This window comes from Puia sp. (assembly GCF_036500295.1).
Classification (GTDB): Bacteria; Bacteroidota; Bacteroidia; order Chitinophagales; family Chitinophagaceae; genus Puia.
Window position 1 is genome coordinate 1 of record NZ_DASYCH010000003.1, and the last position, 57,671, is coordinate 57,671.

Sequence of the window (57,671 nt, forward strand, 5' to 3'; positions counted from 1 at the left end):
CCTTCGTCGCCCAGCAACAGTTGGTGAGTGCCGCCCATGTCAAAAGAGAAGCGGTAGGGATTTCTGAATCCATAGGCATAGATCTCCGGCTTTGCGTTTGTGCCGACGAATGGATTATCGGGTGGGATGGCATAGGGGGAACCACTGTTGACATCGATGCGTAATACGTTCCCCATCAGGTTAGCATAAATATCCTGGCCATTGCCGCCGGCGTTGACGGAATACCAGTCGCTGACATGTCCGTTGCCGACATCATCTTTGTTCCCACCGTCGCCGATGGAGATATACAGATACCCGTCGGGGCCGAAGGCGATGGTCCCGCCATTGTGATTGAGATAGGGGTGGTCGGATTCGATGAGCGCTTTTTCTGAACCCATATCTACCTGATTGGGATCGCCGGCAGAAACTTTAAACTCGGAGATCCGTGTCAGGTTGTTCCAGGTGGAACCGGGCGCCCCGGGAGCCGGCATGCCGCCGCGGGGTGGGGCGGTGTAGAATAAGTAGAATTTCCCGTTTGTTTTGAACTGTGGGTGGAAGGCGAGACCCAGTAAGCCCCGTTCGTCATAGTTTGGACTTAGGGTGACCATCTTGCTGGTCATGTCGATGAAGGGTGTGGCCAGCTTTTTGCCGTCGGCGCCGATGATCCAGATCTTCCCGGTTTCATCGACGACAAATAAGCGATGGGTACCGTCCGGGGGTTCGGCGAAGGCTACCGGGCTGATCAATCCGTCGGTGACCATGGTCAGATCGGGTGTGCCATTGGAAGGTGGGGAATTGTGCTCTTTTTTTGAACAGCCGAAGATCGTCAGCAGCAGGCAAAGGGTGCCCGCGAGTGCGGAAGTGCGTTTCATACTCGTTATTGTTTTAATTGTTAGGAGCGGTCAGGGAATAACGAGCTTTTAAAAGGCCGCCGAAGGCGGCTTATCCGGAAGGACGGGAATTGGATATCCTGAAAAAAAAGAAACGGCGCCCACAGGCAGTCGGTTGCCTGGGGCGCCGTTGGATTGGGCCACATTTTAGAAATTGGGATCGAAATTGAAATAGATGGGATTGGAGGTCAGGCTGGCGATGGTGGAAGCGGTCCTTGTTGAACAATGACGCCTAGAATAAAAGATACCGGGGACAAACTTTGTGAAGCGCAGGTGTTTTTCGGAGATTTTTCAGTGAAGCCTGGCGAAGACGTTTTTTACCATCATATCGCAGCGGGAGAGATGGAAATGATAGACGTGGTCCTTTATATAGCTATCCAGATTTTTCTTCAGCATTGTTTTCGCTCTGTTCAAGCGCACTTTTACATTGGGTTCTTCTATGCCCAATGTGGCACCGGTTTCCCTGACCGACATTTCCTCTATTTCCCTTAATACAAACACGAGGCGATATTTTTCGGGCAATCCGGAAATGGCGCTTTCTAAAATATTGCTCAGTTCCTTATTTGCCAGGATCTGGTCAGGTACACGCATAATCGTATTGTTTTCGAGCAATTTCTCTACATTGCCACTATTGAGCCGTTGTTTCTTTTTTTGCGCCATGGACTCGTTTATCATGATCCGGGTCAGCCAGGTACCGAAAGAAGACCGGTTCTCAAATCGCCGGAGATGCTCATAGGCCTTTACATAGGCCTCCTGCATCGCTTCTTCGGCATCGGCGGCGTTGCCGAGTATGGAGATGCCGATCCGGTACAACCGCTGGTTATGGCGTCGTATGATCCCTTCAAACAGTTCCTTTTCTCCATTTAATATCCTCTCAATCAGGTCCGTATCAGGGATGTCCGTGGTCCGTGGGGAGATTTTTTGATCCATCTGTTCTATTAGATTGAGTAACTCGCAAAAAGTTACAAAAAAAATTGTTTGTAACGTTTTTTTCGATGGATTATCCAATTGGTATAACAAAACCTGTTTTATGGCTACTACCAATCAGATACAACAAACGTTAAAATTCACCTTTGGGATCGTCCCCATCGTGGCGGGGCTGGACAAATTTACCAATCTGCTGACCAATTGGGTAGATTATCTCAATCCGGGGTTGAAAGGAATGCTGCCGGTCGATGCATTGGTCTTTATGAAGATCGTGGGTGTCATTGAGATCGTGGCGGGGATCATTGTTTTGGTCCGGCCGCTGATCGGTGGGTATATCGTGATGTTATGGTTGATCTGTATCGCGCTGCAATTGATCGTCAGCGGGCATTATCTTGATGTGGCGGTCAGGGATCTGGTGATGGCGGTTTCGGCTTATACGTTAGTGCAACTTACTCCGGCGCCTGCCGGGAAGACCAATTTTGCGACGAGGTAAGGATGGGTTGACCTGTGTTTATCGTCAGGCCCCGGCGTAGCCGGGGCCTTTGCTTTTAGTCATTTAAATTTTGAGGGATGAAAAGCAACGAAAATATGAGTAAAGCGTTTATCGACACTGACGTTATCCTGGATTTTATGATTGCCGGAGAGTCTTTTGTTATGGATGCAGCCAGAATATTTACCTTATCCGAGAAAAAACAAATATCCATATGTACGACGGGTCTGGTATTTTCCAATGCGTATTATATCGATGCTTTGCAGCACTATGCTGCGTTGTCAGAAAATGTGAAAATGATAATAACCAGAAATACAAAGGACTATAAAAACAGTGAACTTGCGGTTCTGACGCCCGATCAATTTTTAAAAGGTAGAAATTGATTGGAATTGCGTTGATATCCATTTAAACCGGGTCGAGCGCAGATGATAAAAAGTCGGCCCTAATTTTGAGGGGTGGTAGACAAAATAGCGCAGTATGAATGGCCGTATTTATTTTTTAGCAGTGCTGGTAGCTGCCGGATCGGGTATTTCCCGCTGTCAGGGGCAGACGAGCACGGACAATACCATGGAGATCCAGCGTAAGAAGATCGATTCTTTGGACAAACAACTTATAGAGGTATTGGGCGCCCGGGAGCGCGCCGTGAGAGAGATCGGAATATATAAAGCCAAGCATAACATCCCTCCTCTCCAGGCAGCCCGCTTTCAGGAGGTAATGAACAAAAGCATCGCAGCCGGTGCAAAGGAAGGGTTGTCGGCTGAGTTTATTACCAAACTGTTGAACGCTGTTCATGAAGAGAGCTTGAGGATAGAGGAAGGGATAAAATCAGGGGGATCGGGCGGGAAGTAGAGGTGTTCCTGGCCTTAGGGCGCTGCTGAGTATAATCCTATTGTATTGCGAAAGGTCTGCGGCGAAATCCCGGTCTGCTTCCGGAAGAACCGGCTGAAGTAAAATTCGTCGTCGTATCCCAGTTGGAATGCAATCTCCTTGACCGGCCTGGCTGTAAGGTAGAGCTCCCGCTTTGCTTCGATGATCAATCGGTCCGCGATCAGATTAGTAAGGGTTTTCCCGAAATGAAACTTGCTCAGCCGGTTCAGGGTGGCTATCGTCGAATGGAGAAGACCGGCATATCCGGAAGCGCTGTGAATTCTTCTGAAATGCACTTCGATTGCTTCCCTCAGGGCAATGGCCATTGGCACAGCCGCCTGGAATTCGACAACTTCCTTTTGTTGATCGATTTTGACCCGCGATGCATTGATCAAAAAAACCTTAAGATAAGAGATCAATGCATCCTGATCCGGTTCCCTATGACCTTCTATCTCGGTTCTCATCTGCTCCGTGAGCACCACCTGTACTCTGGCTTCTGCGGGTGTCAACCTTACCAATGGGGTATCATATAAGTTATTAAAAAGCACGCCATTGCAAGATACTTCCTGCCGATGTTTAAAGAGGCAGAAAAAGGAGGGTGTAAACTGGATGAGAATTCCTTTGAATTCGCCCTCGGATCTTATCATCATTGATTGATATAAGGAGAAGGTCAGCAGGGCAGGTTCACTAAATTCATATTCGGCACCATCTCTTATGGCGAGGCCTGCGCCCCGAAGGATAAGCAGCATCGAAAAGCAGGGATATTGCCTGGCGGAGGCGAAATCACCGACCTGATCGAATGTCGATAAGTATAAAGCGGCATCGCCGGTACGTTGATCCACGAGCCTTACTGAATATGGCATTGCATTTTCCATGACCAGGTAAAGATAAAAACAAAGGCGTCCCGAGCCGCCTTTGCCCGCATTTAATCGGCTTCCGCTCGTTGGTTAGTCCGTAATATGCTCCTGGCTGGCGAATCGCTTCTCGATCTGTCCGCTCTCATTGAACTGCAGGACCTCCACTCCATACGCATGAATCCATTGCCCAGAGTCGTTTCTCCATTCCGCGTCGAATCGGACAGCCATGCGGGTTTTCAAGGCTCCCCACAGGTCGAGCCTCAGCCGGAAATCTTTTTGACCGGCGAGCTTCTCTATGAGAAAGGCTTTCAGTTCGCTCTTATTCCCGATAAATGAAGTTCCGTCACGCATTTCGATATTGCCGGCATACCCTTCGGAAATCCGTTCGGGATCTCGGGTATTCCAAGCTTCTTCTTCGAATTTCAACCGTTGTGCGGCCAGGTCCATATCCCAGGGTGGAGTGGGAAATTTAATTGCTTTTTCCATCAATAATCATTTTAATAATGCAAAACTATCTCGTTTCCGAAAGCCGGAACATGGAGGGAAAAGCCAATCCCATGGACTATTTCGTCAATGGCGGGAAGGCCAGCCGAAAATAATTTCCTAAATGGTATGGAAATTATGTCGAACTGCGTCACTTCTTCAATCTACATCCATTACCGAAAAACAAGGTACTATGTTCAAGAACTATTTCCGGATCGCAACGCGCATCCTCGCGCGGAACAAGCTGTATACGCTCATTAATGTGTTGGGGCTGGCGCTGGGTGTCTGCGGGTGTATCGTTATTTGGCTGGTAGGCAGTTATGAGCTTAGTTTTGACCGGTTTCATCCCGGTGGGGACCGGATCTACCGGGTTGTAAGCGGTGGGAAGGGGGGAGAGCGAAAAAGCACGAGTATCCTTTCGCCGATGGCGGGAGCGATACGGGAAGACATTGCGGGAATGGAAGCCGTAACGGCGTTCTTTACAGAAAATAGGATGCGGGAGGTGAAGGTTCCGGTGACAGGAAAGCCTACGGCGATATTCCACCCCAGGCTGGAGGGCGAGGATGAGCAGACAGGGGTCATCCTTGCCGATGCGGATTGGTTCCAGGTCTTTTCCTATCGATGGCTGGCCGGAAATCCGGCAGAGGCGTTGAACAAACCTTTCCAGGTGGTGCTGACGGAAAAAGCCGCGAGACTTTATTTTGGGGATGTTCCGCCTACTGCCGCAATAGGAAGAGAGCTGATCTACGACGATTCCCTGCATATGCATGTTTCCGGTGTGGTCCGGGATTGGACCGCGCATTCCGATCTGGCGTACACGGATATCCTTTCTTTCCCGACGATCCAGGCCACCTATCTGAAAGAAGAGCGGCATTTGACTGAGTGGAAATTGCACCCGGTTGGGTATAAATGGTATTTGCCTGATGTCTATGTAAAACTGGCCAAGGGCGTCAGGCCCGCACTTATAGAGGCGCAGATGAACCGGATCGCAGCGGAGCATATTCCCACCGACACGAAACATTCTTACTCGCAGGCGCTACAGCCGCTGCGGGATGTGCACTTCAATTCCGAATATAATGACAATCGCCGGAAGGCGCATCTGCCGACTTTGTATGCGCTGGCGGGAATAGCCATCTTCATTCTTATTCTGGCGGCGGTGAATTTTATAAATCTGGCTACCGCGCAGTCGCTGCAACGGGCCAAGGAGATCGGCGTGCGGAAAGTACTTGGCAGTGGTCGACGGGGATTGGTGTTGCAGTTTCTGATCGAGACAGGACTTCTTACGGCGCTGGCGATGGTGATCGCGGCGCTGCTTGTCTGGCCGGTGATGGGCTTCTTTCGGGAATATATACCTGAGGGAGTTCACTTTTATCCGTGGGCCGCGGGCAATTTGCTGTTTCTGGCGGGGATCACGATCGGGGTAACCCTGTTGGCAGGGTTTTATCCGGCGCGGGTGCTGGCCGGATATCAACCGGTGCATACGCTGAAAGGGTCTGGCGCCATCAAGGGCGGTGAGAAATGGTGGCTGCGGCGGAGCCTCGTCGTCTTCCAATTCACGATCTCGCTGGTTTTTATTATTGTCACGTTGGTGATCGGCAATCAAATACGTTATATGTTAAGCACCGATTATGGATTCCGGACCGATGCGATCGTGACGGTACAGGGACAGGGCGGGATACTTGATACAACGACAAGAGACCTCAAACTACTGGAGCAGGGGTTTAGCCAGTTGCCGGGAGTCGCAACCGTTGTCAGGGAGTTTACCCCCCCGATCGGCGGAGGGTCGTGGGTAGAGAAGATCGAGTACAAAGGGAAAGATCCGAAAAGGGTCCCGTGTTATCTCGATTTTGCGGACGAGCGGTTTGTCCCGTTCTATGGCCTGCGGTTGCTGGCCGGGAGGAGTATCCGACATAGCGACAGCCTGGTGGAATTCGTGATCAATGAGACCGCGGCGAGGCAATTTGGATTTAAGGACCTATCGGCGGCCATCGGGCAGGTGCTTTATTTCGAAAAAAAGCCGTTGCCGATCGTCGGGGTAGTAGCCGATTTTCATTTTGCTTCCTTTCATGAAGTGATCCAGCCAATGGTCATCGGTCACAGTCCTGGGTTTGAGCGTTACGTGGGGATCAAGCTGGCCAGTACGGGACAGGGTGTGGACCAGGTGAAAGCGACGTTGGATGCCATGGACAAGGTATACAGAAGCGTATATCCGGGTGCTCATTTGAACTTCGGATTCATGGACGATCATATCCGGCAGCTTTATGAGAATGAGCAGAAGACGGCGTCGCTGGTGCGGGTGGCCATGGGGCTGGCGGTCTTTATTTCCTGCATGGGATTGTTTGGGCTTTCGCTGTTCACGGCGGAGCGGCGTGCGGGGGAGATCGGCATCCGAAAGGTGCTTGGAGCGACGACGGCGGATATTGCGTTGATGCTGAACCGGGACTTTATCCGACTGGTGTTGCTGGCGCTAGTGGTCGCTTCGCCGATCGCCTGGATACTGGCGCACCGCTGGCTGCAGGATTTTGCTTATCGCGTGGGAGTTGACGTGTGGGTTTTTGTGCTGGCAGGGCTGGGGGCGATCGGGCTTGCGGTGATGACGGTGAGTTACCAGTCGATAAAGGCGGCGGTGGTGAACCCGGTGAAGAGTCTTAAGACGGAATAGTCCAATATTATCAAATGTTGATCTTTTATTTATTCTATAATTGAAAAATCCTAATTTACTATACATTCACCGCAGATAGAACTGGCCCCAGGGTATCAAAGAAGGCCTAAATTCATCAACTTGAATAAATCTATTAAGGTTGCTTAGTATTAAGGAAATAAAGGATGGCGATGGATTATATTTCAAAAAAGTATTTGACCAGTACCATCAAAAACTTTATTCCTTTATATTATATAAAACAAAATCAGAATATATAGCAGAAGAAGTAGTACAAATGGCTTTTACCAAACTTTGGAAATGCCGCCACACCTTGCAGGAAGAATACACTATTTCCACCCAGCTGTTCAGGATAGCCACCACAGTACTAATCGATTTTTTGCGAAAGCATAACACTAAAAATGCGGTAACGACCCGGCTTGATTCGCTGGATATTGAAAAAGGGGTCGACAGTACCAATGAAAAAATGAGTGGGGCCGAGTTGCAAAAGAGAATCACGGAGGCCGTTAACGACCTGCCTCCAGTGAGAAGGCAGGTCTTTGAGATGAGCCGGGAGCAAGGTATGACCTACAGGGAAATTGCTGAAACTTTGTCTGTTTCTTCCAAGACAGTTGAAACGCATATTTACAAGGCCTTGAAGCAAATAAAAAAGAACATCATTTGATTACAGAGGAGATCATACAAAATTTCTTTGAAGGCAAATGCGACGCCCGGGATGCCGCTATTGTGCACGCATGGTTACACGAAAACCCGGCTAAGTTGAAGGAATATATGGGAGAGGAAGAATGGAAGGACTTTCAGCCCCCGGTTGTTCTTTCGCCCGAACTATCCGGCAAATTATGGCAAAGCATTGCTAAAACCGGTACCAGCCGATCGGCGCGTCATTTATATTTCAGATGGATCTCAGTGGCGGCATCGGTGATACTCGTAGTGGGCCTGTCCTGGCAGTTTATTTCACAAAGACAACGGGCAAGAAATATCACCAATGATACGCCTCAAAAAATGGCGCTTACGCTAATCGATGGTTCCAGGGTAGAGCTTTCGCCTAACAGCAAGCTTTCCTATCCCGGGAACTTCAACTCCGCAAAAAGAGATGTGATCCTAAACGGGGAAGCAAATTTCAACATAGCCAGGGACGTCGCCAGGCCTTTTTCCGTATATAGCAATCAGATCTTAATCACTGTTCTTGGCACTCGCTTCACGGTGAACTCTTATCAGGCGGAAAGGGCTACAAAGGTGATCCTGCATGACGGAAAGGTGAGGGTAAAGATCCCTAAACATGAGTATACCCTTGTTCCCGGGGATATTTTTGTCGTTAAGAAGGAGCTTTCGGGCGATTCAATGACGGCCCGCATTTTACATCTTGAAAGAGAGGGAGACGATCGCTTTGTATTCGCCAACTATCCTCTTGATGTAGTATTTGATCAATTACAGATTATATACAACACAAAAATTATATATAATAAAGAGGAGCTGGGCAACCGGACCTTTATAGGAAAGATAGATAAGAAGGATCCACTCCACCATATATTGAATAGCATTGTTCTGCTCAATAAATTCGGCTTGCGAAAGGAAGGCGATAGTTATATTATCGGGGCCCGCCCAAATTAAGTTAATATTAACAGTAAGGGAACGAATCAGGGATTGCGTATAATAAAGCATGAACCAAACTACTTCCCAAACCAGAAAGAGCCCGTTGGTTCTTTTACTGGTCGTCCTCTGCCATATTCAGTTGATTGTCAATGCGCAGAATTTCAACGAGATAAAGGGGCAGGTAAATGACGAGAACGGACAGCCTGTTACCTATGCCTCGGTTACAGCGAGAAACCACGCTACCGGTACTACGACTACGACACAAACAGACTCGTTGGGAATTTTCACCTATCACAATTTGCCTGGGGGAGGTCCTTATTCCTTTGTTGTTTCGCATGTAGGTTTCCAAACACAGACATTGTCCGGATATACTATAAAAGCCGATGCCGACATCTCTTTGCTGATCAAATTAAAGCCGGTGGAGAATGGGTTAAACGAGGTTATTGTTACCGGTAGGGCAGGTGCGCTGAATCGCACAAAGCTGAATACAAGCTATTCCGTTACGAGTATAGGTTATAATGCGCTTAGTTTGCAGGGTCCTACAAGCGTTACCGAGACTTTAAAATCCGTACCGGGTTTCTGGGTCGAAGCGTCCGGAGGTGAGGCGAGTGGGAATGTAAGGGCAAGGGGTGTCCCTGTGGATGGTTTCGGGTCCATTCAGTTGCTGGAAGATGGCATTCCTGTACAGCATGACCCGGCCTTAGGCTATCTGAACGGCGACCAGGCATTTCGTTTCGACGAGACCATTCAATCTATTGAAGTTGTTCGGGGCGGTCCTTCTTCCGTTTTTTATTCGAATGCACCGGCAGGGGCAGTAAACTATATTCCGCGTGCCGTCGGGGATAAAACGGAGGGCATCTTCAAGATCACCATGGGAGACTATAGCCTAAACCGGGAAGATTTCTGGATCGGAGCGCCTATCGGTGACGGATGGAAAATGTCGGCTGGTGGATTTTATCGTACAGGGTCGGGGGTGCGTAATCCCGGCTACACCGGCAATCGTGGCGGGCAGATCAGAGCGTCTCTTGGCAAGAGCTGGGAAAAAACATCGTTCAACATTGACTTCAAGCAATTGAATGATGACGTGGTATTTTATACAGATCTCCCCATGACCTACAACAGCAAAGGTAAAATTGTAGCCGTACCGGGCTTTAACGGTAATTATGGAGCCATTGCCGGTGCTGAAACCGAAAAAATGAGCATGGTCCAGGGCGACAACAGTCGTTACCACTATGACAATACGGTTGGAACGGCCGTAAACAGGAGCCAGGTGACCCTCAAGTTCCAGACCGATCTTGGGAATGGCTGGATCTTAAAGAATTCCCTGCGTTACGATAACACGCAAACCCAACGAAATGGCGTATATGCGTTGAACATACTGACCGCCGACTCCTTTTATAAAGCTCAATCGGGTCTTTTGGCTCAGGCCCCGGGCGCGCAGCAATTGGGATTCCAATATGTGACTACCGGCAAAGCCTTTAACTCCACTGGTCAAAACGGCAACGGGCTCGTCATTCAGGGTGGGTTAAGGGGCATTACCATGCCTATGTCAGAAGTGACCAATGATCTTCATCTTTCGCATGTTTTTTATACGGGTTCTTCCAAACATGATTTCAACTTTGGATATTATTATGCGCACTTCGATCAGAGTTTTAGCAGGTATTCTTCGAAGGTATATCTGGACGTGCAAAACAATTCCAGGCTGCTTAATATCGTGGGTCTGGATGGCAGTGGAAATATAGTACATACCTTTTCCGACAATGGAGTGTCGCAGTATGGATATGAGTGGGCGGATGCGCGGGGTGAACAGACCACCAATGCTCTTTATGTCAGCGACGAATGGCAGATCACCAATGCCCTGCGTATCGATGGCGGAGTACGTTGGGAAAATGCACAAACGGAAGGAGTCGTAGGGCAATCGAAGACGGTCAACCTGGGCACGTATGCGACCTCTCAAATAACGACCGGAAACGGCATTTTCCAGGGCTATAACCATCACTTTGATTACACCACCTGGACTTTGGGTGCGGATTATCAACTTTCAAGCGAAATGGGGCTTTTCGCCAGATTTACTTCGGCGGCGCGTATTCCCGGATTCAGCACCTACTATACCAATGTCAATGCCATACCGGTTACCCAGACGATGGATCTCGGGGAGCTTGGTTTCAAATACGCCCGCAGGCTTTTCTCTTTTTACGGCACAGGATTCTGGACAAAGTATAATAATGTCGGCTTTACCAATGAGGTCAGTACGTTGAACGGATTCACTTCCGTAAATGCGATGGCCAATTCCAAGACATACGGTCTGGAGCTGGAAGGCGGTATCTATCCGGTAAAATGGTTTGATATCTCGGCGACGGCGACCTTGCAATATGGAAAATATGAGGGACTTGTTGCGGAGGGTGTTACCGGCGGTACGCTGACACAACTATACAATTACAATGGCAACCGGCTTATCCGGGTACCGCGGACCTCTTTGAGAGCGGTTCCGGGGTTCAATCTTTTCGGAAACCACCTTCGGCTGCAGTCCGCGATAGAATACGAGGGGAAACGGTACACCGACGTTGCGAATTCGCAGGTGCTTCCAGGCTATACGAAGGTGGATATAGATGCGCAGGTAAATGTCACCAACCAGATATCCGTTTTCGGAGTGATCGATAATCTTGCCAATTCCCTGGGTCTTACAGAAGGTAATCCGCGTCAGGGTGAGATCCAAAGTGCGGCAGCGGGTCAATATATATTCTTAGCGCGCCCGCTGCTGGGAAGAAGTTTCAAAGTTTCTGTCAGGTATAAGTTTTGAGTATGAAGATGTTATGAAGGATCGGCTACGCCGATCCTTTTTTGTAGCTTATTATAGATAATTGCGATAGATTTTGTCGTAATTTAGCGAAATAAATTAAGGACAATGAAATTTTCAGGTTAGTTTAAATTCAGTAATGGATGCCAACGTTAGGAAAAAACGTAGAATATGCCTTACACTCCTTAGTGTATCTTGTAGGCACTCCGAAAGGGAGCACGATAACTATTCGCGATCTGGCGAAATTCCAGAATATATCGGAGAGCTACCTGGCTAAGGTGTTTACAAAATTAAAGAAGGGCAAAATAGTAAGGTCGAACATCGGTGTTAAGGGCGGCTACGCGCTGGCCCGGGCAGCGGATGAGATCACGTTTTTAGATGTTGTGCTGGCGGTAGAGGGTGAGCTTTCCTTTTTTGAATGTAAGGGGATAAGGGACAAATGCGTGATCCTGGATCAGGCCAATCTGCCCTGGAAAAGGGGGGATGTTTGTACGATCCATCAAGTGATGATCGAGGCAGAAAATAAGATCAGGGAAACCTTAAGGGGGAAGAACGTTAAATGGTTGTACGATACGATCAACAATAAAGTCTCACCGAAATTGCAGGCCAATATCCTGGGTTGGTTTAATACAAATGTATTTAGGGTTTAATCTAAATTTAAGCCAAATGGAAAAAGCACCCAACATAGACGGCAGAAAAAAAATCGTCATCGTAGGCGGCGGTTTTGCCGGCCTGAACTTTGCGAAGCAAATGTTCGGGAACAAATATTACCAGGTAACCCTGGTGGATAAGAATAATTATAATTATTTCACGCCATTGCTATACCAGGTGGCCACGAGTTTCCTGGATCCTTCGAGTATCAGTTATCCGTTCCGGAAATTATTCAGGAATAAAGGGATCCAATTCCGGATGGCAGAACTCCTGAAGGTTAACCCGGAAACCCAGACGCTTTATCTGAACGATGGTGAAATAACCTACGATCATCTTGTATTTGCTGCCGGTTCGAAAACAAACTTCTTTGGTAATGAGAGTGTTGAAAAAAATGCCACTCCATTGAAGGGAATTGATGATGCGCTTTACATGCGTAACGAGTTGATCAAGACCATGGAAAAAGCCGCTATTGAAAAGGACCCAACTGAGCGTCAACGACTGCTGACAATTGTTGTCGCCGGCGGTGGGCCGACGGGCGTTGAAGTGGCTGGTATGCTGGCAGAGATGAAAAATTTTATCATGGAAAAGGATTACCCCGAATTAAAGGGGGCCGGAGGGAAGATCTATATCGCGGATGGGATGCCCTATTTACTTCCTGCGATGAGTGAAAAGACCCATAAGGAAACCTATGAGGTAATGAAGACGCTCGGCATAACTGTTAAATTAAATACCCGTGTCGTTAGTTATAATGATGGGCAGGTGAAATTTTCGAATGACGAGATCATCGAGGCCAAAACATTGATCTGGGCTGCAGGGATTACGGCCCATCGATTTGAAGGCATCCCGGAAACGAGCCTTGGCGCGGGGGGACGGATGATCACCAATGTGTATAACCAGGTGATCGGCCTGCGGAATGTTTACGCGATCGGCGATATCAGCATTCAGGAGACCGATCCGGCTTACCCGAAAGGGCATCCTCAAATAGCCCAGCCGGCGATCCAGCAAGGACGTTCGCTTGCTAAAAATTTGCTGGCGATGGCAAAAAACAAGCCGCTAAAACCTTTTAAATATTTTGACCGGGGAGATATGGCAATCGTAGGGAGGCACCATGCAGTTGCAGATCTGCTCAAGCATCGACTGCATCTGAAGGGTTTTCTGGCGCTGTTCAGTTGGTTGTTCATCCATTTGATCTCACTTGTAAATTATGATAATAAAATAAAGACGTTGTATGGCTGGCTTGTCGCGTATCTGACGAGGGACCAGGCATTGAGAATGATCTTTAGGTCGAAGGATAGGAAGTGAACCGTTTGGCGGAAGCCGGTTATACGGGATTGTTGGAGCATTTAGTCATTTTTATAAAAATATCTATGTCATTAAAACAAAGAGAAAAAGCGGAGATCTTCCTTCGGCAACACAGTGCCGATAAATTGTTGGTGTTGCCTAATGTATGGGATAAATTGTCGGCGAAACTGGTGTCGATGGCGGGTTTTCCTTCGCTGGCTACGGCAAGTGCCGGAATGGCATTAGCGAACGGCTATCGGGATGGGCAGCATATTCCTTTCGATCAGGTAACATCTATCGTGAGCAGCATCACTGGTTCTGTTGATCTGCCGGTCTCCGTCGATCTGGAAAGAGGGTTTTCCGAAAACCTGGCTGAGCTAAAGGATAACATCAAAAAACTGCTGGAGGCCGGCGCTATCGGACTGAACATCGAGGATGGCATTGATCATGGCAAAGAGATGACGCCGGTTGCGGAACAATGTGCAAAGATTGAAGCCATCAGAGAGGCGGGTATCCAGTATGGTGTGCCGGTCGTGATCAATGCACGCACCGATCTTTTTTTTCAACCTACACAAAGTGATACGCTTGATCGGGTTATCGAACGTGCCAAGGCCTATCGTTCGGCAGGTGCCGACTGTTTTTATCCGATCCTGATCGGCAATTATCCGGATATTGCCAGGCTTGTTGAAGCAGTTGAGATCCCTTTGAATGTAGTCCTTTTCGGGGGCATACGGGATTTAAGGAAATTGGAAGAGTTGGGTGTCGCCAGGGTCAGTATTGGGCCGGGTTTGATCATGCAGGCTATCACGAAGATGAAGAATACGGTGGAGGGTCTGCTGAAGTATGACTCGGGCGAGCTTTTTGCACAGGAGCCGGTATCGTTTGAATATTTGGGTAAGTTGATCTAATTGAAAAAAGGGACCGGCGAGCCAACTTCCTTTGAGCTTTTGTTTCAGTCTTGATACAGATGGATGGATTCTGTATTTTGCAGGTCTTCGATCCATTGCTGAATATATCTGGAAAGGTCTTTTTGTTCAGGATCCTTATTCAACTCGCCGAATGAGTCATATACAACAAGGCCCATCAAGATACAATGTGCAACGTCGAGATGCATTAGCAGACCGAGGCTATAGCCGGCAATAAAGTTTTGCCTGGCCTTAGGAGCCGTTTCTATGGTAAGATCGCCTTGCTTTCTCGAAAGCATAAATTGCTGCTCGTTGGAGAAAAATATTACATCATTCGCTGACCATATCAGGAGATGGGCCAGGTTCAGGGTTCTGAACATGGAGAAATAGTTTCTTTTCCGGTCTGCGAGGGACTGTTTTGTGATAGGTGTATTGTCGTTGACACCATTTAGCACCATCCATAATTTAACCGCTTCGTTCTCATCCAACGCAAGCGTGACTTTTCCATGCTTTGAAAAATCGCTGATGATATCAAGGGCCTCGTCCACTTCAAAGGTGTGTTTTCTCTCGGGGTTGCCGAGGTAAAAAATGAATTCCAGATCATTTTTACCAAGGGGCTTGATGACATTGGTAAGCAAACCGTCCCACAAAGCAGAGGCGCCGTGCAGGGTCGCCCAGTCGTCAAACGCAACAGTATGGCAATCGCGGAATAGAGACCGGAGGTCTTCGATGACAGCCTCGTTATTAAAAAAGGCCAGTGCGTGTTCTTCAGTTTGCCCGGCAGGGAGGGTGAGACTAAGTCTTGAGAGTGCCTCAAGGTCATGGGGGGCGCTTAGTGTCAGGCTACAGAGCCCCAAAATGTTTAATGTTTCAGGCAGTTGTGATTCCATGATACCCAATGAACTTAACGATAAACCGGTTGTAGTGGGAGTTAACCGATCGTCGACCTGTAAACGACTTACGTACACGCTTTCTCCGCCTTGAAAATTGCGTATTGTTGTTAACAGGTCCGTTAGAATTGCGCCTGTATCTTTGACTTCCACATTAAACATCATCGTTTATATTTTTAATAGGTTAAGAGGAGCTTCGCTGCGAGTACTCAAAGATAACATCTTGAGGGCTTTACGATACAATTCTCGAACAATTTCCTTTTTGATTTAAAGCGACTTGCAAGCATATCAATTTGATTACCAAGTGCTTGGGTCGATTTTTTTATTGTGGCTACCCCATGGCCATAGTCAAACACCGCCCGAGCGCAGTTGAAACAATTTTTCCAAACAATAAAATGTAGAGATCATGGCAGACTTGAAAAGAAGAACGCTGTACTTCAGCAGCGGGAGACCGGTAAAATTATACGGCAACAGCGTTGCCATAGGCAAATTCCCGTAGGTCAAATGCCCGCCATTTGTTTGCCGGTCTCAATGGAGAAGGATCGAGGCGGCGTTAGTAAAGCGTGTGCCACAAAGATAGCTTTCTTGCCGTTTAAAAGAACGTCAAAGGGTGCCTACTTTGCTATTTGGGTGAAACGATAATTATCAATAAGCCGGTACATCTGAAGATGCAACGGGCCAAAAAAGATATGATGGCCAGTTTATGCCATACCATTCGCTATGGGCGTCGTGTCGTGTCTGTTGGAGCTACGTTAGCCTGAACTGTGCCCGGCATCGGCGTATTCACACCGGTATAAGAATTTAGCTTGGTTTGCTCGTCGGAGATGATGGCTTTCAGATCATTTATATCCTTATTAAGCTTGTCCAGTTTCGCCGACTTCTGCCTTTGCTTTTTTGCGTCACTCCGGGCATCACCGGCTTGATTCGATGCGTCCTGAGACAATTTCTTATCGGCAGGGGCGTTGGTGAGATTGGAAGCGGCGGCGCTGCTGCTGTTGGCAGACATTTGAGCCGTCGTAGTAGCATCCTGCTTTTCCCTTGTAACCTGATTCACGGTGTTTTCCAACTTGGCGAGCTTTAACTGATTGGCACTTATCTGGGAGATAAGACTCAATGAGTCGGTATTAACGTGCTGCCGCTGACCGAAAACACTTGTACAAGCAAGAAATCCTATCGGAATAATTAATAAAATCTTTTTCATAATAAACGTTTTAAAAAAATAATTTGTAAGAAGGATGATTTTTTGACGACTAGTCTTCGTAACCGCTTTTGATAATGGTAGTGATCATTTTGAACGGCACACTGGCATTAAAGTCATGTTTGGCATGTGCCGGAATGATGATACCTTCTCCAAGATCCAGCTTGTACAGTGTCCGGTTAATAGTCAATTGCGCCATTCCGTCTATGATTTGGATGAATGTATCGAATGGGGAGCATTTTTCAGCCACTACTTCGCCGGCGCCCAGGGAGGAAACCGTCACACTCCCTGTGGATCTTTTGAAGATGATTTTATTGCTTAGAACCTTTGGCATATATTCAACTGTGTTCAAGATGATAAATACCTTCGATGTTTCCATTGCTGCGGGATCGCTGTGCCTATCCATAGATGACTTATTTCATTCTTTTTCGGACATCAAAATACGTCAGTAGGTTACCGTCCTGCCGGGCCAACTGTTACCACGAGTGGCTTTGTGCCAAATGCACCTGCTACGATGGCGATAGCTGTGAATACTAAGATCGAACTGATAGCGGGATAAAGCGTTTTTATTCTCATACTGATTGTTTTAGGGAAATGTAGAAATGATTGCTTTTTCAAACCGGAACAAAGGTAAGAGCCCCGGACCATACCGGTCTTACATGTTTATGTAAGAATGTTACACATATCACTTGTTTATACGTTTTCCAAATTGTTTGTTCGCTTTTGTTTCACGGATTTAAAATAGGAAGGCGCAAGTCCTGTGATCTTCTTGAACTGGTTCGATAGATGAGCGACACTACTATAATGCAATTTGTAGGCAATTTCCGTCAGGGTGAGTTCATCGTAAAGTAATAATTCTTTTACCTTTTCGATCTTATGCAGGATAATGTACTGTTGTATGGTTATTCCCTGCACCTCCGAAAATATATTCGACAAGTAGGTGTAGTCATAATTCAATTTCTCGCTTATATAGTCCGAAAAATTGAGGATTGGCGCATCATCAGCATAATGGATCATTTCTATGATCACCATCTTTATCCTTTCGATCAATATACTTTTTCGATCATCCATGACTTCGAGACCCGATCGGAGCAGACTTGTCTTCAATGCCTGACGGAGGCTGTCAGGAATATCATCCATTAGTTCTACCATGCCAAGTTCGATCGTTGCATAAGCGATTCCCAACTTCTTCAATTCCTCTTCCACCATCATTTTGCAACGAAGGCTAATCATGTATTTAATGTATATTCTCAAATTTGAGTTTTGATTTGCACCCCAGGAGGAAAAGGTTGCCAGTAGTGTAAGTAGGAGACAAATGGCTTATTAGGGAAGATATTCTCGTCGAACGGTGCGGTGACTACGGTCTAAGTGAAGATAAGCTAGTTGGAGCAGTAAATCAAATAAACGTTTTAGTGGGAGGACAGGTTGGGATTAGACCCGAAAGAGCTAATTTTAAGCAGTCATATGAAAAAACAAATATCGACTGAGGCCCAAATTGTCTCCATTTTAAAGCAGTATGACGGAGGCCCGGATCCGACGGAACTGTGCCGAGAGTTTGGCATTAGTAAGGCAACCTTGTATAATTGGCATAAGAAATCTGCCGGGATGGATGCCGCACATCTTAAAGAGTGGGGGAGCCTGGCTGCCTGGTGCGACTATTCGATCCCCGGCGAGAAGGTGGTAGAGGTACTAAAGTCTATTGTGAACGACCGCGGTCGCCCTGAACAGATCGAATGGCAGGACCATTACAACAATTATCGGCCACACTCGGCGCTAAAAGGGAAAACGCCAGGAATGGCCAGAGAATGCCTTCCGGCGGGATCTTCCTTTCCAAAGACGATTGAACAGGAGCAGATGCACGCTACCCAGCATAGGAAAAACACTCGGTCTTTGTCAAGGAAGAATGAAACAAAAGTCTAGTCCCAGCCTGTGCTAAAAGCGATAAGGGTTCATTATCAGCGAAGGCTACAGTAGTTTGTTAAAAAAATGTTTGGATTCTCAACTTTATTTTTATCTTCATATCGTATTACGTCTGCGGCGATGGCATTTTATTGTTTTTCCTCCACCCGTAGCAAAAGTCAAAAGTATAGTTAGTTATTAGATTGCCCATCTTTAAGTATCGTCAAAAGTTATCTGTTCAGAGTTAGGTATTAGTAAATATTTTAAAACGTTAACTGTTTAAAATCTAGCTATGAGACTATCTGATTTTATCTTATTGAACGAAAAGGAGAAAAAAACTACGGTTCTTCACCAGGGGGTGCTTGTTGCCAAGAGAAGCGATTCAGATAGCCTGGTATTTTTGTTCCAATTGGAAAATTATTACGTTGAAGCATTTTGTAATCCGGAGGATAAGACAATCGAAGAATACAGGATGTTTGAAAGTCTCGATCTTTTGAGCCCGTATTTGGAATCAATCGCTATAGATAGTCTTCTCAATTGATTTTTTATGGTCGCGCCACTTAGTGGTATCATGATAAAGCAAGAAGTGAAGATTATCAAAATTGGTATAACATCGCATTTATACTCATACCGGCTCCGACAGACGCAAGAACTATTTTATCGCCTGTTAGAAGTTGATGATCCTTCATTTTGCCTTTTTGTATAAGGTCCATTAAGGTAGGGATAGTTGCTACGGAGCTATTCCCAAGCAAGCCAATGGACATAGGCATTATGTCTGTTGGATAGTTGTCGAGGTTATACAATTTAAAGAGCCGTTTTAAAATAGCGTGGTCCATTTTTTGATTTGCCTGATGGATTAGTATTTTGCTGATATCAACGAGATTCACCTTCCCTTTGTCCAATGTTTGTTTGATCACCTGGGGCACATAGTGCAAGGCAAACTCATACAGACTGCGGCCATTCATTTTGATAAAGATATCACCGTCCTTCTTTTCAGGATTGTACGATTTATCCATTTTTAGCAATCGCGCATGTTCACCTGCGAATGTTTGGGTAAGGTGTGTAATGATGCCTGAGGTTGAATTTTGGGAAGCTTCCACAATAACGGCCCCTGCTCCATCCGCGTATATCATCGAATCGCGGTCATGGTCATCGATTACTCTTGAAAGCGTTTCTGTACCAATAACTAAACATCGCCAGGCATCTCCTGATCGGATATAGTAGTCTGCCTGAATAAGTCCCTGAACCCAACCGGGGCATCCAAACACCAGGTCATAAGCTACGCAGGACGGATTTTTAATCTGAAGAAGAAATTTTACCCTGGAGGCCAGGGAGGGGACCAAATCAGTACGGTTGCTGCCGAAAGTTACGTCTCCAAAATTATGAGCAACTATAATATAGTCCAAAGTTTCCGGATCTATACCGCCGCTTTGTAGCGCATCTTGTGCGGCTAAACAGGCAAGGTCCGAAGCTTTTTGCTCTGGTCGCGCATAGCGTCTTTCTTGTATTCCTGTTATCTCATGGAATTTGTCAATAATCCGGTCATTGCTACCGGAAAAAGGCAAACCATTTTTCTCCAAAAAAACGTGACTGCTAAATTCACTGTTGGAAATCTTATTCTCGGGTAGGTAACTCCCTGTTGCGACAATGACGGATCGGATTGGCTCCATAACAAAAAGAAATATGTTTTATAGCAGATTTGCTTTCAGTCAATTCTAAAGATAATATCATGCAAAATTATAAGGTGATTTTTAATTCTCAAAAAAATCCCTTTAGATTTTATGCTTGTGCCGAAATAGAATTCCAAATGGATAGGAACAATCTGCTTGAAAAGTACAACATGGCGAGGGGAAATTTAGGTTTGAACAGGGCACACCATCGTTTATTCAAGCTCCTTGAAAATAATTATCTTAAATATGCTCTTGGTGATCGAGATGGTCGGTCGACCTTTGCAAGGTTTTGAAAAGTTGATTTGCGACCTGGCAGTCGTTGCCGATAAAAATGCTGAATATCTGGGCAACCTCATTCGTTTGGATGAACTCTGTGAAAATGGGACGAATAAGGAGAAGCGCGAAATAGTCGGTTCAATATTTCCTGAAAACCTCACTTTTAACGGTGACTATTATCGAACTACGAAAATCAACGAAGCAGCCCGCCAAATCTACCTGATTGAGAACGAATTGGAGCAAAATAAAAACGGCACGAGCAAAGTGAATTTTGACTTGTGCCGTAAGGCGGAGAGGGAGGGATTGGCTTCGCCGATCCCCTGGGGGAGGGATTGGCTTCGCCGATCCCCTGGGGGAGGGATTGGCTTCGCCGATCCCCTGGGGGAGGGCGTCAAATGATTCAATGGCCGGCACTATCGTGCCGCCATTTTTTATTCCGGTCCGCTTTGGCGAGCGAGCTCGCCCCGCTCCCCGAAATAAAAAATGCCCCGGCAAAGCCGGGGCCATTGAATCATTTGCGGAGAGGGAGGGATTCGAACCCCCGGTACGGTTGCCCGCACAACGGTTTTCGAGACCGCCACAATCGACCGCTCTGCCACCTCTCCGAAGGGACTGACAATGAGGGATGTCGGCCGGGGTGCAAAAATAATGGATTTGGGCGAATTTTTTGCAATTATGAGGGTTTGGTGGAAAACCGATAGTTTTGCCCCTTCAATCCTTTGGAAATGTCAACAGGTATTGTTCTGATCATCGACGACGAAGAGAAATTGCGCACGCTGCTGGCCAGGATCATCCGGCTCGAAGGAATGACCGTACTGGAAGCGGAGACGATAAAGGCCGGCAACCGGTTCCTTGACAAGGAGGATATCGATGTGGTGCTCTGCGACGTGAAACTGCCGGATGGCAACGGCGTCGATTTTGTCCGGGAGGTGAAAGCCCGGCACTCGTCGGTGGAGACGATCCTGCTCACGGCTTACGGCAATATCGCCGATGGGGTCACGGCCATGAAAAACGGGGCCTTCGACTACATCACGAAAGGCGACGACAACGACAAGATCATCCCCTTGCTCGCCCGGGCGCTGGAAAAAGTGCAGCTTCAGAAAAGGGTGAGCCAACTGGAGCAACAGGTGGGTAAACGCTACACCTTCGACGCCATCCTGGGACATTCGCCGCTGATAGCCGATGCCATCGCACTGGCCCGGAAAGTGGCGCCCACGGAGGCAACCGTGCTCCTGCTCGGGGAGACGGGAACGGGGAAAGAGGTCTTTGCACAGTCCATCCACTATGGGAGCAAACGCGCCACCAAGCCGTTTATCGCGCTGAATTGTAGCGCCTTCGGCAAGGAACTGCTGGAGAGCGAGCTCTTTGGACATAAGGCGGGATCCTTTACCAGCGCTACCCGTGACAAAAAAGGTCTTATCGAGGAAGCCAACCTTGGCACCCTCTTCCTCGACGAGATCGGGGAAATGCATATCGATCTCCAGGCCAAGCTGCTGCGGGTGCTGGAGACCAGCGAATTCATCAAGGTCGGCGACACCCGAAGCACCCGCGTCAATGTCCGCATCATCGCCGCAACCAACCGTGATCTTCAAAACGACGTCACCGATGGCCGCTTTCGCGATGACCTTTTCTACCGCCTCAACGTATTCACCATCTCACTGCCCGCGCTGCGCGACCGGAAAAAAGATATCCCGCTACTCGCTGAATTCTATCTCCGCTTCTTTTCCGGCAAGGGCAATAAACGCATCGACAGCATGAGCAAAGAATTTCTCGACCGGCTGCAGCAACGCGACTGGAAAGGGAATATCCGCGAATTGCGCAATGTCATCGAACGGGCCGTCATCCTCTCCGACGGACCACAGCTGAACCTCGGCGATCTCCCCGCCGACATGCAGGCCGCGGGCGTCCGGGGTCCCGCCGCAACCTCCTCCTTCGACCTGGCCGGCGTCGAAAAGCTACATATCCAGCACGTTTTAAACCACACCCGCGGCAATAAGACCGAAGCCGCAAGACTCCTCAATATCGGTCTGACCACGCTTTACCGCAAGATAGAAGAATACAGGCTCAGCACGGAGGGCTAAGGCCCGCCTGGTGGGCGCCCAAGAGCATGCATTCCTCGGCCAGGGAGCCGGGGGACTTTTCCAAAATGGTAATTCTGCTTATCGAAATGAAAGGGCACGATGGGGAGGCGGGGGGCGGCGGCGGAAGGGTTGAAACCCTGTAATGCGCTGCCAATCCGGCTTTAGCGCGATAGTGCGCGCGGGCGGGAACATCAGGCACCCCTTTTGGCCTCTACGCGACAAATATGAGAATATGCTCACCGTAATTCTATTCCTGGCCGCAATGGCCTGCTTTTTCGTCTTCTTCCGATCCATTGACTTTTTTGAAAAAATCTAAAGCTATGATGACGCTTCTATTTGCTCTTTCGATCGGGGTATTTATCTACCTCCTCTATGTCCTCCTGAAACCGGAGAAATTTTAACCTTCAAAACTCAACACTATGAATACTGAGCTATTCGGAGTGATCCTTACTTTCGTTCTTTCCGTCCTTCTGGCCTTTCCCCTGGGAAGATACATTGCCAGGGTCTTTAAAGGCGAGCGAACGCCGCTCGACTTCCTGAACCCCGTCGAGAGGGCGATCTACCGCTTCTGCGGCATCGATCCCACCAAGAAGATGAACTGGAAGGAATTCCTAAAAGCCATGCTGACCATCAACGCCCTGTGGTTTGTGTATGCCTTCTTTCTCTTCCTGTTTCAAGGCAGACTCCCGCTGAACCCGGACGGAAACCCCAGCATGAGCCCCGACCTGAGCTTTAACACGGCCATCAGCTTTGTGGTCAACTGTAACCTGCAGGATTATTCCGGAGAATCAGGGGGCACCTACCTTACCCAGCTGTTTGTCATCACCTTCCTCCAGTTTGTAAGCGCCGCCACGGGCATCGCCTGTCTGATGGCCCTCTTCAACGGGCTGAAAGAGAAGACGACGCAGAACCTCGGCAATTTTTGGGCCCTCTTCACCAAAACGCTGACCCGCGTGCTGCTGCCGATCGGGTTGATCATCGCGATCCTGCTGGCGTTCCATGGGACGCCCACGAGCTTTGACGGAAAGGATACGATCACGACCCTTCAGGGCGACACGGTCCAGGTATCACGCGGACCCGCAGCCGGGATGATCGCCATCAAACACCTCGGCACCAATGGCGGCGGCTGGTTTGGCGCCAACTCGACGCATCCGCTGGAGAACCCCGACTATTTCACGAATATTCTGGAAATGGTGGCCCAGACGCTGATCCCCGTGGCCATGCTCTTCGCGCTTGGGTTCTATATCAATAAAAAGAAATTCGCTTATGTCACTTTTGCGATCATGACGATCGGAATGCTGATCCTGCTGATCCCGACGATGGTCTCGGAGATCCACGGCAACCCGGCCCTTGCCAGGATGGGAATCGCCCAGCCTACGGGAGCGATGGAAGGCAAAGAGGTGCGATTTGGCCCTGCTGCCTCGGCCTACTGGAGTATCCTGACGACGGTGATCTCCACCGGTTCGGTAAACGCGATGCACGACAGCTTTATGCCGCTGTCGGGACTGATGCAGCTGCTGGCGATGATGGTGAACGCATTCTATGGCGGATGTGGCGTCGGGATCCTCAACTACTACATCTATATCATCATCGCGGTCTTCATCGCGGGCCTGATGGTAGGCAGGACGCCGGAATTCATGGGTCATAAAGTGGAAGCGAGGGAGGTAAAGATTGCCGCGCTGGTGACCCTGCTCTCGGCGTTCCTGATCAAAGGCGGTACAGCACTGGCCTGCTATTACTTTGTCCATCACCCTGACATCGGCTGGGCGGTGAAGCCTTCGGGCTGGTTGAACAACCCCGGCTACCACGGTTTCTCGGAGATGCTCTATCAATACACTTCGACCAATGCCAACAACGGCAGTGGCTTCGAAGGACTCGCGGATAATAACGTCTTCTGGAACGTCACCGGCGGGCTTATCATGCTGCTGGGCCGCTTCCTGCCGATCATCGGTCCAGTCGCCATCGCCGGTCTGCTGGCCCAGAAGAAGTACATCCCCGAGTCATCCGGGACGCTGAAAGTAGACTCTCTCACGTTCGGGGCCATGACCTTCGTCGTGATCATCATCCTAACCGCGCTGTCCTACTTTCCGCCGCTGGCACTCGGACCGATAGCAGAATACTTCAGCCTCTAAAATCATTAAATATGAAACAAAATAAATCGCTATTCCCCCGGGAGATCGTCACATCGGCGCTGAAGCAGTCCTTTGTGAAGCTGAGTCCCGCAGCGATGTTCCGCAATCCCGTCATGTTCACTGTCTATATAGTCACGATCGTTATGGCGTTTGTCTGCGTCTGGATCGCCTCGGGAGAGAAATCCCAGGGCAGCCTTGCTTACAACCTCGCCATCTTTATCGTGTTGTTCATCACCGTGGTGTTCGCCAATTTTGCGGAGGCCATCGCCGAGGCCCGGGGTAAGGCACAGGCCAACAGCCTGCGTAAAACGCGGACGGATACCCCGGCAAAAAAAGTGTTCGCCGTCGGAGACATCTATGTCGGTGAGGTGAAAGTGGTTCCCTCCTCGCAACTGAGAAAGGGAGATGTTTTCATCGCCGAGGCCGGTGATACCATCCCTATGGACGGGGAGATCATCGAAGGGCTGGCTACCATCGACGAAAGCGCTATCACCGGTGAAAGCGCGCCGGTCATCCGGGAAGCAGGCGGCGACAAATCGAGCGTTACCGGCGGCACCAAGGTGCTTAGTGACAAGATCAAGGTACGCGTGACCACCGATCCCGGAGAAAGTTTTCTCGACAAGATGATCGCGCTGGTGGAAGGCGCCTCGCGGCAGAAGACGCCCAACGAGATCGCCCTGACGATCCTGCTCGCGAGCTTTACCCTTATCTTTCTGATCGTCTGCGTGACGCTTGCGCCTTTTGCCGACTATGCCCACACGCCGATCACCATCGCAGCCTTTGTCTCGCTGTTCGTCTGTCTGATCCCGACAACGATCGGCGGATTACTCAGCGCCATCGGCATCGCGGGGATGGACCGGGCCCTGCAGGCGAATGTCATCACCAAGAGCGGCAAGGCCGTCGAGACGGCCGGTGACCTGGACACCCTATTACTCGATAAGACCGGCACTATCACCATCGGTAACCGCAAGGCCACTCATTTCTGGCCGGCCCAGGGCGTTGACGAAAAGCAGTTCATAGAAGCGTGCGTGCTGGCATCGATGGCCGACGAGACACCTGAAGGAAAGTCGATCCTCGAGCTGGCCGGGATAAGCCCGCATTCGTTAGCCGTAAAAGACGCCCGGTTTGTTGCGTTTACGGCGGAGACCCGGAGCAGCGGTGTAGACCTGCCGGATAATGCGGGGAGCGCCGCATCTGCCGGTGGGCCCGTTCGCATCCGTAAAGGCGCGTTCGATGCCATCCGCGCGCTTGTCATGCGGAACGGCAATATCTTTCCTATCGATACGGAGAATAAGATAAAGGAGATCGCTTCCAATGGTGGGACCCCGCTGGCCGTCAGCCGCAATGGCGAGGCACTGGGGGTTATCGAACTGCAGGACATCATCAAGCCCGGCATCCAGGAACGGTTTGCCCGGTTGCGGAAGATGGGTGTTAAAACGGTGATGGTCACCGGCGACAACCCACTGACGGCAAAGTATATTGCCGAGAAGGCCGGGGTCGATGATTTTATCGCCGAAGCCAAGCCCGAAGACAAGATGAACTATATCCGGAAGGAACAGCAGGGTGGGAAACTGGTGGCGATGATGGGGGATGGCACCAATGATGCACCTGCACTGGCGCAGGCCGACGTCGGGGTAGCCATGAACAGCGGCACCCAGGCAGCCCGTGAAGCGGGGAATATGGTGGACCTGGACAATGACCCCACCAAGCTGATCGAGATCGTCGAGATCGGCAAACAACTGCTGATGACAAGAGGAACACTTACTACGTTCTCTATCGCCAATGACGTGGCAAAATACTTTGCGATCGTTCCGGCTTTGTTCATCACTTCCATACCTGCTTTACAGGCGCTGAACATCATGCATCTGCAAAGTCCTGAAAGCGCGATCCTGAGCGCGGTGATCTTTAACGCGATCATCATCCCGATCCTCATCCCGCTGGCATTGCGCGGGGTGGCGTACAAACCGATCGGGGCGAGTGCGCTGCTGCGGCGTAACCTGCTGATCTATGGCATCGGGGGGATTATCATCCCCTTCATTGGGATCAAGGCGATCGACCTGGTACTGGCATTGTTCATGCATTGAGCAAAAAATCTTGAAAAAAATGAAAAAGTATATTTTACCGGCATTGAAACTTACCCTTGTGTTTATTATCCTTTGTTCTGTGATCTACCCGCTGCTGGTCGCCGGCGTCGGCCGGCTGACCCCCGGCAGCGGAAAAGGGGAAACGATCACAAAGGATGGCAAGGTGGTCGGATATGCGAATATCGGCCAGCGATTCACCGCAGATGGTTATTTTTGGGGGCGCCCCTCTGCGGTCGGATATAATGCGGCAGGCAGCGGCGGCAGCAACAAAGGACCTTCCAACCCGGATTATCTGAAAGACGTACAGGCGCATATCGATAGTTTCCTGGCGCATAACCCCGGGGTGAGAAAAGAAGATATCCCGGCCGAGCTGGTGACGTATTCCGGCAGCGGGCTGGATCCCGATCTGTCCCCGGCGGGGATCAGGATACAGATCCCCCGGGTGGCGGCTGCCAGGCATATGGCGCCGGAAGAACTAAATGCACTGGTGAGCCGTTATACGGAAAAGCCGTTGGTCGGAATGTTCGGGCCGGCAAAGATCAATGTCTTGAAATTAAATGTCGCGTTGGATGGACAGAGACGATAACGTTCAGCATTTCCTGGAGCTGATCCGCCAGTCACGGCGGGGTAAGTTCAAGATCTACATCGGCATGAGTGCCGGAGTGGGGAAGACGTACCGGATGCTGCAGGAGGCTCAGACCCTGCTGCGCAACGGTGTGAACGTGCAGATCGGCTATATCGAGACACATGGGAGGCTTGAAACGGAGGGACAGCTGGAGGGACTCCCGGTGTTCCCGCGGCGGAAGCTGTTTTACAAGGGTAAAGAGCTGGACGAGCTGGATATGCAGGCTGTGCTGAATGTGCACCCGGAGGTGGTGGTCATCGACGAACTGGCGCACACCAACATCGAAGGCAGCAAGAACGAAAAGCGATGGCAGGATGTAATGGATATCCTGGATGCCGGTATCAATGTGATCAGTGCCGTCAATATCCAGCACATCGAAAGTCTTAATGAGGAGATCCGAAATATCTCGGGGATCGAGGTGGCCGAACGTATCCCGGACAGCGTCCTGAAGGAGGCCGATGAGGTGGTGAACATCGATCTGACGGCTGATGAACTGATCACCCGGCTCAAGGAAGGCAAGATCTATACGAACGACAAGATCGCCGTCGCCCTGAAGAACTTCTTTCAGCCTGAAAAGATCCTGCAGCTGCGGGAACTGGCGTTAAAAGAGGTGGCCAGCCAGGTGGAGCGGAAGATCGAATCGGAACTACCCCGGGGGTCCGGCTACCAGTGTGAGCGGTTTCTTGCCTGTATCAGCAGCAATCATGAGATCGCCCGGAAGGTGATCCGCAAGACGGCGAGGCTGGCCAGCTATTATCAATCCCGATGGTATCTCCTGTATGTACAGACGCCAAAAGAGGATGGGGATAAGATCGGGCTGGCCGCGCAGCGTCACCTGATCAATAATTTCAAGCTGGCAACCGAACTGGGGGCGGAAGTGATCCGGCTAAAGCAGAGCAATATCGCCAAGGGCATCATGGAGACAGCCGAGACGCATTCCATAACGACGATCTGTATCGGAAAGCCCCATCTGAGTCTGTACAATGTGATCATGAGCACCGCGGTATTCAATCAATTGCTGAATAAGCTGGCCGCCTCGGACATCGATGTGGTCATCCTTTCCTAATTTTAGGGCTATGAGCGTCAGACTAAAAACGAAATTATCCCTGGGACTGATCTTTCTCTTTATCGTGATCGTCCTGTTCGGCGTATTGGGATTGTTCTATATCAATCGCCTGAGCGATGAGGGCCGGCTCGTGCTGAAGAATAACCACGAGTCGCTGATGTACTGCAACAAGATGTTGCAGGCGCTGGAGGACCTGCGCACCGATAAGAATGCGCTTGCCAGCTTCCAGGAGAGTCTGAGGAGGCAGCAGGCGAATATCACCGAGGTAGGGGAGAGGGAGGCGACGGAGGAGCTGACGACCAACTTTAATGAAATGCTGGCTGACCCGACGGACTCCAGCAACTATACCGATATCCGCAAAAGCATTATCAAGATCCAGGAGGTGAATGAGATGGCGATCCTGCGTAAGAACGATGTTGCGCAAAAGACGGCCTCGGGAGCCAAGGAGGTCCTGACGGTGCTGTTCACGATCCTCACCCTGGTGGCTTTTACCTTTATCTTTAACCTGCCGGGGATCATCTCCGATCCGATCAGCAGTCTGGCCGAAGGCATCCGCGCCATCGCCGCCAAGAACTATAAGAAACGGATCTATCTGCGGCAAGGGGATGAGTTTGGGGAACTGGCTGAAGCCTTCAATACCATGGCTCAAAAGCTGGACGAGTATGAAAGCAGCAATCTTGCGCAGATAAAATTCGAGAAGAGCCGGATCGAGACGATCATCAACCAGATGCGGGATGGGATCATCGGCCTTGATGAAAAGCGGAATATCCTCTTTCTGAATGCCGTTGCCGAGAAACTGCTGGGGTTGAAAGAGGCCGGTATCGCCGGGCAATATGCACCTGATGTGGCCCTTTCGAACGATCTTATGCGTACCCTGCTTCAGGAGGAATCGGAGAAGAAGGAACTGAAGATCTATGCCGACGGCAAGGAAAGCTATTTCAGCAAGGACGTGCTGAACGTAACCAACAATGCGGCGGTGATCGGCCAGGTGATCGTGCTGCGGAATATCACGCTCTTTCATGAGCTGAACGAGGCGAAAACGAATTTCATCGCCACGGTGTCACATGAGTTGAAGACGCCGATCTCTTCCATCAAGATGAGCGCCAGGCTGCTGAGCGATCTCCGCGTCGGAGCGTTGAATAACGAGCAGCAGGAACTGATCCGCAGCATCACGGATGACAGCGACCGTTTGCTGAAGATCACGGGCGAACTGCTCAACCTGTCGCAGGTGGAGACGGGCCAGATCCAGCTGAAGCTACAGCCGGCGAGTCCTGCCGATATCGTCGGCCAGGCCATCCAGGCTGTTCTCTTCCAGGCGCAGCAAAAGCATATCCGCATCAACACCTCGTTGACAGACAACCTGCCGCGGATACAGGCGGATGTGGAAAAAACCTCGTGGGTGCTGATCAACTTCCTCACCAACGCCATCAAGTATTCGCCGGAGGATTCGGCGATCGAAGTGGTGGCTTGCCGAAAGAAGAATACGGTAGAGTTTGTGGTAAAGGACCAGGGTCGGGGCATCGATGAGAAATATCTCCCACGTATTTTCGAACGTTATTTCAAGGTGCCGGGTACGCATGACCGCAATGGAACGGGTCTGGGACTTTCCATTTCCAAGGAGTTTATCGAGGCCCAGGGCGGAACGATCTGGGTGCATAGCCAGCTTGGGGAGGGCAGCCGGTTCGGGTTTACCTTTACTATGGTATAAGAAAAATACTTATCGTTGAATGCTAGAGCGTTAGAGAAGACAGGTTAGCGATTGTCCTATATTTTTAATAAGTATTTACTCTTACGTATACAAGATAACCTTTATATTAATTGCGGAAAATACGATGCCTTTTTATCTTTGTGGACCACACTATATCCCCTGGAATTTCCACGCAGGTCTCTGATTAAAATTCTTTCATTTTGCGTTGTTCACTGAGGCTGCTTCAACTTATTTGCATGCCTTTCTTACGCTTGCCCTGATTCAGCATGTCTGAAAAACCACAACCTTTACCCCGGGATTACCGGGGTAGGTTATTTTGGAGAAGATCCCTGCGGTGGGAATGCGTTGACGGGTCTGGGGCGACTGGGTAAAATGGGTTGAAAATGAACCCTTTATCAATTCGTTAAATTTTGACTTATCTTCATGTTTCTAACTACATTGAAAATAGGGGTTTTCATGTAGAATTTTTCATAGTGATTTAAAAATGACCACAGAAGATTTTTGTGTGTGAATGGAAAAAGAAGTACATTTATTTCCTAATAGGATAAGGTTTAATGGTTATGGTATTTGATTAGTGCATCCCCGCGTTAGCGGGGATTTTTTGTGCCGGGCTCCGCCGGCATGGCGGGGATTTTTTGTTGATGATCGTGCTTACAAACAGGGAAAAACGATGAAAAATGGTCTATCGATCCTGACTGTCGAGGATAATCCCAGTGACCTGTTTTTACTGGAACATATGATAAGATCGTCCGGTCTTATCATCCATCAATTATATTCAACCGACCGCATCCGGGAGGCCTATTCGATGCTCTCGGGGAAGGACATCGACGTAGTTTTACTAGACCTCACGTTGCCGGACAGCTTTGGTATCCATTCCTTCATTTATCTCAAGCCGGTGGTGCAGAAGATCCCTGTGATCATTCTGACCGGGATGTCGGACACCAATGTGGCGCTGGAGGCCATCAAGGAAGGTGCGCAGGACTATTTGGTGAAGGGGGAGCTGACGGAAAACCTGTTGGCAAAGGCCATACAATACAGTATGGAGCGAAAGCGAACGCTGGAGAATCTGCGGGAGAGTAATGAGCGGTTCAATACGGTCGTCAAGGCAACCAATGATGCCATCTGGGACTGGGATATCGCCAAGAATACCGTCTTTATGGTCGGAGACACGTACAGGCAGTTGTTTGGGTATGATTTTGTGGATGCCTATCCTCCGGGAGAATTTTGGGAAAGCATTATCCATCCGGAGGATAAGGAGCGGGTGGTGAAGAAGCTATGGACCACGATCCGGGAGGGGGTTTACAGCAAATGGGAAGATGAGTACCGGCTAAGGAAGAGCAATGGGGAATATGCTTTTGTTCATGACCGGGGGCATATCATTTATTCGGCGGAGAACCGGCCGATCCGGATGATCGGGGCGATCCAGGATATTACGCCGCGGAAGAGGTCGGAGGAGACCATTCTGGCTTCGGAGGAAAAATACCGGCAGATCTTCTATAAGAATCCTTATCCCACCTGGATCTTCGATCAGGATACCTTGCGGATCGTGGAGGTAAATGATGCGGCCCTGGAGAAATATGGGTTTAGTAAGAGTGAGTTCTTCCGGCTGACGGTGCGGGACCTGCATTTGCCGGGAGAGGCCGACCTGTTTCTCGGCAGCATCAAGGGCCTGGTGGGGCCGGTGGGAGAGCGCAGGCTGTGGCATCATCGGGTCCGGTCGGGCGCCATTATGATCGTGGAGATCACCTCTCACCCGGTGGATTATTTTGGTAAGCTTTGTATGCAGGTGATCATCAATGATGTAACCGACCGTGTACGACTGGAAAAAGAGCTGGCCCTGCAACAGCGGCTCAAGCAGCAGCAGATCACCGAGGTGGTGCTTGGCGCGCAGGAGCGCGAGCGATTCGAACTGGGAAAGGAGCTGCATGACAATATCAACCAGATCCTGGCTACTTCCAAGCTTTATCTGGATGTGGCGATCGAGGAGCGGGAGCCGCGGATCGAGCTGCTGGTCAAGAGCCGGAATAATATTTCGATGGCCATCGAGGAGATCCGGCGGCTTTCGAAGGAGCTGATCACTCCCAGTCTTAATGATCTTGGGCTGGTGCAGTCGATCCAGGAGCTGATCCGGAGCATACAGATGGTGAAGAAGATGAAGATCCGGCTGGCGACCTCCGGGCTCGATGAGGGTGCCCTTTTGCCGGAGCAGAAGATCAACGTCTACCGGATCATCCAGGAGCAGCTGAACAATATCCTGAAGCATGCGCAGGCCAGTACGGTCATGATCGAGCTCAATAAGGAGCAGGAGCAGATCCGGCTGATGGTGGCTGATGACGGAAAGGGATTTGATCCACGGATGCGGCGTGACGGGGTAGGTATCTCCAATATTATGAGCAGGGCGGAATTATACAATGGCCGGGTGGAGATCGATTCCGCTCCGGGCAAAGGATGCCGGCTGGAAGTCATTCTCAACTCCAAGGTGTTGCCTGAGCAGACATAGTGATCTTGCAAGGGAAGTAATCGGTTGCAAGCGATAAAAATGGCGGAGGTTACAACAACGGGCTGTTACTGCCTTTATACGTTCTGCAGAACGGGGATTGTTTAGCCAGTACATTCAGGCGGTGAAGAGTTTCCTCATCGGGAGGCGACAGGTGTGCGCTTTCCGGTTCTTTCTTCGAGCGGGGATGTCTGACAATTTTGGCCGACGGCAGTGCGGACAACGATGAGTTGGCGGGCGGAGTCGTAACGGTGGAGGCATTGGGCTTCATCTGGTGAGGTGTTAACGATGTTGATAAATTGGTTTATAACACACTTCCTATGCAAGCTAATCTTCGACAGGGAAACAGATGGGTAGAGGGGAAGGCTAGAGATCGGGGCAATCATGCAGGCAAGAAAATCATCTCTTCGAAGGTACGATAAAAAGATGCGGATTCAATCATGTAATCGTTTCTTTTTTGATAAAATAAATATAAACTTCAGGTATACGGGTGCGTAAACTCGACACAAAGTAGTGCGAACTTCTTCATCTGCGCAAACCCAGACGGGACGCCGGTTTCGGCGGAGCATAGATAAAACGGTTTAGCAGGTTGTATCGATCATCGATCGGGTTTTCACGATCATCGAACATGGGGATTTAGTGAACATGGATCATGGAATCTTGAGATGATCGAACATGGAGATCAGTGAACATGGATCATGGAATCTTGAGATCATCGAACATGGGGATTCTGTGAACATGGATCATGGAGTCTGGAGATGATCGAACATGGGGATTCAGTGAACATGGATCATGGAATCCTGAGATCATCGAACATGGGGATTCTTGATGGAGGTCAGTGGGGTTATTTTGAACGCGACATGATAATGGAGAGGGAGTGCCGGCGGATGGGTAAGATCGCCGTCGATCTTCAAAACGTTGCCGGGCGTATCGATGCTTGCCGGTGGGGCGGCAGCTCCTGGCGGGGTGATAGCTCCTGGCGGGGCGGCAGCTCCTGGCGGGGTGATACCTTCTGGCGGGGCGATGGACAACTGGTGAAGAAAATTGCTGTCGGCTGTGAGCCGGAATCCTTTTCCTTCGGGATCGCGGATGTTCCACCAGCGAACGTTTTTCGCGGGTGTGGCGGCAGAGAGGGAACTGAGATGGATGGAGGGCGGGGTGTCGGCGGGATCTTCCGGGGCCGGGCCGTACCAGGATGTTGAATCGAAACCGGGTTGCAGCATCCAGTTCATGCCGAAGTGATCGATGGGATGAAGGAGGGTATCGCCGCGGGTGGTATCGGTTTCGAGTGTTTGTTCGACGAGGAGGTCGCCGGCGGCGTTGACGGTATAGCTGAGGTGGAGCAGGCAGGACAGATCCGGGAGGGTGTATTCGGTGTGTACGATGACCATCCGGCTGCCGGTGCTGGTCGAGAACAATTGGAGGTGCGGCGGGGAAGGAAGGGTGGGGCGCAGACCGTTGGTATCGGTCAGCAGGGGGTAGTGATCCACTTCGTACCGGCGGATCCATCCCGTTTCTTTATCAAATGACAGCAGGAGGCTGGGGGAACTGATGGTAAAGGCATCCCCGCTATCGGAATAGCTGAGCTCGCCGGCAACGGGAACCCGGATATCTCCTCCCCAGGGTTTGAAGCGCAGGGTTTGGCCGGCGAGGGGGGGCCGGGTGCGTGGTCCGTTGCGCCAGACGATCTTCAGAATGGCTTCCTCGCCGGGAGCCGGGGTGCCGAGGGGGAGCCGGACGGTCCGGGGATGACCCGGGGGCAGCTGCAGGCCGGGAATTATTCCTTTTTGCCGGGTCAGGCCGTTGACAAGAAACTGCCATTCGAGCGTTATATTTGTGTAGTTATTTGGAATTGAGTCGTTGGTAATATGAAGGATGCCGGGAGCGGTAAGGGTGGCGTGGATAGGCTGACCGGAGCTCCCCACAGGGATCCCGCAGTAAACCGACAGCAGAAGGGGCAGAAGTTTCTTCATACGCGGGTTGAAGAGTTAGGGAGCCCTGTAATTATAAATAAAAATAAGACATAATCCATGGCTAAAACGATTTAGTTCTTATCTTTATAGTCCAATCTCCCAAAATGAAGAAAGTCTCTATCAGCGACATCGCCCGCAAAGCAGGAGTATCGGTCTCCACGGTCTCTTTTGTTATGAATGATAAGGCCGTGAAAATGCGCATAAGTCGTGAGGTTATCGAAAAGGTGGAGAATGTCGCCCGGGAGATGGGCTACCGGCCCAACCAGCTTGCACGCGGATTGCGGACGGGCAAGACCAAGACCATCGGGCTTATCGTAGAAAATATCGCCAACGCTTTTTTCGCCACGCTGGCGAAGTCCATCGAGGACGAAGCAAAACGGCACGAATACAAAGTGGTTTACTGCAGCACGGATAACGATGAAGAGAAAGCGCGCGAACTGATCAATATGTTATCGCAGCGGCAGGTGGACGGCTATATCATCACGCCGACATTGAATCTTGCCGACGATATCCGCAAACTCCAGGCCGAGAACAAACCGGTGATCCTTATCGACCGTTATTTCCCGCAACACGAAGAGATCCCTGCCGTGCTTGTCGACAACTATGAAGGTGTCGCTCACGGCATGGAGACGCTTATCGCAAAAGGATATCGCAAGATCGCGCTGGTCTCGATCGAAACCGAGATGGCGCATATGAAAGACCGGCTTCATGCCTATTGCGATGTGTTGCGGCGTCACGGCATTCCCGAAGAGAAGAGCCGTGTAAAGATCATTCCTTACAACAGCGATCATGAAAAGGCGCTGAAGGAGGTGGAGACTCTTTTAGCCGGCGCAGGCACCGATATCGATGCCGTCTTTTTCCTCACCAACTATCTGGGAGTACTCGGGATCGAAGTGATAAAGAAGCTGCAGATAAAAGTTCCCGAACAGCTTGCCGTCATCTGTTTTGACGACAACGATATCTTCCGGCTTTATACACCAACCATCTCCGTTATCCGTCAGCCGGTCGAAGAGATCGGCAAGAAAGCGATGCTGGCGCTTGTCGAAAGATTAGGTCATACGGGTGAAGAGAGCTATCCAACCACCAGTTCTGTGCGATTGACTGCCGACCTCGTTGCGCGTGAATCTATTTAGCAAGGTTTAGCTAAAAAAGTATGGAATAGTAAATATATTTACATTACCGTATTGCGTTAATAACCGGGACTAACAATATTGATCCAGGCTGCTGATGTCTGTAGAAAAGATCTATAACGAACACTTGCTTTTGCAACAAATTGCCGAACGCGATGAAAACGCGTTCAAAATGCTTTTTGATCTGTACAAAGACAGACTCTTCCTTTATATTAATGGTATCATCAAATCGAAAGAGGTTTCGGAAGAGATCGTCATGGATGTCTTTCTGAAGATCTGGCTTGGAAAGGAGATCGTGAACCAGATCGAGAACTTTGATGCCTTTCTTTTCCGGGTTGCCTATAATAAGTCCATCGACTTTCTGCGGAGCGCTGCAAGAGACCCCAAGCTGCGCGATCTTGTCTGGCATGAGATGCAGGTTGCCGGTGGAATGAATGCCGACCACCAGGTGATCACCCGGGAATACGAGAAGAAACTTCGCGAGGCCATCGGCCAGCTCTCCCCGCAGCGCCGGCTGGTCTATCAGATGAGCCGGGAAAAGGGTTTTTCCCATCTGGACATCGCCCGGCAGCTCCAACTCTCCAAGCATACAGTAAGTAATCATATCGTTGAATCCCAGAGATTTATACGCTCCTACCTGACCCGGCATCTGGATATTGCCGTAATGGTCTTCTTCCTCCTTCTCAGTGGAAACCAATAATTGATAAATAAAAGTTAACACCCGTTAGTTGTTGCTCTCAAAAAGAGCGTCTTACATAATAACAATTAAAGCGATTGCATAACACATGGGAAATCAGGACCGGAGTGTAGAGCGACTGGATCATCTGATGGAGGGTTACCGTACCAATACCTGTACGCGGGCTGAGATGGAGGAGTTGTTCCAGCTGTTGCGTGAGTTGGATGGAAATGTGCTTCTGCCCAGCCTTCAGGGGCAATGGGAAGAGGCGGGCAGGATGCCGGCGACCGGATCTCCGGACTGGGGAGTGTTGTTCGGGGCGATGATGGATCAGGCCGTGGCGCTGGAACCGATGGGGAAGGCTGCGGTGACCCGCCGGCGGTTGAAACGCCGGATACGTTTGCTTGCTGCTTCGTTTTGTCTGTTATTGTTGTTGGGAGGGTCGGCGATCATCGTGTACCGGATGTCCGGCCGCACCAGGGTTGGGCCTTCCCGGATCTTATCACAAGCCCATCGCTTCAAGAATGATGTTCAGCCCGGCGGCAATAAAGCCATACTTACTCTATCGGATGGGTCTTCGATCGTACTCGACAGTGCGGGTGACGGCACGCTTTCTACGCAGGGCAATACGCGGGTGCTAAAATTAGCAGACGGCCGGCTGGCCTATCGGGCGCTTCATGGCGCCGATGCGGAACCTATTTATAACACCATATCCACTCCGAAGGGTGGCCAATATCAGGTCGAGTTACCGGATGGCAGTAAGGTCTGGCTGGATGCCAATTCTTCCCTGCGATTTCCCACTGCTTTTGGCGGGAAACAGCGGGAAGTGCAGCTTAGCGGAGAAGCGTTCTTCGAGATATCGGGCGATGCCCGGCGTCCTTTCCAGGTTTCGGTCTTCTCGCGTGAGCCCGGCAGGAGTGAAGAGTTGCAGAAGGTTCATGTATTGGGAACCCAGTTCAACGTGATGGCCTATGCCGATGAGCAGCTGGTGAAGACGACGCTGATCGAAGGTGGAGTGATGATCGATGACAAAGCAGCGGTTGCCTCATCTTTGCAGTCTTCATTTGAGCTTAGGCCCGGTGAGCAGGCGCAATTGCACCGGGACCACGCCTCTACCATTCAAGTAGTCAATGACGCCGATGTCGATGCCGCGGTGGCCTGGAAGAACGGCTATTTTGATTTCAATAAGGCGGATATACAAACTATCATGAGACAACTTTCGCGCTGGTATGACATAGAGGTCAGCTTTCGTGGAGAGGCGAGCAGGGACAAGGTGTATTTTGGCGGGCTGCAGCGGAACCTTCCATTGTCATCCGTCTTCAATATCCTCGAGAGGAGTGGAGTGTTGTTCTCGATCGATGGGAAGAAGGTTGTCGTCAATCTATAGGCTTGCACATACACAAATAAACCCGATGGAATGCTTCATTATTTAACCAAACATTGTACAAAAATGCGTCTTATTGCCATTCGTAGACTACTGCCGCACAGGCAGAAGTCATCGCTGACAGCTATGAGAATCGTAAAACTGATTGCGATCATAGTTCTGGGCACCTGCCTGCAGGCGAGTGCCGGTGTCTTTTCTCCAAACATTACTTTTTCGGGTAATAATGTCACCCTTGAGAAAGTTTTTTCAGCCATTCACAAACAGTCGGGCTACCTGGTCTTCTGTGATTACAGTCTGATCCGGGAGGCCAAAAAAGTAAACCTCCATGTAAAGGATGCCACGGTCCAGTCGGTGATGACCGAATGCCTGAAGGATCAGTCGCTTGCCTATGAGATCGTAGACAAGACGATCGTTATCGAGCGGAAGAAGATAGCCGTTGCGGGTGAAGCCGCTCCGGTGCCTCCGCCGATCGATGTCCGTGGCCGGATCACCAATGAAAAGGGTGAGCCGGTGCCTGGCGCTACGGTGGCGGTAAAAGGCAGCAGCAAGGTAGTTGCTACCAACGATAATGGGGATTTTACCCTGACGGGTGTCGATGCCAATGCCACTCTCGTGATCACGAGCATCGGATATGAGCGGGCCGAGATTCCTGTCAATGGGCAGGCTAACCTCACTGTTCAGTTGAAGGTCGGTGCGGCCGCGATGGGAGAACTGGTGGTTACCGCCCTGGGTATCTCCAAGGAAGAGCGGAAGCTGGGTTATGCGGTGACGACGGTAAACGCCGAGCAAATGAACAAGGCCCGCGAGACCAATGTCGCCTTATCGCTTGGCGGCCAGGTGGCCGGTCTGACGGTACATGGCGCCAGCGGTGGTCCCGGCAGCAGTGCGCGGATTCTCCTGCGTGGGATGCCGAGCATGAACTCCGGCGGTTCGCCCTTATTTATCATCAACGGCGTGCCGATGGACAACAGCCAGCGGGGCGCGGCCGGTGAGTGGGGTGGTTCCGACAACGGGGATGGTATCAGCAATATCAACCCGGATGATATCGAGACGATGACCGTTCTGAAAGGCCAGGCGGCGTCTGCACTTTACGGCGCCCGTGCCAGCAATGGGGTCATCATCATCACCACCAAGAGCAGCAAGAAGGGTGCGCCCACGATCGAGTACAACGGGAATGCTCAGTTTGACAGGCCGGTGAACCTTACCGACTACCAATATCAATATGGTCAGGGGCTGCAAGGCGCCAAGCCAACTCAGGCTTCCGGTGCGCTATCCACCAACCGTTTTGCATGGGGTGCCAAGTTGGATGGTTCTCCGACCGTTCAATTTGATGGTAAGACCTATGCTTATTCGGCCGTCAAGGATAATATCAACAATTTTTACCGGACGGGTCCTACCTGGACGAATACCATTTCTGTCGGCTCGGGTAATGACCGCGGAAGTTTCCGGTTGTCGGCTTCGACGTTGAACAACAACTCCATCGTTCGCAACAGCGGTATCGACAGGAGAACGCTCAACCTGAACCTGAACCAGAAGCTCACCGATAAGCTGAGTGTCACGCTTTTTGCCAACTATATCGACGAGCAGGATCATAACCGCAGCCAATTGAGTGATGGACCGGGAAATCCGAACAACTTCCAGTTCCTCGCGCCCAATGTGGATGAACGCATCTTCGCGCCGGGTCAGGATGCGAAGGGCAATGAGATCGTGTTCAGCGATGACAACTATGTTACCAACCCCTGGTTCGTTGTCAAGAATTTCATCAACAGTACGGGTCGTAAACGCCTGATCGGCGCCGGTAGCTTAAAATACAATTTCACGGACTGGTTATATGTCCAGGGCCGGGTGGGTATGGACAAGGAAGACGACCGTATCTTACAGGTCACGCCGACGGGGACCAACTATTCCTTTAACAACCTTGGTAATTCCGGGCAGTTCAACGGACTCACGAACGTGACCACGGCCGAGTATAACTGGGACCTGTTTGCGGGTGTCTCCCACAAGATAACCGATGATCTGAAGTTTGATGCGACTGTCGGTGGCAACAAGAGGACCAATAATTACGAGTACACCCAGATCAACGGTAGTCAGTTCATCGTTCCGTTCATCTATGCGCCGACCAATGTGCTGACCTTCGGCAGGAGCTACTACGTATATAATAAGGAGATCCACTCCGGGTATTATTCCGTGGACCTGAATTACAAGGACTGGCTGCTGCTGAGCACGACGGGTCGTTATGATGCGTTCAGCACCTTCCCCAGCAACAACCGGGGTATCTTCACTCCGTCGGTGTCCGGTGGATTCATCTTCTCACATTTCCTGGATAATACCGCGCTCAATTTCGGTAAGCTTCGTGCGGCCTATGCACAGACCAGCGGCGAGCCGATCGGCGGTCCCAACAACACCAATAGCGGCGCTTATGTGACGCAGGTGTATTATGGCTCCAGCAATGCGTTCAATGGTACGCCTGTAGGTACGCTGAATGGCGCGAACGGCAATGTAGAGAACAACATGCCTGTCGTACCGACGCTGGACCTGCGGCCCTTTACACTGTCGGAACTGGAATTCGGCACCGAGCTGAAATTCTTCAACAGCCGCCTGGGTATCGATGCCGATTACTTCACCCGGAAGACCAAGCATGAGATACAGGCGCAGACCCTGAGCCAATCGACGGGATATACCAGCAGCTATGTGAATACGGGTTCCACTCAAAACAAGGGTGTGGAAGTACAGATCAATGGTACTCCGATAAAGACGCGCGATTTCACCTGGGCGATTGCGTTCAACTATACGCATGTGACGAACAAGATCCTCGAAACGGACAATCTGGGCAGACCTGTAACGCTGGGCACTTATCGTCCCCTGAATGCCAATACGGCCTTTATCAAGGGGATGTCGGGTCCGCAGATCCTTGCTTATGATTATACCTATGATGCAAAGGGAGACAAGATCGTAGATGCCTCCGGCCTGCCTGTCGCTTCCACCAAGCTGACGCCTTTCGGCGGAGTGCTGCCAACCGACTATGGTGGCTTGCGGAACGATTTTACCTATAAGAACATCAACCTCGGGGTCCTGATCGACTACAACTATGGCAACAAGATCCTTTCCGCCACCAGCTATTATACCATCTATCGTGGTTTGAACAAGATGACGCTTGCCGGCCGCGAAGGCGGTATCACGACAGGTGTGGATGCCTCCGGCGCCCAGAACACGGTATCGGCGAGTGCCCAGGACTATTACCAACGCCTGGCCGGTGTCTCCCGCAACAGTGTGTTGAGCGGCGACTATATCAAGCTGCGTCAGGTGACCCTTGGTTACACCTTCACCGGCAAGACGCTTGGGAATATCCCGGTGTTCGAAGCTATCTCGGTTAACCTGGTGGGCCGCAACCTGTTCTATATCTCCAGGAAATCCCAGAATATTGATCCCGAATCGAACTTTGCCACGAGCGTAAAATACGCCGGCATCGAGGGTACCAGTCTGCCTTCGGCCCGGACCTTCGGTATCAATGCAAACTTCAAATTCAAAAAATAGTTGTATGAAGAATAAAAAGAACGTCTTTCTATATATAGGTATGGCGGCCCTGCTGATGATGGGTAGTTGTACGAAGAAATTTGATGCCATCAATACCGATCCGACCCAGGCGACGGCAGATCAATATGACCCTAACCTGTTGCTTTCGTCCCAGCAGATCGAGTATTTCAATGCGACGATGGGCTATAGCGGCGCCTTGCTCCTTCAGAGCATGTGGGTACAGGTGCTGGCATCTGCGGCCTATCCCAGCTATTACAGCAATGGCGACAAATATGTAGCGTCGTCCAACCTGAACAGCTATGACGCCAGCCTTTGGAACCACTGTTACAATTCGGCCAGCTATGCTTTCGAGGTTCAGAATCTGGTAAAGGATAAACCTGAGATGAGCAATCTGAGCGGCATCTCGCTGATCATGGAGCTGCTGGATATCCAGAGCATCACCGACACGTATGGCGATGTTCCGTTCTCCCAGGCGCTGCAGGCGAAGTCCAGCGGCCTCAATAACCCGGTGTACGACACACAGCAGGCGATCTATGCGTCCATGCTGTCCAAGCTGGACTCCGTGATCGCGACGCTGGATGCTTCCAAGGCATTGCCCACTACCGATCTCTTCCCGTATAAGGGCAATATCGCTCAATGGAAGAAGTTTGGCTTCTCCCTGATGCTGAGGATGGCGATGCGGTTGACGAAAGTAGATGCCGCCACTGCCCAGAAGTATGCTGAAAAGGCTTATGCCGGCGGCACCTTCACCAGCACGGCCGATGATGCCTGGGTAACCTTCAACAACGCGAATGGTTACAATAACAATAACACCAGCGCTTACCAGGTGGCCGAGGATTTCTCCGAGGTGAAATGGGGCGCGAACATCATCAAGGCGCTGCAGCTCAGCGGAGACCCCCGGCTTACGGTCATCGCCGAAGTTCCGAGGCCCGGAAAGGACAGCGCGGCCATGGAAAACCTGCAGGGCGATACGAGCTTTGCCGCACAGCTGGGCATGCCCAATGGCTATGACATCAACGGTGGTGCAACGGATATCTCGAAGAGCGCCGGCTATCCCGGCTATACCTTCCATGACAAGGATACCAATGTTACGGGCAAATATTCCCGGCCGTCGATCGGCGAGTATATTTCGCTGAACACTCCTGCTTTTGCGATCAACTATGCGGAGACCGAACTGCTGCTGGCTGAAGCGGCTGCCCGGGGCTGGAGCGTCGGAACATCGGCTTCCGCACACTATGCCAATGGTCTGAAGGCAGCGCTGCAGAGCTATGCTACGCTGAACTCCACCTATGGCAAGATCCCGGATGCAACGATCGCGGCTTATGTGACAACCCATCCGTTGATCACCACGTCGCTGAACATTCAGCTGGCGCAGATCAATACCCAATACTGGCTCACCACCGGCACGCTCTTCGACTTCAACGAAGCCTGGAGCAACTGGCGGCGGAGCGGTTATCCTGTGCTGACACCGGTGACCTATGCCGGCAGCTTCTCGCCGGGAGCCATTCCCAGGAGACAGGCTTATCCTAGTACGGAAGCCTCGACCAACGGGGATAACTACCAGATTGCCGTCGGCAGGCTGGGTGGTGTCGACAACTTCACCGGCCGCGTATGGTGGGATAAATAATGCATCGCATTTTATTAATTATGAACTAAATTTGAACGACAAGACTACGATAAGTAGTCTTGTCGTCTTTTATGAAACGATTGATCTTTCTGTTGCTATTGTCCGTCCGGGCAGGCGCACAAACCCCGCTATTCCAACTCCTCCCCGCCAAAGAGACGGGTATTCACTTCAGCAACGACATCGCCGAAACCGAAGAGCTGAACGTACTTTCTTACGAATATTTTTACAATGGGGGCGGCGTGGCCGTCGGCGATATCAACAACGATGGGTTGCCGGACCTTTTCTTTACGGCAAACAGCAAGCCCTGCAAGCTGTATCTCAACCTGGGCGGAATGAAGTTCAAAGACATCACGGCATCGGCGGGTCTCGAGGGCCGGCCCAACGGCTGGAAGACGGGTGTGACCATGGCGGATGTCAACGGCGACGGCCTGCTCGATATCTATCTCTGCTATTCGGGTAAGAATGCCGCACAGCGAGGCAATCAGCTTTTTATCAACCAGGGCAATCTTCATTTTACCGAACAGGCTGCTGCCTATGGCCTCGACGATTCCGGCTATTGCACCCAGGCCGCCTTCTTTGACTATGATAACGACGGGGACCTTGATCTTTTTCTTTTGCGGCACAGTGTAAAGAAGGTGGACAACATGGAACTGGCCAGTCACCGGGACGAGCTGGACCCGCTTGCGGGGGATAAGCTGTTTGAGAACCAGGGCGGGCATTTTGTCGATGTCTCGAAAAAAGCGGGTCTGCGTCAGAGTCCCCTCACCTACGGGCTGGGGATCGCGATCGCCGATGTCAATAAGGACGGCTGGCCGGATGTATATGTGACGAATGACTACAACGAGCCGGACTATCTCTACCTCAATAATCACAATGGAACCTTTACCGATGCGACGGCCGGTTCCTTCCGCCATCTGGCGCAATTCTCCATGGGTGTCGATATCGCCGATGTCAATAATGACGGATTACCCGACGTGCTCAACCTCGATATGCTGCCGGAAGACAACCGCAGACAAAAATTATTACAGCTGCAGGAGAACTATGAATCTTTTCAGCTGATGACGGGCCAGGGTTTGCAGGAACAATACATGCGGAATATGTTGCAGCTGAACAATGGCGATGGAACGTTCAGCGAGATCGGGCAGCTGGCCGGGATCGCCGCCACCGACTGGAGCTGGTGTCCCCTGCTGGCGGATTTCGACAACGACGGCTACAAGGACCTTTTCATCACCAACGGCTATCTGCGGGACTATACCAACAAAGACTTTCTCCGGTATTGGGGCGACTACAAGATCCGGAAGGCCATGGATCGGGAACCGGTGAAACTGATGGACCTCGTACGGGCCATGCCGGCTTCGACACTGAAGAAATACATTTTTAAAAATAACGGCGACCTCACCTTCACGAATATGCAGACCCAGTGGGGCATCACCCAGACGGCCGTGTCGTCAGGCGCCGTGTATGCCGACCTGGACAATGACGGCGATCTGGACCTCGTGGTCAACAATGTCAACAATGAGGCCTTTGTCTACCGGAATATGAGCAGTGAGCAGGGCAAGGGCAGCTGGCTGGGCGTAAAGCTGGCGGGAAAGGGTGGGAATACGGCCGCCATCGGGGCCAAGGTATATGCGTATGCCGGGGGAAAGGTTCAATATGCGGAGGTGAATCCCGCGCGGGGATATCTTAGCTGTATGCCTGCCGAGGTGCATTTCGGGTTTGGACCGGCTAAGACGGCGGATAGCGTTATCGTCATCTGGCCGGATCAACTGCGTCAGAAGATGGAAGGTGTGGCGTTGAACCAGAAGCTGGTCCTCAAAGAGGCGGGTGCGACTTCCCAGCCCGCGACAGTCGCCGGAATAAAACCGGCGCCGGTGTTTACCTCCGTGGCGCCGCTGATCGACTACAAACAAGAAGGATTCGGCGATAACGATTTTAAGCGTCAGCTGCTGATGTTGTTTATGTTGTCCCGGACGGGACCCGTGATCGCGGCGGGCGATGTCAATAAGGACGGGCGGGAAGACCTTTTTATCAGCGGGGACAAGAGCCGGGCGGGCATGCTTTACCTGCAGCAGGCAGGTGGTAAGCTCACCGCCGCCGGGCAGGGGATCGTTCATGAAGACAGCTCCACGGTGGCGGCGGCAGCGTTTTTCGATGCTAACGGCGATGGCTGGCCGGATCTGTATATTGCCAAAGGCGGTTATTCGCTTTGGGAACCCCATACCTCTGCGTTGCAGGATGAGCTGTGGCTCAACGACGGCAAGGGGAATCTTTTCCCGCAGCGGGGTAGCCTGCCGGATATGAGCGCCGGCAGCAAGTCATGCGTATGCCCCTGTGATTATGATGGGGATGGCGATATCGATCTTTTTGTCGGCGGCCGGGTGATCCCGGGACAATACCCGCAGACCCCCGAAAGTTACTTGCTTACCAACGACGGCAAGGGGCATTTTACCGTGACGACGGCGCCTTTTCAGCATATCGGCATGGTTACGGACGCTCAATGGATCGATCTGGATGGCGACGGCCGGAAAGACCTTGTACTTTGCGGGGAGTTCCTGCCGGTGACGGTCTTTATCAATACGGCAGCCGGTTTTGTCGACAAGACCGCAGACTATTTCGGTCCTGGCGGCTCGCAGGCGGGATTTTGGAATACGCTCACCTTTGCGGATATCGACGGTGACGGCAAGCCCGACCTTATTGCGGGTAATCTGGGTCTGAATAGCTGTGTGAAGATCTCTGCGAAAGAACCGGGCGAACTTTACTATGCGGATTTCGATCATAACGGATCGATCGATCCCTTCTTCAATTTCTATATTCAGGGGGTCAGTTATCCTTTTGTGAGCCGCGATGAGCTGAACGAACAGATGTATCCCATGCGGAAAAAATTTAATTCCTACAAGGACTATTCCAATGCGACGATGAAGGATATCCTCGGCAACGATGAGCTCGACAAGGCCGGTAAACTGACCGTGACCCAGAATAAGACGATGTGCTGGCTTTTCAAGGGCGGTCGTTTTGTCCCTGCGGACCTGCCCCTTCAGGCGCAGTTTGCGCCCGTGACAAAGATACTTACGGGTGATTTTGACCGGGATGGCCATACCGATCTGCTGTTGTTGGGGAATCATTCCGACAACCGGCTGAAGCTTGGCAGTATCGACGCGAATTTCGGGTGTTTGCTGAGGGGAGGGGGGGATGGACATTTCCAGTATTTGTCGCAGCCGGTTTCGGGGTTATCGGTGAAGGGGGATGTGAAATCGGCGATGGAATGCAAAGTCGACGGAAAGAATTATTTGGTTATCGGCGTATCTGATGGAGCGCTGCAATTTTATAGTGAAAAATGAGACGAACTATTCATGCCGGCGGGCTTTTTCTGCTTTTGGCGACCGGGCATTTTGGCTTTGCACAAAAGAGCCGGGACCAGGTGTTGACGGAGTATCTGCGTCCTGCCGTTTTTTCTCTCACGATGGTGATGGTGCATGATGTCGTCAATCCGCCTGCGGCCAGCCGCTATTATGCGTATGTCATGCTGGGGGCTTATGACCTCGTTTCCCAGCATAACCGGAGCCTGATAAGGCCCAATGCGTTTATCCGTAACTATCCGTTTGGCGCTGTTACCCGCGATTCGGGTTATGACTACCGGATCGCTGCGGCCTGGTCTATTTTGGAGTCGGGGAAGGTCATGCTGCCGTCGGGTTATCTGCTGGAGGGAGAGGAGAAGAAATTCCTGCAATTGCTGAAGAAGGGAAAATGGCCGCAGGCGGTGATCGACAGGTCTCTTGCCGCGGGCAGGATGGCCACCGAAAAAGTCGTTGCCTGGTCGAAGGGCGACGGCTACAATCTGCTGAGCACAAAAATTCGATATACCCCGCTAAAAAAGGATTCCACCTGGTATCCCACGCCGCCGGCCTATTTCGAAGCCGTAGAACCCAACTGGCGGATCATCCGGCCGATGCTGGTCGATTCTTCCGATCAATTTATGCCGCCGCCGCTGGCCCATTTCAGCACGGATACGAGCAGTGAGTTCTACCGGCTGGCAAAGGAAGTGTATGCCATTAGCAAGGATACGGGTAAACAGGCGGAGTATGAAAAGACGATCGCGGGTTTCTGGGATTGTAATCCGTTTGCCATCCAGACTTCCGGTCATATGATGATCGGGAATAAGAAGATCAGCCCGGGCGGGCACTGGATGGATATTGCCGCGATCGCGGCGGCGGTGAAAGGGCTGGATTTCGATCGGACCATTACCGCGCAAACTATTGTTGCGGCGACCCTGATGGATGCGTTCATTTGCTGCTGGGATGAGAAATACCGGAGTAACCGGGTCCGGCCGGAGACCTTTATCGACCGGCATATCGATGACCGGTGGCAGCCCTATTTGCAGACGCCGCCTTTCCCCGAATATACGAGCGGTCACAGCGTCATCTCGACCGCCGCGGCGGAGGTGCTCAGTTATCTTTTCGGACCGCAACTGAACTATACCGACAATACGGAGGAACTTTGGGATATCAAGCCCCGCAGCTTTCATTCGTTTAGGCAGGCTGCCGAGGAGGCAGCTATTTCACGTCTATATGGCGGTATTCATTACCGGGACGGTGTCGTCAGTGGCCAGGTGCAGGGAAAGGCCATCGGTGAATATATCGTGGACCGGGTTGAACGGGCGGGTGTAAAGCCGTTATCTCCCCAATAAAATCTGTTTTTGGACCGGGCTTTTTTTGCCGTATTTTCGCAGCAAAATTTTTTGCCCATGAACTTGCATGAATATCAGGCCAAAGAACTACTGAAAAAGTATAATGTACCCGTACAGGAAGGCATCCCGGTAGACAATGCGGGGGCGGCTGAAGAGGCATATAAAAACCTCAAAGTACAGTTTGGAAATAATTTTGCAGTGGTGAAGGCCCAGATCCATGCCGGTGGCCGTGGGAAAGGAAAGATCGAGGGGACGGAACAGCGTGGGGTGGCTGTGGGCAAGAGCGCAGAAGATGTCAAGCAGATTGCGTCCAATATCCTGGGCGGAACCCTGGTAACGATCCAGACCGGTCCCGCGGGGAAGAAGGTAAACAAGGTGCTGATCGCGCAGGATGTTTACTATCCGGGAGCCAATCCCGTCAAGGAATTCTATCTTTCCGTGCTGCTCGACCGGGCGAAGGGGCAGAATGTGATCATGTACAGCACCGAAGGGGGGATGGATATCGAGGAAGTGGCGCACAATACGCCCGACAAGATCTTCAAGGAGTGGGTGCATCCCGGCGGAGGTCTTCAGCCGTTCCAGGCAAGGAAGATCGCTTTCAACCTCGGGCTCAGCGGTGAGGCGTTGAAAAGCTGTGTCAGATTCGTCACCAATCTTTATAATGCGTATGTAGGGCTTGATTGCGCGATGCTCGAGATCAACCCGCTGTTCAAGACCAGCGATGAGAAGATCATTGCCGTCGACTGTAAGATGAACCTCGATGACAATGCCCTGATGCGGCATCCCGACCTGGAGGCGATGCGCGATATCAGCGAGGAAGATCCTACGGAGGTAGAGGCCGGAAAATACAATCTGAATTTTGTCAAGCTGGACGGGAATGTGGGTTGTATGGTCAATGGCGCCGGGCTGGCCATGGCGACTATGGACATGATCAAGCTGAGCGGCGGCGAACCTGCCAACTTCCTGGACGTCGGCGGTACGGCCAATGCCACTACCGTTGAAGCCGGTTTCCGGATCATCCTCAAGGACCCGAAAGTAAAGGCGATATTGATCAATATCTTTGGCGGTATCGTGCGTTGCGACCGGGTAGCTCAGGGGGTTATCGATGCTTATAAATCCATCGGCACTATAAAAGTTCCCATCATTGTAAGGCTGCAAGGCACCAATGCCGAAGAAGCCCAGCAGTTGATCGCTCAGAGCGGCCTCAAGGTTCAGTCCGCCATCCTGCTTAGCGAGGCGGCTGCGCTGGTTAATAAAGCCGTTTCCTGATATGGGGCAAACCATCTTACAGCAAATAGAAGAGACGGTCAGGGCGATTCGGTCGGTGTGCGATAAGAAGCCGTCGATAGGGATCGTCCTGGGTAGCGGTCTTGGTAATCTTTCCACTGAGATCGTGGTTGAAAAGGAGTTGTCCTACGCCGATATCCCGCATTTCCCTGTCTCGACGGTAGAAGGGCATGATGGGAAGCTGATCTTCGGGACGCTGAACGGGCGGCCGGTGGTTACGCTTTCCGGCCGATTCCATTACTATGAGGGGTATACCCCGAATCAGGTGGTCTATCCGATCCGCGTGCTGAAATTCCTTGGGGTGGAGACGCTGCTTCTTTCGAATGCGGCGGGTGGAATGAACAAGGCATTTCGGGTGGGTGATCTGATGATCATCCACGATCATATCAGTTTTTTTGTAGTCAATCCTCTGTTGGGTAAGAACGAGCCGCTTCTGGGGCCGAGGTTCCCGGACATGAGCGAGCCCTATGACCGGCAACTGATCGGCAGGGCGAAGAAGATTGCTGCCGGGTTGGGTATTGCGGTTCATGAGGGTGTTTATGCCGGGGTCACCGGGCCCACTTTCGAGACTCGTGCCGAATACAAGCTGCTGCATATTGCCGGCGGCGATGCCGTCGGGATGAGTACCGTGCAGGAGGTGATTGCCGCCCGTCATCTGGGGATGGCGATATTTGCCATGAGTGTGATCACCGATCTTGGGATCCGCGAGGAAGACAATATCATTACCCATGCGGAGGTGCTGCAAGCGGCCGCGGCTGCGGAGCCCAAGCTGACCGCGCTGTTCAAGGGGTTGATCGCGGAGCTTTAAGGTGGAGGCAAGATTAACGTTTCTTATGCCATCGAATGAGTAAATTGTCCGCAATTTCAGCAGTGAATCTACGCCAGATCATAATCGCAGGAGTCATCCTGATATTGTCTCTATCGGGGACAAGGGCCCTGGCGCAATTGCCGATCGGCGGCCGGTTTGGGAATATCGGCTCGGGCGCAGGTGGCGGAAAGGACAGCCTGCAACACCGCAAGGAAGATACGATCACCATCAACTTTCGCTATCTCGACTCCAGCAAGCTATACCAACTCGATTCCTCGATCCTTGACCTGGGGCGGAAACTACCGTTGCGCTCCAGTTGGATCAACCTCGGGAACAATGGGACGGCTGCACGGCCGCTGGTCTTCACTCCGAGGATGCAGTCGGGTTGGGATCCGGGCTGGCATGCTTACGATCTCTATACGTTTACCGTTGACGAGACGAAGATGTTCCATACCACCAAACCTTATACGGAGCTGGGGTTCTTTCTGGCGACCAGGGGAGAACAGAATATCGATGTCTTTCATACGCGGAATATCCGGCCCAACTGGAATTATTCCTTTCAGTACCGGCTGATCAATGCGCCCGGCACCTTTCAGAACCAGAATACCAATCACAATAATTACCGGTTCACCTCCTGGTATCAGTCGAGGAACAAGCGGTATCAGAACTTTTTTATCCTGACTGCGAGCGTACTGGGCTCCTCGGAGAATGGCGGGTTGCAGAACCCGAAGGACCTGGACTCGATACAGTACAGCAACCAGGCGACCCTCCCGGTACAACTAGGGCAAAACCTGGTGCAGCCTTCCGGCAACTTCTTCTCGTCGAAGATCTCGACGGGAACAAAATATTCGACTGCCACCTTCCTGATGCGGCAGCAATATGATCTTGGCCAGAAGGATTCGATCGTGACGGATTCGTCGGTGATCCCGCTGTTCTATCCACGGTTGCGCCTCGAGCATACGATGGCCTACAGCACGTATCACTACCGCTTTTTCGATCTGGCGCAACCGCCGTCGTATGCGCTGGATTCGGCGTACTATGCGGATAAGCTTGGGCTGGCGAGGATACAGGCCGTCACCGACAGCATTTGGCGTCAGGATAACTGGCGTAATTTCTCGAATGACTTCAGCTTCTATACCTTCCCGGATGCGAAGAACCCGCAGCAGTTTCTCAAGCTGGGGGCTACGCTGGAGTTGCTGACCGGGAATTTCGACACCACGACGAAGGGTGATCTGATCACGGCGCATAAGCTAAACACTCAGAATGTCTTTGCGCATGGGGAATACCGGAACCGGACGAGGAATCAGAAATGGGATATCGAGGCCAATGGCCGGCTTTATCTTAACGGGCTCGATGCGGGGGATTACAATGCCTATATCAGCCTGAAGCGGCTGATCAGCCGGCAGGTGGGATATTTCCAGGCGGGGTTTGAGAACGCCAACCGGACGCCCGGCTTTGTTTTTGACCGGGCCAGCAGCTTTAACAACGATACCGCGTCCCAGCACAGCGGCTTCAACAAGGAGAATACGACCCATCTTTTCGCGTCGCTGGAGCGGCCGCAGCATCATCTTCTGCTCAGCGCGTCCTATTACCTGATGACCAACTACTCGTATTTCCACGACTATTATAAGGAAGCGCAGGCGCCCGTGTTCAACATCCTGCAGGTGTCGGTGAGGAAGCAGTTTACGCTTTACCGGCATTGGAAATGGCGGACCAACACGACGATCCAGCAGGTAGCCGGTTCGTCGCCCGTGCATGTTCCGCTGATCGTTTCGATCAACCAGGTCGGGTACGACGGGAATTTCGGGCTCAAGAACCTGGTGCTCAGCTTTGGCACCGAGCTTCGGTATATCAGCCCGTATAAAGCCGATGGGTATTCGCCCGGGGTGGGTCAGTTCTTCAGTCAGAATTCCACCGTGAGCCAAAAATTGCCGGATCTCACGCTTTATCTGCATATGCGGATACGCAGCTTTACGGCTTACCTGCGGGGTGAGAATGTCAATGCGATCGCCTTTGCGCCGCATGGGTTTGGCTTTTACAACAATAACTTCGTAGCCCCGAACTATCCTTCGCCGGGGCTGATCATCCGTTTTGGATTTTACTGGGGATTCATCAATTAGTCAGGCATTTGGCCGGCAGGAGGGAAGCTTTGTCGGACCGCAAGCGGTCCAGTTTGTAAAGCGCTAATGTCGGGCCTTCGGCCGCCGGACCTAGCAGTCCGGCTCGTCGCAGGGCGCGTCTTCCATTTCCACCTCGAGGGTTGCGTGCTGGATGTTGAGATGGAGCAATTCGTGTTTGATGTCGTGTTTTAGCTGTTCGGCGTATTCCAGGGTGCATTCGCGGTCGACGACGAGATGGGCCGTCAGGGCGTTTTCCGTCGTGCTGATTGCCCAGACGTGGATATGATGAAAGTCTATTACGCCTTTCTTTTTGGCGATGGCGTCGCGGATCTTTTTGATCTCGATCCCTTCGGGCACTCCATCGAGGGAGAGGCGGAGGCTGTCGCGCAGCAGTCGCCAGGTGCTGAAGAGGATGATGATGGCGACGAGGAGGCTCAGGGCCGCGTCGATCCGGAACATATTTGTATAGAAGATGATCAGCCCGCCTATGACGAGGGCGGCTGAAACGATCGCATCCGACATCAGGTGGAGAAAGGCGCTGCGGACGTTGAGGTCGTTCTCTTTACTACGGAAGAAGAGCATGGCGGTCAGTGCGTTGATGGCGATGCCGATGGCCGCAACGATGGAGATGACCTTTCCCGGGAGGGGTTCGGGGTTGACCAGCCGGCGGATGGCCTCGTAGCCGATGGCGCCGAGGGACAGCAGCAGGATGGCGGCATTGAGGAGGGCGACGAGGATCGTCGTCTTCTTATAGCCGTAAGTATATTTTTCGTTGGGTTTTACTTTAAGCAGGCGGATGGCCATGAGGGACATGGCCAGGGAAGCCACGTCGGCGAGGTTGTGGCCGGCATCGGAGAGCAGGGAGAGGGAATTGATGCTGAGCCCTACGATCACTTCGATGATGACAAATGCAAAGTTCAGCACGATGCCGATGACAAAGGCGCGGTTCACCTCTTTCAGATTGACCGGATGGTGATGATGACCAAAACCGTGGCTGTGGGAGTGGTCATGGTCATGGGTATGCGCGTGGGCGTGATCGTGCGTGTGTGCCATTGGGGGGATTTTTAACGGTAGTCGTCGCGGGCGGGTGCGAAGGAGTCGATGACCTTGCAGTCCGTCAAGGCGTAGGCGGAATGGGGGACATGCGAGGGGATGACATGGACGGTGCCGGACTTCATCAGATATTTTTCGCCACCGATGACCATTTCCAGTTCGCCTTCTACGATATAGGTTATCTGTTCGTGGACATGGTGGTGTTCAGGGGAGGTATGGCCTTGTTTGATATCCCAAAACACGAGCGAACTGGTGGCGCCATGGACCATTTTTCCGAAGAATCCCGGAAGGGTCTGTTTTGCAGGAATATCATTGAGATTTTGCATTTGTCGATTTTTCCCGAAGGTACATAAATGTGTGGATAAGTGGATAAACCGGGTTATGAGTCCGGGGGAATTTGCTGTACACTTGTTGCAAATCCATTCTAATGAAAGCAATCGTAACCCTAACCATGGCCGTAGTGGCCTTATCTCCGGTCTATTCCCAAACAGAGACCTCTTCTTCTTTTCCTGCCGTCATCGATTCGGTGCTGCGCGATTTCCCAAACAATCTTCGGAACATTACCGGTGACCTGGTGCTTGCGCAGGGTGAGTTCGAGAATTATGTTTCGACGGTGGCGCTTCCCGGGGCGGAAAGCTGTACGATCACCCGGTGGCATTCCATCGATGATACGACCGCCAGCTGGCAGGCCCGGATGTTCGAAGGCGATGACTATGGGGAAGCATCAAAACGGTATCGCGAGCTTTTTCGCCAGTTGCAGGGTTGTTATCTGAAGCTGGTGGACGACAGTGTCTTTTATCTGACGGGCGACTGGGAGCCGGCGAAGGAAGAAGCGGCGTTTACGACGTCTACGCTGCGGGTAGCGACGGGTGACTGGCGATACCGGGAGGTGAAGGTTGAAGTGGAGTTGGTGTATCTGATCACCGACTGGGCGGTGCACATCAACATCGTCAGCAAGAAGCGCGACGATGAAGTTGGCGGCAGCGATGAGACAGCGACGACACACGACGCTAGAAGGTAGCTTTTATGGCGCCGCCGTCGACGGGAATCGTAGCGCCGGAGATGTAACCGGCGAGGGGGCTGGCGAGAAAGGCCACCAGGGCACCCAGCTCCTCCGGCTTCCCCATGCGGCCGAGGGGAACATCCTTTGTGCGTTGTGCCTGTTTTTCTTCGATGGAGAGCTCCGGGCTCCCAGAAGCGAGCATATGTCTTAACCGGTCGGTAAGGATCATGCCCGGTGCGATATTGTTGACGGTGATCTTGTCGGGACCCAGTTCGACGGAGAGCATTTTTGCCATTCCGATGACGCCGAGGCGCAGGCTTGTCGACAGGACGGAGTCGGGCATCCAGGTTTTTACGGTAAGGCTGACGATATTGATGATCCGGCCGCTGCCGGTGGGGCGCATATGCGGTACGACGAGGCGGGAAAAGCGTACGGCGCTGAGCAGGGTCAGATCGAAGGCCGACTGCCAGGCCGTGTCGTCAAAGGTTTCGAATTTGCCGAAGGGGGGGCCGCCGGCGTTGTTGACGAGGATATCGATCTTTCCGAAGGTGGTTGCGGCGGTGTTGACCATGTCCGCCACCTGTTGCGCGTTGGTTACGTCGACGGGGAGGGCGAGTACGCGGCCTTTGCCCAGGCTGCGCAGTTGGGTGGCCGTTGCTTCCAGTGTCTGTTTATCGCGCGCGCCGATGATGACGTCGGCACCTTCCGCTACGAGGGCGGCGGCGCAGGCTTTGCCGAGGCCTTTGCTGGCGGCGAGGATGAGGGCGGTTTTCCCGGTGAGTTGTAAATCCATAGCTTTGTACAAAGATGGAAAAAATATTACAGATAATTGCGGTGTTTGTTCTGATGATGTTGGTCATTCACCGATTTATCCGTGGCCGGGAGCCGGCTTATCGGCCGTATAACTATCTAAGCCGGCTTCGGCCGCCGTTGGCGATGGAGATTGGCGGGCGGTTGGTTGCCGCGGTCTTCCAGGTGGGGCAGGTTGAAACATTGCTTGTGGACGAAGCCAGGCAGCTGCTTTTTTCCTACAATGCGGCGGGCAGTCTGACCATTCACCGGCGGAAAGGGGAAGAAGGGCTAAAAGAGATGCAGTGGCTGGCCGCGCCGCTGGATTGTACCGGGATGGCCCTGGACCCGGAGGATGGAAGGCTTTATCTCGAAGCGGGTGGATTTCTTTTTGTTTTCGGGCGATGATCAGCGTATTGGCGGTGATCGGCGTTGGAAGAAGCCTACGCTGCCGCCGACCCATTCCTTGTCTTTATTGTAGTTGACACCGATCATCTTGCCTTTGCTGAGGCGGGCCAGGTTGAGGGCGAGGGTGGGGCGGGGTGCGCCGTCTTTCCAGAGGTACATCATGCGGATCTCGGCTTTGGCGGGGCCGTCTGGGGTGGCGATGACCTCGGCATATTTGACCTTCCGCTGCAGGATCCAGTTGGCCGGATCGGGGACATCCAGGTCTTCGGGCCGGACGTCGATGATCACTCCCTGACCGGCAAAAGAGAACAACGGTTTAAGGACATAATTCTCCAGGTCGGCGGGTGGCTGGGTCAGTTCGTTCAGGAAGAAGGTGGGTGGGACAAAGGGGTGACGGAGAAAGGGGAGGGTGAATTTGCTGATGCGATAGAACCAGTTGGGGTGGGCCACCCATTCCACGTCGAGTTCCTGCCGGATATCGACATACCCGGGTGGCAGTGTGGCCGCCGCGGCATGCAGTTCGTCAAAGATGAGGCGGTTGTAGATGCGGCGGATCAGGGTCTTTTTACCGGTGGCGGGATGTATATAGTAGAGTTTTTTTCCTTCCTGAATGAGTTCGGTCAGGCATATTGGTTGGATGCCCAGGTAGTCGCGCGTGCAGTAGAAATCGATGCGGGTCTTTTGTTCGTGTGGTTTTATCTCCAGCAGGATCACTTCCTCGGGGGTGCAGCTGCCCAGGATGGTTTCGCGCAGGAGGGTGAGGTAGTTGTCTTTATCCAGGCCATTGAGAAACTGGCTGTAGTCGTCGGGGATGGAGAAATGGCGCCGGAGCACTTCGGGGTAATACACCTGGAAGCCGTAAAGGCTGGCGAAGCCCTGCATCTCGATGAGCTGGGGTTGCCAGCCGCCCCGGCCATCCTCGCAGATGGCGAAGTCGAAGACCAGGAAGTGTGGATGATCGTTCTCCCGGGCTACGCGATCCTGTTGCGGGATGGCGCGTTCGGTCCATTCGCGGAATTTTTCTTCAAGGATGAGATCGATGACCTGTTCACCCGCTTCCGAGAGCTGCGCGGCAAAACCGGCGGGTATGAATACGGGGGTCTCGGCGATGCGGAATTGGATGGCGCCGGGATAGCGACTGTTCAGATCGGTGAGAAATTCTTCATAGCGTTGCCGGGTGAATGCCTTGTTAAAGGCTTGCCGCAGTGCAGGTACCATTGGGAGGCTTTTGCCGGAAGTTACGCAAAACCGCCGATATCCGGCTTTCAGGCGATGAACCTGCGGTTCGTCTGCTGCTGCATGGGCGTTGGACGAAGTGAATAGTCGAGAAAATTTGGGATTACGTGTGAGTAGGTGTACCGGATCTTATCGGGGTCGTCCAGTTGTTCGATCATGCTGCGCCATTTTTCTTCGCCATGTTCGGCGATGACGGTGGCTTTGCGGTCTTCGCGTTGGAGGTACATGCTCATCCCCGCCGCATCTGCTTCGGGGTGAAACTGTGTGCCGATCATGTTGTCGTTGAAGCGGACCGCCATGATCGCTCTTTCGAGGGGGATGTGGGGGCGTTGTTTTTCAATGGCCAGGACCAGTCCGCCCATATCGGCGATGCGCTGGTAATCCGGCTGGATGACCTGGTAGCTGCGGCTGTCGACGGCATAGAAGGGATCGCGCAGTCCGGCGAAAACGGGTTCTTCGGCGGCGCCTTCCAGCATGTGTACCGGGAAAACGCCGAAGGCGGTGGATTTGCGGTTGGTGACGTTGGCGATGGAATAGTGCCGGCAGGCGAGTTGGAAGGAGTGGCAGATGAAAAGGACCTGTTTGGGATCGGCATTGGCAGGGTCGGCATTGAAGGATTCGATGTTTTGGAGCCAGTTCCAATAGACTTTTTCCCATTCGCTGCCTTCGCTGTCGAGGGGGCTGCCGGGGCCGCCGCTGGAGATATATATCTGGTAAGACAGATCGGGGGTTTCGTGCTTCAGGCGGACTTCGAATTCGTCGAAGTGGAGGTCGAGTGAGTGCGTACGACCATACGCTGTCAGTATTTCGCGGATACAGCGCATGCCCTGGTTGGCTTGTCCTTCGTAGAGATCGAGGATCGCCACCCTTATTTTGGCTTGGTTTTCCATACGGCAAAGGTACGATTTTCTGCGGCCCTGCGGGCCGTGGGTCAAGGGCTAATTATTGGCCTCCGGCCGGCCTGTGGCCGTCCCTGTCCTAGGAATTCCACTCAATAATCTGATAGAAGTCATCTTTGAAGCTGTCCCCGATGGGGATGATCTTCTTGCCGATATAGATCTCGTTTCGGGCGATGGTATCGATGTGTGTCAGTGAGATGATGAAACTGCGGTGAACGCGGATAAACTCTTCCGGCGGCAACTTGTAGGAAAACGACTTGAGATTGTTCAGGGTGAGGATGGGTTCCGCCCGGCCGCGGACATAGATCTGGGTATAGTCCTTCATTCCTTCGCAGAACAGGATGTCCTCGAATTTTACCTTGATGATCTTGTATTCCGATTTGATGAAGACGAAGCGGTTGTTGCGGTGGTGGATATAGATAGTTGTAGAAAGATAGTCCCTGATCCGGTTGATCGTGGACAGGAATCGTTCGAAGGAGAGTGGGCGGATCAGATAGCTGAAGACGTCCATTTCCGTTTCCTTTTCTTCCTGTTCCTGTTTGTCGGCGATGCAGA

General features: G+C 51.6%; 50 protein-coding genes and 1 tRNA gene (1 of these 51 running past the window's edge). 33 read left to right on the forward strand and 18 right to left on the reverse strand.

Features of this window, described 5'->3' with window-relative positions; translation table 11 throughout:
* Window positions 1-851 (reverse strand): PQQ-dependent sugar dehydrogenase (locus VGM48_RS00790; RefSeq protein WP_331575609.1); only part of this gene is annotated, 851 nt, incomplete at its 3' end.
* Between the two features lie 309 nt (window positions 852-1,160).
* Complete coding sequence (locus tag VGM48_RS00795; protein ID WP_331575611.1) at window positions 1,161-1,799, reverse strand: RNA polymerase sigma factor; 639 nt, start codon at window positions 1,797-1,799, stop codon at window positions 1,161-1,163.
* A gap of 100 nt (window positions 1,800-1,899) precedes the next feature.
* Between VGM48_RS00795 and VGM48_RS00800 the strand changes: the two genes are divergently transcribed.
* From VGM48_RS00800 to VGM48_RS00810, 3 genes are all read left to right on the forward strand, one after another.
* Entirely contained in the window at window positions 1,900-2,289 is a 390-nt protein-coding gene (locus tag VGM48_RS00800; protein WP_331575613.1) for a hypothetical protein, read from the forward strand.
* Between the two features lie 77 nt (window positions 2,290-2,366).
* Entirely contained in the window at window positions 2,367-2,669 is a 303-nt protein-coding gene (locus tag VGM48_RS00805; RefSeq protein WP_331575615.1) for a hypothetical protein, read from the forward strand.
* Window positions 2,670-2,763: 94 nt separating this feature from the next.
* Window positions 2,764-3,135, forward strand: coding sequence for a chorismate mutase (locus VGM48_RS00810; protein WP_331575617.1), 372 nt, complete (start codon window positions 2,764-2,766; stop codon window positions 3,133-3,135).
* Window positions 3,136-3,149: 14 nt separating this feature from the next.
* On the opposite strand, the gene VGM48_RS00815 is transcribed toward VGM48_RS00810, so the two are convergent.
* Together VGM48_RS00815 and VGM48_RS00820 are read right to left on the reverse strand one after the other, a co-directional pair.
* Entirely contained in the window at window positions 3,150-4,028 is an 879-nt protein-coding gene (locus VGM48_RS00815) for a helix-turn-helix domain-containing protein (protein ID WP_331575619.1), read from the reverse strand.
* 72 nt (window positions 4,029-4,100) lie between these two features.
* Complete coding sequence (locus VGM48_RS00820; RefSeq protein ID WP_331575621.1) at window positions 4,101-4,496, reverse strand: DUF1348 family protein; 396 nt, start codon at window positions 4,494-4,496, stop codon at window positions 4,101-4,103.
* 190 nt (window positions 4,497-4,686) lie between these two features.
* On the opposite strand from VGM48_RS00820, the gene VGM48_RS00825 reads away from it, so the two are divergent.
* The 7 genes from VGM48_RS00825 (at window position 4,687) to VGM48_RS00855 (ending at window position 14,382) form a co-directional block, all read left to right on the forward strand.
* A complete protein-coding gene (locus VGM48_RS00825) occupies window positions 4,687-7,155 on the forward strand; it encodes an ABC transporter permease (protein WP_331575623.1) in 2,469 nt (822 codons plus the stop codon).
* Window positions 7,156-7,294: 139 nt separating this feature from the next.
* Window positions 7,295-7,816 carry an RNA polymerase sigma-70 factor gene (locus VGM48_RS00830; RefSeq protein WP_331575625.1) on the forward strand — a complete coding sequence of 174 codons (522 nt, stop codon included), beginning with the start codon at window positions 7,295-7,297 and terminating at the stop codon, window positions 7,814-7,816.
* Window positions 7,813-8,763: a FecR family protein gene (locus tag VGM48_RS00835; RefSeq protein ID WP_331575627.1), complete on the forward strand. Its 951-nt coding sequence runs from the start codon at window positions 7,813-7,815 to the stop codon at window positions 8,761-8,763. Before VGM48_RS00830 ends, VGM48_RS00835 begins: the two co-directional genes overlap by 4 nt.
* A 49-nt stretch (window positions 8,764-8,812) precedes the next feature.
* Entirely contained in the window at window positions 8,813-11,545 is a 2,733-nt protein-coding gene (locus VGM48_RS00840; protein ID WP_331575629.1) for a TonB-dependent receptor, read from the forward strand.
* Between the two features lie 140 nt (window positions 11,546-11,685).
* On the forward strand, window positions 11,686-12,192 hold the full coding sequence (locus VGM48_RS00845) for an Rrf2 family transcriptional regulator (RefSeq protein WP_331575631.1): 507 nt from the start codon (window positions 11,686-11,688) through the stop codon (window positions 12,190-12,192).
* Window positions 12,176-13,495 carry an NAD(P)/FAD-dependent oxidoreductase gene (locus VGM48_RS00850; protein ID WP_331575633.1) on the forward strand — a complete coding sequence of 440 codons (1,320 nt, stop codon included), beginning with the start codon at window positions 12,176-12,178 and terminating at the stop codon, window positions 13,493-13,495. Before VGM48_RS00845 ends, VGM48_RS00850 begins: the two co-directional genes overlap by 17 nt.
* Window positions 13,496-13,560: 65 nt before the next feature.
* A complete protein-coding gene (locus VGM48_RS00855) occupies window positions 13,561-14,382 on the forward strand; it encodes an isocitrate lyase/phosphoenolpyruvate mutase family protein (RefSeq protein WP_331575635.1) in 822 nt (273 codons plus the stop codon).
* Between the two features lie 44 nt (window positions 14,383-14,426).
* Here the strand turns inward: VGM48_RS00855 and VGM48_RS00860 are convergent, their stop codons facing one another.
* From VGM48_RS00860 to VGM48_RS00875, 4 genes are all read right to left on the reverse strand, one after another.
* Entirely contained in the window at window positions 14,427-15,434 is a 1,008-nt protein-coding gene (locus VGM48_RS00860; RefSeq protein WP_331575637.1) for a hypothetical protein, read from the reverse strand.
* Window positions 15,435-15,987: 553 nt separating this feature from the next.
* The gene (locus VGM48_RS00865; RefSeq protein WP_331575639.1) at window positions 15,988-16,470 is read right to left on the reverse strand and encodes a hypothetical protein; all 483 of its coding nucleotides are present in this window, start codon (window positions 16,468-16,470) and stop codon (window positions 15,988-15,990) included.
* 49 nt (window positions 16,471-16,519) lie between these two features.
* Window positions 16,520-16,873 carry a hypothetical protein gene (locus tag VGM48_RS00870; RefSeq protein ID WP_331575641.1) on the reverse strand — a complete coding sequence of 118 codons (354 nt, stop codon included), beginning with the start codon at window positions 16,871-16,873 and terminating at the stop codon, window positions 16,520-16,522.
* Between the two features lie 287 nt (window positions 16,874-17,160).
* Window positions 17,161-17,700 carry an AraC family transcriptional regulator gene (locus VGM48_RS00875; RefSeq protein WP_331575643.1) on the reverse strand — a complete coding sequence of 180 codons (540 nt, stop codon included), beginning with the start codon at window positions 17,698-17,700 and terminating at the stop codon, window positions 17,161-17,163.
* 231 nt (window positions 17,701-17,931) lie between these two features.
* Between VGM48_RS00875 and VGM48_RS00880 the strand changes: the two genes are divergently transcribed.
* Both VGM48_RS00880 and VGM48_RS00885 read left to right on the forward strand, forming a co-directional pair.
* Complete coding sequence (locus VGM48_RS00880; protein WP_331575645.1) at window positions 17,932-18,387, forward strand: transposase; 456 nt, start codon at window positions 17,932-17,934, stop codon at window positions 18,385-18,387.
* A 271-nt stretch (window positions 18,388-18,658) separates the two neighbouring features.
* Window positions 18,659-18,907: a hypothetical protein gene (locus tag VGM48_RS00885; RefSeq protein WP_331575647.1), complete on the forward strand. Its 249-nt coding sequence runs from the start codon at window positions 18,659-18,661 to the stop codon at window positions 18,905-18,907.
* Window positions 18,908-18,962: 55 nt separating this feature from the next.
* Here the strand turns inward: VGM48_RS00885 and VGM48_RS00890 are convergent, their stop codons facing one another.
* Complete coding sequence (locus VGM48_RS00890) at window positions 18,963-20,036, reverse strand: ketoacyl-ACP synthase III (RefSeq protein ID WP_331575649.1); 1,074 nt, start codon at window positions 20,034-20,036, stop codon at window positions 18,963-18,965.
* Window positions 20,037-20,282: 246 nt separating this feature from the next.
* Between VGM48_RS00890 and VGM48_RS00895 the strand changes: the two genes are divergently transcribed.
* Window positions 20,283-20,711: a hypothetical protein gene (locus VGM48_RS00895; RefSeq protein ID WP_331575651.1), complete on the forward strand. Its 429-nt coding sequence runs from the start codon at window positions 20,283-20,285 to the stop codon at window positions 20,709-20,711.
* A 119-nt stretch (window positions 20,712-20,830) separates the two neighbouring features.
* Here the strand turns inward: VGM48_RS00895 and VGM48_RS00900 are convergent.
* Window positions 20,831-20,917: transfer RNA gene (locus VGM48_RS00900), tRNA-Ser, on the reverse strand.
* A 120-nt stretch (window positions 20,918-21,037) separates the two neighbouring features.
* On the opposite strand from VGM48_RS00900, the gene VGM48_RS00905 reads away from it, so the two are divergent.
* From VGM48_RS00905 to VGM48_RS00935, 8 genes are all read left to right on the forward strand, one after another.
* Window positions 21,038-22,393 carry a sigma-54 dependent transcriptional regulator gene (locus VGM48_RS00905; protein ID WP_331575653.1) on the forward strand — a complete coding sequence of 452 codons (1,356 nt, stop codon included), beginning with the start codon at window positions 21,038-21,040 and terminating at the stop codon, window positions 22,391-22,393.
* Window positions 22,394-22,716: 323 nt separating this feature from the next.
* Complete coding sequence (kdpF, locus tag VGM48_RS25570; RefSeq protein WP_414711242.1) at window positions 22,717-22,794, forward strand: K(+)-transporting ATPase subunit F; 78 nt, start codon at window positions 22,717-22,719, stop codon at window positions 22,792-22,794.
* Between the two features lie 18 nt (window positions 22,795-22,812).
* Window positions 22,813-24,525: a potassium-transporting ATPase subunit KdpA gene (gene kdpA / locus VGM48_RS00910; RefSeq protein WP_331575655.1), complete on the forward strand. Its 1,713-nt coding sequence runs from the start codon at window positions 22,813-22,815 to the stop codon at window positions 24,523-24,525.
* A gap of 11 nt (window positions 24,526-24,536) precedes the next feature.
* Window positions 24,537-26,609, forward strand: coding sequence for a potassium-transporting ATPase subunit KdpB (gene kdpB / locus VGM48_RS00915; protein WP_331575657.1), 2,073 nt, complete (start codon window positions 24,537-24,539; stop codon window positions 26,607-26,609).
* A gap of 19 nt (window positions 26,610-26,628) precedes the next feature.
* Entirely contained in the window at window positions 26,629-27,195 is a 567-nt protein-coding gene (locus tag VGM48_RS00920) for a K(+)-transporting ATPase subunit C (protein ID WP_331575659.1), read from the forward strand.
* The gene (locus tag VGM48_RS00925; RefSeq protein WP_331575661.1) at window positions 27,179-28,300 is read left to right on the forward strand and encodes a sensor protein KdpD; all 1,122 of its coding nucleotides are present in this window, start codon (window positions 27,179-27,181) and stop codon (window positions 28,298-28,300) included. The genes VGM48_RS00920 and VGM48_RS00925 overlap by 17 nt, the downstream gene beginning before the upstream one ends.
* A 10-nt stretch (window positions 28,301-28,310) precedes the next feature.
* Window positions 28,311-30,008, forward strand: coding sequence for a sensor histidine kinase (locus VGM48_RS00930; RefSeq protein WP_331575663.1), 1,698 nt, complete (start codon window positions 28,311-28,313; stop codon window positions 30,006-30,008).
* A 670-nt stretch (window positions 30,009-30,678) separates the two neighbouring features.
* Window positions 30,679-32,508 (forward strand): PAS domain S-box protein, encoded by a 1,830-nt coding sequence (locus VGM48_RS00935; protein ID WP_331575665.1) that lies wholly within the window; start codon window positions 30,679-30,681, stop codon window positions 32,506-32,508.
* A 49-nt stretch (window positions 32,509-32,557) separates the two neighbouring features.
* Here VGM48_RS00935 and VGM48_RS00940 read toward each other — a convergent pair whose 3' ends face one another.
* Window positions 32,558-32,776, reverse strand: coding sequence for a hypothetical protein (locus tag VGM48_RS00940; RefSeq protein ID WP_331575667.1), 219 nt, complete (start codon window positions 32,774-32,776; stop codon window positions 32,558-32,560).
* 535 nt (window positions 32,777-33,311) lie between these two features.
* Window positions 33,312-34,478, reverse strand: a complete 1,167-nt coding sequence (locus tag VGM48_RS00945; protein WP_331575669.1) for a hypothetical protein — start codon at window positions 34,476-34,478, stop codon at window positions 33,312-33,314.
* 104 nt (window positions 34,479-34,582) lie between these two features.
* Here VGM48_RS00945 and VGM48_RS00950 point away from each other — a divergent pair, with 104 nt between their 5' ends.
* The 10 genes from VGM48_RS00950 (at window position 34,583) to VGM48_RS00995 (ending at window position 51,728) form a co-directional block, all read left to right on the forward strand.
* Window positions 34,583-35,611: a LacI family DNA-binding transcriptional regulator gene (locus VGM48_RS00950; protein ID WP_331575671.1), complete on the forward strand. Its 1,029-nt coding sequence runs from the start codon at window positions 34,583-34,585 to the stop codon at window positions 35,609-35,611.
* A 94-nt stretch (window positions 35,612-35,705) separates the two neighbouring features.
* Window positions 35,706-36,308 (forward strand): RNA polymerase sigma-70 factor, encoded by a 603-nt coding sequence (locus VGM48_RS00955; RefSeq protein WP_331575673.1) that lies wholly within the window; start codon window positions 35,706-35,708, stop codon window positions 36,306-36,308.
* 85 nt (window positions 36,309-36,393) lie between these two features.
* Window positions 36,394-37,671 (forward strand): FecR family protein, encoded by a 1,278-nt coding sequence (locus VGM48_RS00960; protein ID WP_331575675.1) that lies wholly within the window; start codon window positions 36,394-36,396, stop codon window positions 37,669-37,671.
* Window positions 37,672-37,794: 123 nt separating this feature from the next.
* The gene (locus VGM48_RS00965; protein ID WP_331575677.1) at window positions 37,795-41,202 is read left to right on the forward strand and encodes a SusC/RagA family TonB-linked outer membrane protein; all 3,408 of its coding nucleotides are present in this window, start codon (window positions 37,795-37,797) and stop codon (window positions 41,200-41,202) included.
* Between the two features lie 4 nt (window positions 41,203-41,206).
* Window positions 41,207-42,829 carry a SusD/RagB family nutrient-binding outer membrane lipoprotein gene (locus VGM48_RS00970; protein WP_331575679.1) on the forward strand — a complete coding sequence of 541 codons (1,623 nt, stop codon included), beginning with the start codon at window positions 41,207-41,209 and terminating at the stop codon, window positions 42,827-42,829.
* A 71-nt stretch (window positions 42,830-42,900) separates the two neighbouring features.
* Complete coding sequence (locus VGM48_RS00975) at window positions 42,901-46,167, forward strand: VCBS repeat-containing protein (RefSeq protein WP_331575681.1); 3,267 nt, start codon at window positions 42,901-42,903, stop codon at window positions 46,165-46,167.
* Window positions 46,164-47,513 carry a vanadium-dependent haloperoxidase gene (locus tag VGM48_RS00980; protein ID WP_331575683.1) on the forward strand — a complete coding sequence of 450 codons (1,350 nt, stop codon included), beginning with the start codon at window positions 46,164-46,166 and terminating at the stop codon, window positions 47,511-47,513. The genes VGM48_RS00975 and VGM48_RS00980 overlap by 4 nt, the downstream gene beginning before the upstream one ends.
* A 57-nt stretch (window positions 47,514-47,570) precedes the next feature.
* Window positions 47,571-48,782, forward strand: coding sequence for an ADP-forming succinate--CoA ligase subunit beta (gene sucC / locus VGM48_RS00985; protein ID WP_331575685.1), 1,212 nt, complete (start codon window positions 47,571-47,573; stop codon window positions 48,780-48,782).
* A 1-nt stretch (window position 48,783) separates the two neighbouring features.
* Window positions 48,784-49,608, forward strand: a complete 825-nt coding sequence (locus VGM48_RS00990) for a purine-nucleoside phosphorylase (protein ID WP_331575687.1) — start codon at window positions 48,784-48,786, stop codon at window positions 49,606-49,608.
* Window positions 49,609-49,670: 62 nt separating this feature from the next.
* On the forward strand, window positions 49,671-51,728 hold the full coding sequence (locus VGM48_RS00995; RefSeq protein WP_331575689.1) for a putative porin: 2,058 nt from the start codon (window positions 49,671-49,673) through the stop codon (window positions 51,726-51,728).
* Between the two features lie 90 nt (window positions 51,729-51,818).
* Here the strand turns inward: VGM48_RS00995 and VGM48_RS01000 are convergent, their stop codons facing one another.
* Both VGM48_RS01000 and VGM48_RS01005 read right to left on the reverse strand, forming a co-directional pair.
* Entirely contained in the window at window positions 51,819-52,781 is a 963-nt protein-coding gene (locus VGM48_RS01000; RefSeq protein WP_331575691.1) for a cation diffusion facilitator family transporter, read from the reverse strand.
* Window positions 52,782-52,792: 11 nt separating this feature from the next.
* Complete coding sequence (locus tag VGM48_RS01005) at window positions 52,793-53,107, reverse strand: cupin domain-containing protein (RefSeq protein WP_331575693.1); 315 nt, start codon at window positions 53,105-53,107, stop codon at window positions 52,793-52,795.
* Window positions 53,108-53,208: 101 nt separating this feature from the next.
* On the opposite strand from VGM48_RS01005, the gene VGM48_RS01010 reads away from it, so the two are divergent.
* On the forward strand, window positions 53,209-53,802 hold the full coding sequence (locus VGM48_RS01010) for a hypothetical protein (protein WP_331575695.1): 594 nt from the start codon (window positions 53,209-53,211) through the stop codon (window positions 53,800-53,802).
* On the opposite strand, the gene VGM48_RS01015 is transcribed toward VGM48_RS01010, so the two are convergent.
* Window positions 53,792-54,577: an SDR family oxidoreductase gene (locus tag VGM48_RS01015; RefSeq protein WP_331575697.1), complete on the reverse strand. Its 786-nt coding sequence runs from the start codon at window positions 54,575-54,577 to the stop codon at window positions 53,792-53,794. The two genes, VGM48_RS01010 and VGM48_RS01015, sit on opposite strands and share 11 nt — an antisense overlap.
* A 14-nt stretch (window positions 54,578-54,591) precedes the next feature.
* Here VGM48_RS01015 and VGM48_RS01020 point away from each other — a divergent pair, with 14 nt between their 5' ends.
* Window positions 54,592-54,981: a hypothetical protein gene (locus VGM48_RS01020; protein ID WP_331575699.1), complete on the forward strand. Its 390-nt coding sequence runs from the start codon at window positions 54,592-54,594 to the stop codon at window positions 54,979-54,981.
* On the opposite strand, the gene VGM48_RS01025 is transcribed toward VGM48_RS01020, so the two are convergent.
* From VGM48_RS01025 to VGM48_RS01035, 3 genes are all read right to left on the reverse strand, one after another.
* On the reverse strand, window positions 54,982-56,199 hold the full coding sequence (locus tag VGM48_RS01025; protein WP_331575700.1) for a hypothetical protein: 1,218 nt from the start codon (window positions 56,197-56,199) through the stop codon (window positions 54,982-54,984).
* A gap of 47 nt (window positions 56,200-56,246) precedes the next feature.
* A complete protein-coding gene (locus VGM48_RS01030; protein WP_331575701.1) occupies window positions 56,247-57,107 on the reverse strand; it encodes a type 1 glutamine amidotransferase in 861 nt (286 codons plus the stop codon).
* An 88-nt stretch (window positions 57,108-57,195) separates the two neighbouring features.
* On the reverse strand, window positions 57,196-57,671 hold the 3' portion of the coding sequence (locus VGM48_RS01035; protein ID WP_331575703.1) for a LytR/AlgR family response regulator transcription factor. It continues 271 nt past the right edge of the window; 476 of the gene's 747 nt are visible here — the last part of the coding sequence; its start codon lies off the right edge, out of view; the stop codon is at window positions 57,196-57,198.

What these genes read in the sequence shown, in the direction of transcription:
- VGM48_RS00930 (WP_331575663.1), top strand. Translation starts at nt 28,311, where the DNA reads ATGAGCGTCAGACTAAAAACGAAATTATCCCTGGGACTGATCTTTCTC.
- VGM48_RS01000 (WP_331575691.1), bottom strand. Translation starts at nt 52,781, where the DNA reads ATGGCACACACGCACGATCACGCCCACGCGCATACCCATGACCATGAC.
- VGM48_RS00940 (WP_331575667.1), bottom strand. Translation starts at nt 32,776, where the DNA reads ATGAAGCCCAATGCCTCCACCGTTACGACTCCGCCCGCCAACTCATCG.
- VGM48_RS00795 (WP_331575611.1), bottom strand. Translation starts at nt 1,799, where the DNA reads ATGGATCAAAAAATCTCCCCACGGACCACGGACATCCCTGATACGGAC.
- sucC (WP_331575685.1), top strand. Translation starts at nt 47,571, where the DNA reads ATGAACTTGCATGAATATCAGGCCAAAGAACTACTGAAAAAGTATAAT.
- VGM48_RS00820 (WP_331575621.1), bottom strand. Translation starts at nt 4,496, where the DNA reads ATGGAAAAAGCAATTAAATTTCCCACTCCACCCTGGGATATGGACCTG.
- VGM48_RS00925 (WP_331575661.1), top strand. Translation starts at nt 27,179, where the DNA reads ATGGACAGAGACGATAACGTTCAGCATTTCCTGGAGCTGATCCGCCAG.
- VGM48_RS00800 (WP_331575613.1), top strand. Translation starts at nt 1,900, where the DNA reads ATGGCTACTACCAATCAGATACAACAAACGTTAAAATTCACCTTTGGG.
- VGM48_RS00870 (WP_331575641.1), bottom strand. Translation starts at nt 16,873, where the DNA reads ATGGATAGGCACAGCGATCCCGCAGCAATGGAAACATCGAAGGTATTT.
- VGM48_RS00865 (WP_331575639.1), bottom strand. Translation starts at nt 16,470, where the DNA reads ATGAAAAAGATTTTATTAATTATTCCGATAGGATTTCTTGCTTGTACA.
- VGM48_RS01020 (WP_331575699.1), top strand. Translation starts at nt 54,592, where the DNA reads ATGGAAAAAATATTACAGATAATTGCGGTGTTTGTTCTGATGATGTTG.
- VGM48_RS01030 (WP_331575701.1), bottom strand. Translation starts at nt 57,107, where the DNA reads ATGGAAAACCAAGCCAAAATAAGGGTGGCGATCCTCGATCTCTACGAA.
- VGM48_RS00890 (WP_331575649.1), bottom strand. Translation starts at nt 20,036, where the DNA reads ATGGAGCCAATCCGATCCGTCATTGTCGCAACAGGGAGTTACCTACCC.
- VGM48_RS00960 (WP_331575675.1), top strand. Translation starts at nt 36,394, where the DNA reads ATGGGAAATCAGGACCGGAGTGTAGAGCGACTGGATCATCTGATGGAG.
- VGM48_RS00845 (WP_331575631.1), top strand. Translation starts at nt 11,686, where the DNA reads ATGCCAACGTTAGGAAAAAACGTAGAATATGCCTTACACTCCTTAGTG.
- VGM48_RS00860 (WP_331575637.1), bottom strand. Translation starts at nt 15,434, where the DNA reads ATGATGTTTAATGTGGAAGTCAAAGATACAGGCGCAATTCTAACGGAC.
- VGM48_RS00980 (WP_331575683.1), top strand. Translation starts at nt 46,164, where the DNA reads ATGAGACGAACTATTCATGCCGGCGGGCTTTTTCTGCTTTTGGCGACC.
- VGM48_RS01025 (WP_331575700.1), bottom strand. Translation starts at nt 56,199, where the DNA reads ATGGTACCTGCACTGCGGCAAGCCTTTAACAAGGCATTCACCCGGCAA.
- VGM48_RS00810 (WP_331575617.1), top strand. Translation starts at nt 2,764, where the DNA reads ATGAATGGCCGTATTTATTTTTTAGCAGTGCTGGTAGCTGCCGGATCG.
- VGM48_RS00815 (WP_331575619.1), bottom strand. Translation starts at nt 4,028, where the DNA reads ATGGAAAATGCAATGCCATATTCAGTAAGGCTCGTGGATCAACGTACC.
- VGM48_RS00935 (WP_331575665.1), top strand. Translation starts at nt 30,679, where the DNA reads ATGAAAAATGGTCTATCGATCCTGACTGTCGAGGATAATCCCAGTGAC.
- VGM48_RS01005 (WP_331575693.1), bottom strand. Translation starts at nt 53,107, where the DNA reads ATGCAAAATCTCAATGATATTCCTGCAAAACAGACCCTTCCGGGATTC.
- VGM48_RS00875 (WP_331575643.1), bottom strand. Translation starts at nt 17,700, where the DNA reads ATGATTAGCCTTCGTTGCAAAATGATGGTGGAAGAGGAATTGAAGAAG.
- VGM48_RS00905 (WP_331575653.1), top strand. Translation starts at nt 21,038, where the DNA reads ATGTCAACAGGTATTGTTCTGATCATCGACGACGAAGAGAAATTGCGC.
- kdpF (WP_414711242.1), top strand. Translation starts at nt 22,717, where the DNA reads ATGACGCTTCTATTTGCTCTTTCGATCGGGGTATTTATCTACCTCCTC.
- VGM48_RS00825 (WP_331575623.1), top strand. Translation starts at nt 4,687, where the DNA reads ATGTTCAAGAACTATTTCCGGATCGCAACGCGCATCCTCGCGCGGAAC.
- VGM48_RS00895 (WP_331575651.1), top strand. Translation starts at nt 20,283, where the DNA reads ATGCTCTTGGTGATCGAGATGGTCGGTCGACCTTTGCAAGGTTTTGAA.
- VGM48_RS00990 (WP_331575687.1), top strand. Translation starts at nt 48,784, where the DNA reads ATGGGGCAAACCATCTTACAGCAAATAGAAGAGACGGTCAGGGCGATT.
- kdpB (WP_331575657.1), top strand. Translation starts at nt 24,537, where the DNA reads ATGAAACAAAATAAATCGCTATTCCCCCGGGAGATCGTCACATCGGCG.
- VGM48_RS00945 (WP_331575669.1), bottom strand. Translation starts at nt 34,478, where the DNA reads ATGAAGAAACTTCTGCCCCTTCTGCTGTCGGTTTACTGCGGGATCCCT.
- VGM48_RS00850 (WP_331575633.1), top strand. Translation starts at nt 12,176, where the DNA reads ATGTATTTAGGGTTTAATCTAAATTTAAGCCAAATGGAAAAAGCACCC.
- kdpA (WP_331575655.1), top strand. Translation starts at nt 22,813, where the DNA reads ATGAATACTGAGCTATTCGGAGTGATCCTTACTTTCGTTCTTTCCGTC.
- VGM48_RS00885 (WP_331575647.1), top strand. Translation starts at nt 18,659, where the DNA reads ATGAGACTATCTGATTTTATCTTATTGAACGAAAAGGAGAAAAAAACT.
- VGM48_RS00950 (WP_331575671.1), top strand. Translation starts at nt 34,583, where the DNA reads ATGAAGAAAGTCTCTATCAGCGACATCGCCCGCAAAGCAGGAGTATCG.
- VGM48_RS01015 (WP_331575697.1), bottom strand. Translation starts at nt 54,577, where the DNA reads ATGGATTTACAACTCACCGGGAAAACCGCCCTCATCCTCGCCGCCAGC.
- VGM48_RS00920 (WP_331575659.1), top strand. Translation starts at nt 26,629, where the DNA reads ATGAAAAAGTATATTTTACCGGCATTGAAACTTACCCTTGTGTTTATT.
- VGM48_RS00880 (WP_331575645.1), top strand. Translation starts at nt 17,932, where the DNA reads ATGAAAAAACAAATATCGACTGAGGCCCAAATTGTCTCCATTTTAAAG.
- VGM48_RS00840 (WP_331575629.1), top strand. Translation starts at nt 8,813, where the DNA reads ATGAACCAAACTACTTCCCAAACCAGAAAGAGCCCGTTGGTTCTTTTA.
- VGM48_RS01010 (WP_331575695.1), top strand. Translation starts at nt 53,209, where the DNA reads ATGAAAGCAATCGTAACCCTAACCATGGCCGTAGTGGCCTTATCTCCG.
- VGM48_RS00970 (WP_331575679.1), top strand. Translation starts at nt 41,207, where the DNA reads ATGAAGAATAAAAAGAACGTCTTTCTATATATAGGTATGGCGGCCCTG.
- VGM48_RS00975 (WP_331575681.1), top strand. Translation starts at nt 42,901, where the DNA reads ATGAAACGATTGATCTTTCTGTTGCTATTGTCCGTCCGGGCAGGCGCA.
- VGM48_RS00965 (WP_331575677.1), top strand. Translation starts at nt 37,795, where the DNA reads ATGAGAATCGTAAAACTGATTGCGATCATAGTTCTGGGCACCTGCCTG.
- VGM48_RS00855 (WP_331575635.1), top strand. Translation starts at nt 13,561, where the DNA reads ATGTCATTAAAACAAAGAGAAAAAGCGGAGATCTTCCTTCGGCAACAC.
- VGM48_RS00805 (WP_331575615.1), top strand. Translation starts at nt 2,367, where the DNA reads ATGAAAAGCAACGAAAATATGAGTAAAGCGTTTATCGACACTGACGTT.
- VGM48_RS00955 (WP_331575673.1), top strand. Translation starts at nt 35,706, where the DNA reads ATGTCTGTAGAAAAGATCTATAACGAACACTTGCTTTTGCAACAAATT.